This is a genomic window from Streptomyces sp. NPDC051662 (assembly GCF_040681655.1).
GTDB lineage: Bacteria > Actinomycetota > Actinomycetes > Streptomycetales > Streptomycetaceae > Streptomyces.
This window is the reverse complement of sequence record NZ_JBFAZD010000012.1, coordinates 114,705-168,608: the sequence shown is the minus strand read 5'-3', so window position 1 is coordinate 168,608 and position 53,904 is coordinate 114,705. Positions and strand designations below refer to the sequence as shown.

At 70.1% G+C, this 53,904-nt stretch carries 58 protein-coding genes, 1 tRNA gene, 2 pseudogenes and 1 riboswitch (2 of these 62 running past the window's edge); of the genes and pseudogenes, 28 read left to right on the top strand and 33 right to left on the bottom strand.

Translation table 11 applies throughout. The features are described 5' to 3' along the window. A protein-coding gene (gene ugpC, locus AB0M67_RS21620; protein ID WP_249952196.1) for a sn-glycerol-3-phosphate ABC transporter ATP-binding protein UgpC crosses the window boundary here: on the bottom strand, nt 1–625 show its 5' portion. 500 nt of this gene lie to the left of the window's left edge; only the first 625 of its 1,125 coding nucleotides appear in the window; the start codon lies at nt 623–625; its stop codon lies off the left edge, out of view. 203 nt (nt 626–828) lie between these two features. Here ugpC and AB0M67_RS21615 point away from each other — a divergent pair. The 4 genes and pseudogenes from AB0M67_RS21615 to AB0M67_RS21600 all read left to right on the top strand — a co-directional run bounded on the left by AB0M67_RS21615 (nt 829) and on the right by AB0M67_RS21600 (nt 1,707). After that, nucleotides 829–905 (top strand) — tRNA-Thr (locus tag AB0M67_RS21615). 215 nt (nt 906–1,120) lie between these two features. Then, complete coding sequence (locus AB0M67_RS21610) at nt 1,121–1,279, top strand: hypothetical protein (RefSeq protein ID WP_365747688.1); 159 nt, start codon at nt 1,121–1,123, stop codon at nt 1,277–1,279. Then, nucleotides 1,246–1,403: pseudogene (locus tag AB0M67_RS21605) on the top strand (N-acetylmuramoyl-L-alanine amidase); the annotation flags it as partial. The gene AB0M67_RS21610 and the pseudogene AB0M67_RS21605, both read left to right, overlap by 34 nt. Before the next feature lie 52 nt (nt 1,404–1,455). Beyond that, the gene (locus tag AB0M67_RS21600) at nt 1,456–1,707 is read left to right on the top strand and encodes a hypothetical protein (RefSeq protein WP_365747686.1); all 252 of its coding nucleotides are present in this window, start codon (nt 1,456–1,458) and stop codon (nt 1,705–1,707) included. A 136-nt stretch (nt 1,708–1,843) separates the two neighbouring features. Here AB0M67_RS21600 and AB0M67_RS21595 read toward each other — a convergent pair whose 3' ends face one another. The 3 genes from AB0M67_RS21595 to AB0M67_RS21585 form a co-directional block, all read right to left on the bottom strand. Continuing rightward, entirely contained in the window at nt 1,844–2,242 is a 399-nt protein-coding gene (locus AB0M67_RS21595; protein ID WP_365747684.1) for a hypothetical protein, read from the bottom strand. A gap of 716 nt (nt 2,243–2,958) precedes the next feature. Further along, on the bottom strand, nt 2,959–3,444 hold the full coding sequence (locus AB0M67_RS21590) for a hypothetical protein (RefSeq protein ID WP_365747682.1): 486 nt from the start codon (nt 3,442–3,444) through the stop codon (nt 2,959–2,961). A gap of 11 nt (nt 3,445–3,455) precedes the next feature. Beyond that, nucleotides 3,456–4,910, bottom strand: coding sequence for a helix-turn-helix domain-containing protein (locus AB0M67_RS21585; protein ID WP_365747680.1), 1,455 nt, complete (start codon nt 4,908–4,910; stop codon nt 3,456–3,458). A 161-nt stretch (nt 4,911–5,071) separates the two neighbouring features. On the opposite strand from AB0M67_RS21585, the gene AB0M67_RS21580 reads away from it, so the two are divergent. Both AB0M67_RS21580 and AB0M67_RS21575 read left to right on the top strand, forming a co-directional pair. Further along, entirely contained in the window at nt 5,072–5,554 is a 483-nt protein-coding gene (locus AB0M67_RS21580) for a hypothetical protein (RefSeq protein ID WP_365747678.1), read from the top strand. Next, entirely contained in the window at nt 5,551–5,931 is a 381-nt protein-coding gene (locus AB0M67_RS21575) for a DUF6415 family natural product biosynthesis protein (RefSeq protein ID WP_365747676.1), read from the top strand. The genes AB0M67_RS21580 and AB0M67_RS21575 overlap by 4 nt, the downstream gene beginning before the upstream one ends. A gap of 135 nt (nt 5,932–6,066) precedes the next feature. Here the strand turns inward: AB0M67_RS21575 and AB0M67_RS21570 are convergent, their stop codons facing one another. Both AB0M67_RS21570 and AB0M67_RS21565 read right to left on the bottom strand, forming a co-directional pair. After that, nucleotides 6,067–7,542, bottom strand: coding sequence for an FAD-dependent oxidoreductase (locus AB0M67_RS21570; protein WP_365747674.1), 1,476 nt, complete (start codon nt 7,540–7,542; stop codon nt 6,067–6,069). Further along, on the bottom strand, nt 7,539–8,231 hold the full coding sequence (locus tag AB0M67_RS21565; RefSeq protein ID WP_365747672.1) for a rhomboid-like protein: 693 nt from the start codon (nt 8,229–8,231) through the stop codon (nt 7,539–7,541). Before AB0M67_RS21565 ends, AB0M67_RS21570 begins: the two co-directional genes overlap by 4 nt. Between AB0M67_RS21565 and AB0M67_RS21560 the strand changes: the two genes are divergently transcribed. Together AB0M67_RS21560 and AB0M67_RS21555 are read left to right on the top strand one after the other, a co-directional pair. Then, complete coding sequence (locus AB0M67_RS21560) at nt 8,214–9,146, top strand: aminoglycoside phosphotransferase family protein (protein ID WP_365747671.1); 933 nt, start codon at nt 8,214–8,216, stop codon at nt 9,144–9,146. The two genes, AB0M67_RS21565 and AB0M67_RS21560, sit on opposite strands and share 18 nt — an antisense overlap. A gap of 25 nt (nt 9,147–9,171) precedes the next feature. After that, a complete protein-coding gene (locus tag AB0M67_RS21555; RefSeq protein ID WP_365747670.1) occupies nt 9,172–9,651 on the top strand; it encodes a GNAT family N-acetyltransferase in 480 nt (159 codons plus the stop codon). A 74-nt stretch (nt 9,652–9,725) separates the two neighbouring features. On the opposite strand, the gene AB0M67_RS21550 is transcribed toward AB0M67_RS21555, so the two are convergent. The 3 genes from AB0M67_RS21550 to AB0M67_RS21540 form a co-directional block, all read right to left on the bottom strand. Beyond that, nucleotides 9,726–11,168, bottom strand: coding sequence for an MFS transporter (locus AB0M67_RS21550; protein ID WP_365747879.1), 1,443 nt, complete (start codon nt 11,166–11,168; stop codon nt 9,726–9,728). A gap of 386 nt (nt 11,169–11,554) precedes the next feature. Then, nucleotides 11,555–12,565, bottom strand: a complete 1,011-nt coding sequence (locus tag AB0M67_RS21545; RefSeq protein ID WP_365747669.1) for a zinc-binding dehydrogenase — start codon at nt 12,563–12,565, stop codon at nt 11,555–11,557. A gap of 148 nt (nt 12,566–12,713) precedes the next feature. Then, nucleotides 12,714–13,895 (bottom strand): FAD-dependent oxidoreductase, encoded by a 1,182-nt coding sequence (locus tag AB0M67_RS21540; RefSeq protein WP_365747667.1) that lies wholly within the window; start codon nt 13,893–13,895, stop codon nt 12,714–12,716. A gap of 105 nt (nt 13,896–14,000) precedes the next feature. On the opposite strand from AB0M67_RS21540, the gene AB0M67_RS21535 reads away from it, so the two are divergent. Beyond that, nucleotides 14,001–14,711 (top strand): pentapeptide repeat-containing protein, encoded by a 711-nt coding sequence (locus tag AB0M67_RS21535; RefSeq protein ID WP_365747665.1) that lies wholly within the window; start codon nt 14,001–14,003, stop codon nt 14,709–14,711. A gap of 364 nt (nt 14,712–15,075) precedes the next feature. On the opposite strand, the gene AB0M67_RS21530 is transcribed toward AB0M67_RS21535, so the two are convergent. Then, complete coding sequence (locus AB0M67_RS21530) at nt 15,076–15,573, bottom strand: hypothetical protein (protein WP_365747663.1); 498 nt, start codon at nt 15,571–15,573, stop codon at nt 15,076–15,078. 195 nt (nt 15,574–15,768) lie between these two features. Here AB0M67_RS21530 and AB0M67_RS21525 point away from each other — a divergent pair, with 195 nt between their 5' ends. After that, nucleotides 15,769–17,172 (top strand): M1 family metallopeptidase, encoded by a 1,404-nt coding sequence (locus tag AB0M67_RS21525; RefSeq protein WP_365747661.1) that lies wholly within the window; start codon nt 15,769–15,771, stop codon nt 17,170–17,172. A gap of 119 nt (nt 17,173–17,291) precedes the next feature. On the opposite strand, the gene AB0M67_RS21520 is transcribed toward AB0M67_RS21525, so the two are convergent. Continuing rightward, nucleotides 17,292–17,867, bottom strand: coding sequence for a TerD family protein (locus AB0M67_RS21520; protein ID WP_249952186.1), 576 nt, complete (start codon nt 17,865–17,867; stop codon nt 17,292–17,294). Between the two features lie 179 nt (nt 17,868–18,046). On the opposite strand from AB0M67_RS21520, the gene arfB reads away from it, so the two are divergent. Next, nucleotides 18,047–18,478 (top strand): alternative ribosome rescue aminoacyl-tRNA hydrolase ArfB, encoded by a 432-nt coding sequence (arfB, locus tag AB0M67_RS21515; RefSeq protein ID WP_249952185.1) that lies wholly within the window; start codon nt 18,047–18,049, stop codon nt 18,476–18,478. Between the two features lie 138 nt (nt 18,479–18,616). On the opposite strand, the gene AB0M67_RS21510 is transcribed toward arfB, so the two are convergent. Further along, the gene (locus AB0M67_RS21510; RefSeq protein WP_365747659.1) at nt 18,617–19,204 is read right to left on the bottom strand and encodes a flavin reductase family protein; all 588 of its coding nucleotides are present in this window, start codon (nt 19,202–19,204) and stop codon (nt 18,617–18,619) included. A gap of 336 nt (nt 19,205–19,540) precedes the next feature. On the opposite strand from AB0M67_RS21510, the gene cdgB reads away from it, so the two are divergent. Both cdgB and AB0M67_RS21500 read left to right on the top strand, forming a co-directional pair. Continuing rightward, nucleotides 19,541–21,262, top strand: a complete 1,722-nt coding sequence (gene cdgB / locus AB0M67_RS21505) for a diguanylate cyclase CdgB (protein WP_365747657.1) — start codon at nt 19,541–19,543, stop codon at nt 21,260–21,262. A gap of 201 nt (nt 21,263–21,463) precedes the next feature. Beyond that, nucleotides 21,464–22,507 carry a CBM35 domain-containing protein gene (locus tag AB0M67_RS21500; protein WP_365747655.1) on the top strand — a complete coding sequence of 348 codons (1,044 nt, stop codon included), beginning with the start codon at nt 21,464–21,466 and terminating at the stop codon, nt 22,505–22,507. Nucleotides 22,508–22,554: 47 nt separating this feature from the next. On the opposite strand, the gene AB0M67_RS21495 is transcribed toward AB0M67_RS21500, so the two are convergent. From AB0M67_RS21495 to AB0M67_RS21480, 4 genes and pseudogenes are all read right to left on the bottom strand, one after another. Then, nucleotides 22,555–23,424 (bottom strand): class II fructose-bisphosphate aldolase, encoded by an 870-nt coding sequence (locus AB0M67_RS21495; RefSeq protein ID WP_365747653.1) that lies wholly within the window; start codon nt 23,422–23,424, stop codon nt 22,555–22,557. A gap of 101 nt (nt 23,425–23,525) precedes the next feature. Then, nucleotides 23,526–24,470 (bottom strand): 1-phosphofructokinase family hexose kinase, encoded by a 945-nt coding sequence (locus AB0M67_RS21490; RefSeq protein WP_365747651.1) that lies wholly within the window; start codon nt 24,468–24,470, stop codon nt 23,526–23,528. Between the two features lie 131 nt (nt 24,471–24,601). Next, nucleotides 24,602–25,777, bottom strand: coding sequence for an N-acetylglucosamine-6-phosphate deacetylase (nagA, locus tag AB0M67_RS21485; RefSeq protein WP_365747650.1), 1,176 nt, complete (start codon nt 25,775–25,777; stop codon nt 24,602–24,604). 149 nt (nt 25,778–25,926) lie between these two features. Further along, nucleotides 25,927–26,856, bottom strand: a pseudogene (locus tag AB0M67_RS21480) (ROK family protein); the annotation flags it as partial. A gap of 257 nt (nt 26,857–27,113) precedes the next feature. Between AB0M67_RS21480 and AB0M67_RS21475 the strand changes: the two are divergent. From AB0M67_RS21475 to otsB, 3 genes are all read left to right on the top strand, one after another. Further along, nucleotides 27,114–28,364, top strand: a complete 1,251-nt coding sequence (locus AB0M67_RS21475; protein ID WP_365747877.1) for an extracellular solute-binding protein — start codon at nt 27,114–27,116, stop codon at nt 28,362–28,364. 11 nt (nt 28,365–28,375) lie between these two features. Beyond that, on the top strand, nt 28,376–28,684 hold the full coding sequence (locus AB0M67_RS21470; protein WP_365747648.1) for a DUF3263 domain-containing protein: 309 nt from the start codon (nt 28,376–28,378) through the stop codon (nt 28,682–28,684). 92 nt (nt 28,685–28,776) lie between these two features. Next, nucleotides 28,777–29,640 (top strand): trehalose-phosphatase, encoded by an 864-nt coding sequence (gene otsB, locus AB0M67_RS21465; protein WP_365747646.1) that lies wholly within the window; start codon nt 28,777–28,779, stop codon nt 29,638–29,640. Between the two features lie 76 nt (nt 29,641–29,716). Here the strand turns inward: otsB and AB0M67_RS21460 are convergent, their stop codons facing one another. From AB0M67_RS21460 to AB0M67_RS21450, 3 genes are all read right to left on the bottom strand, one after another. Then, nucleotides 29,717–31,156: a trehalose-6-phosphate synthase gene (locus tag AB0M67_RS21460; RefSeq protein WP_365747644.1), complete on the bottom strand. Its 1,440-nt coding sequence runs from the start codon at nt 31,154–31,156 to the stop codon at nt 29,717–29,719. An 80-nt stretch (nt 31,157–31,236) separates the two neighbouring features. Further along, nucleotides 31,237–31,383, bottom strand: coding sequence for a hypothetical protein (locus AB0M67_RS21455; RefSeq protein ID WP_365747642.1), 147 nt, complete (start codon nt 31,381–31,383; stop codon nt 31,237–31,239). A gap of 56 nt (nt 31,384–31,439) precedes the next feature. Further along, the gene (locus tag AB0M67_RS21450; RefSeq protein WP_365747640.1) at nt 31,440–32,465 is read right to left on the bottom strand and encodes a glucosyl-3-phosphoglycerate synthase; all 1,026 of its coding nucleotides are present in this window, start codon (nt 32,463–32,465) and stop codon (nt 31,440–31,442) included. A gap of 178 nt (nt 32,466–32,643) precedes the next feature. Then, a riboswitch (SAM riboswitch) is annotated at nt 32,644–32,773 on the top strand. Nucleotides 32,774–32,790: 17 nt separating this feature from the next. Here AB0M67_RS21450 and thrC point away from each other — a divergent pair. From thrC to groL, 4 genes are all read left to right on the top strand, one after another. Beyond that, nucleotides 32,791–34,092, top strand: a complete 1,302-nt coding sequence (thrC, locus tag AB0M67_RS21445; protein WP_365747638.1) for a threonine synthase — start codon at nt 32,791–32,793, stop codon at nt 34,090–34,092. A gap of 52 nt (nt 34,093–34,144) precedes the next feature. Then, nucleotides 34,145–34,420 (top strand): ubiquitin-like small modifier protein 1, encoded by a 276-nt coding sequence (locus AB0M67_RS21440; RefSeq protein ID WP_351389992.1) that lies wholly within the window; start codon nt 34,145–34,147, stop codon nt 34,418–34,420. Nucleotides 34,421–34,788: 368 nt separating this feature from the next. Then, nucleotides 34,789–34,992 carry a cold-shock protein gene (locus tag AB0M67_RS21435; protein ID WP_005315736.1) on the top strand — a complete coding sequence of 68 codons (204 nt, stop codon included), beginning with the start codon at nt 34,789–34,791 and terminating at the stop codon, nt 34,990–34,992. A gap of 403 nt (nt 34,993–35,395) precedes the next feature. After that, nucleotides 35,396–37,021, top strand: coding sequence for a chaperonin GroEL (gene groL, locus AB0M67_RS21430; RefSeq protein ID WP_030353342.1), 1,626 nt, complete (start codon nt 35,396–35,398; stop codon nt 37,019–37,021). A gap of 81 nt (nt 37,022–37,102) precedes the next feature. Here groL and AB0M67_RS21425 read toward each other — a convergent pair whose 3' ends face one another. After that, the gene (locus tag AB0M67_RS21425; RefSeq protein ID WP_365747636.1) at nt 37,103–37,681 is read right to left on the bottom strand and encodes a Uma2 family endonuclease; all 579 of its coding nucleotides are present in this window, start codon (nt 37,679–37,681) and stop codon (nt 37,103–37,105) included. A 728-nt stretch (nt 37,682–38,409) separates the two neighbouring features. Here AB0M67_RS21425 and AB0M67_RS21420 point away from each other — a divergent pair. The 3 genes from AB0M67_RS21420 to AB0M67_RS21410 all read left to right on the top strand — a co-directional run bounded on the left by AB0M67_RS21420 (nt 38,410) and on the right by AB0M67_RS21410 (nt 39,743). Next, a complete protein-coding gene (locus tag AB0M67_RS21420; RefSeq protein ID WP_365747634.1) occupies nt 38,410–38,727 on the top strand; it encodes a hypothetical protein in 318 nt (105 codons plus the stop codon). 75 nt (nt 38,728–38,802) lie between these two features. Then, nucleotides 38,803–39,417 (top strand): sigma-70 family RNA polymerase sigma factor, encoded by a 615-nt coding sequence (locus tag AB0M67_RS21415; protein WP_365747632.1) that lies wholly within the window; start codon nt 38,803–38,805, stop codon nt 39,415–39,417. Then, complete coding sequence (locus AB0M67_RS21410) at nt 39,414–39,743, top strand: hypothetical protein (protein ID WP_365747630.1); 330 nt, start codon at nt 39,414–39,416, stop codon at nt 39,741–39,743. Before AB0M67_RS21415 ends, AB0M67_RS21410 begins: the two co-directional genes overlap by 4 nt. Before the next feature lie 2 nt (nt 39,744–39,745). On the opposite strand, the gene AB0M67_RS21405 is transcribed toward AB0M67_RS21410, so the two are convergent. The 7 genes from AB0M67_RS21405 to AB0M67_RS21375 form a co-directional block, all read right to left on the bottom strand. Beyond that, nucleotides 39,746–40,561: a hypothetical protein gene (locus AB0M67_RS21405; RefSeq protein WP_365747628.1), complete on the bottom strand. Its 816-nt coding sequence runs from the start codon at nt 40,559–40,561 to the stop codon at nt 39,746–39,748. 18 nt (nt 40,562–40,579) lie between these two features. Next, nucleotides 40,580–41,020 carry a hypothetical protein gene (locus AB0M67_RS21400; protein WP_365747626.1) on the bottom strand — a complete coding sequence of 147 codons (441 nt, stop codon included), beginning with the start codon at nt 41,018–41,020 and terminating at the stop codon, nt 40,580–40,582. 99 nt (nt 41,021–41,119) lie between these two features. Then, nucleotides 41,120–41,824 carry an alpha/beta hydrolase gene (locus tag AB0M67_RS21395; RefSeq protein ID WP_365747624.1) on the bottom strand — a complete coding sequence of 235 codons (705 nt, stop codon included), beginning with the start codon at nt 41,822–41,824 and terminating at the stop codon, nt 41,120–41,122. Next, the gene (locus AB0M67_RS21390) at nt 41,821–42,423 is read right to left on the bottom strand and encodes a signal peptidase I (protein ID WP_365747622.1); all 603 of its coding nucleotides are present in this window, start codon (nt 42,421–42,423) and stop codon (nt 41,821–41,823) included. Before AB0M67_RS21390 ends, AB0M67_RS21395 begins: the two co-directional genes overlap by 4 nt. Beyond that, nucleotides 42,420–43,007, bottom strand: a complete 588-nt coding sequence (locus tag AB0M67_RS21385; RefSeq protein WP_365747620.1) for a hypothetical protein — start codon at nt 43,005–43,007, stop codon at nt 42,420–42,422. The genes AB0M67_RS21390 and AB0M67_RS21385 overlap by 4 nt, the downstream gene beginning before the upstream one ends. Nucleotides 43,008–43,290: 283 nt before the next feature. Beyond that, on the bottom strand, nt 43,291–43,677 hold the full coding sequence (locus AB0M67_RS21380) for a DUF397 domain-containing protein (protein ID WP_365747619.1): 387 nt from the start codon (nt 43,675–43,677) through the stop codon (nt 43,291–43,293). Next, nucleotides 43,658–44,500: a helix-turn-helix transcriptional regulator gene (locus AB0M67_RS21375; protein WP_365747617.1), complete on the bottom strand. Its 843-nt coding sequence runs from the start codon at nt 44,498–44,500 to the stop codon at nt 43,658–43,660. Before AB0M67_RS21375 ends, AB0M67_RS21380 begins: the two co-directional genes overlap by 20 nt. A 110-nt stretch (nt 44,501–44,610) precedes the next feature. Here AB0M67_RS21375 and AB0M67_RS21370 point away from each other — a divergent pair, with 110 nt between their 5' ends. Beyond that, a complete protein-coding gene (locus AB0M67_RS21370) occupies nt 44,611–45,039 on the top strand; it encodes an amidase (RefSeq protein WP_365747615.1) in 429 nt (142 codons plus the stop codon). Nucleotides 45,040–45,055: 16 nt separating this feature from the next. On the opposite strand, the gene AB0M67_RS21365 is transcribed toward AB0M67_RS21370, so the two are convergent. After that, complete coding sequence (locus AB0M67_RS21365; protein WP_365747613.1) at nt 45,056–45,523, bottom strand: hypothetical protein; 468 nt, start codon at nt 45,521–45,523, stop codon at nt 45,056–45,058. Nucleotides 45,524–45,754: 231 nt separating this feature from the next. Here AB0M67_RS21365 and AB0M67_RS21360 point away from each other — a divergent pair, with 231 nt between their 5' ends. Further along, nucleotides 45,755–46,396, top strand: coding sequence for a cysteine hydrolase (locus AB0M67_RS21360; protein WP_365747611.1), 642 nt, complete (start codon nt 45,755–45,757; stop codon nt 46,394–46,396). Nucleotides 46,397–46,447: 51 nt separating this feature from the next. Next, nucleotides 46,448–47,395 (top strand): helix-turn-helix domain-containing protein, encoded by a 948-nt coding sequence (locus tag AB0M67_RS21355; RefSeq protein ID WP_365747609.1) that lies wholly within the window; start codon nt 46,448–46,450, stop codon nt 47,393–47,395. On the opposite strand, the gene AB0M67_RS21350 is transcribed toward AB0M67_RS21355, so the two are convergent. The 3 genes from AB0M67_RS21350 to AB0M67_RS21340 form a co-directional block, all read right to left on the bottom strand. Next, entirely contained in the window at nt 47,312–48,877 is a 1,566-nt protein-coding gene (locus tag AB0M67_RS21350) for a PTS transporter subunit EIIC (protein ID WP_365747607.1), read from the bottom strand. The genes AB0M67_RS21355 and AB0M67_RS21350 overlap by 84 nt on opposite strands. Nucleotides 48,878–48,889: 12 nt before the next feature. Next, a complete protein-coding gene (gene murQ / locus AB0M67_RS21345; protein ID WP_365747605.1) occupies nt 48,890–49,822 on the bottom strand; it encodes an N-acetylmuramic acid 6-phosphate etherase in 933 nt (310 codons plus the stop codon). 99 nt (nt 49,823–49,921) lie between these two features. Further along, a complete protein-coding gene (locus tag AB0M67_RS21340) occupies nt 49,922–50,842 on the bottom strand; it encodes a MurR/RpiR family transcriptional regulator (RefSeq protein ID WP_365747603.1) in 921 nt (306 codons plus the stop codon). Nucleotides 50,843–50,905: 63 nt separating this feature from the next. Between AB0M67_RS21340 and AB0M67_RS21335 the strand changes: the two genes are divergently transcribed. Further along, nucleotides 50,906–51,316: a hypothetical protein gene (locus AB0M67_RS21335; RefSeq protein WP_365747602.1), complete on the top strand. Its 411-nt coding sequence runs from the start codon at nt 50,906–50,908 to the stop codon at nt 51,314–51,316. 69 nt (nt 51,317–51,385) lie between these two features. On the opposite strand, the gene AB0M67_RS21330 is transcribed toward AB0M67_RS21335, so the two are convergent. Together AB0M67_RS21330 and AB0M67_RS21325 are read right to left on the bottom strand one after the other, a co-directional pair. Beyond that, a complete protein-coding gene (locus AB0M67_RS21330) occupies nt 51,386–51,988 on the bottom strand; it encodes a response regulator transcription factor (protein WP_365747600.1) in 603 nt (200 codons plus the stop codon). Then, nucleotides 51,985–53,115 carry a histidine kinase gene (locus AB0M67_RS21325; RefSeq protein ID WP_365747598.1) on the bottom strand — a complete coding sequence of 377 codons (1,131 nt, stop codon included), beginning with the start codon at nt 53,113–53,115 and terminating at the stop codon, nt 51,985–51,987. Before AB0M67_RS21325 ends, AB0M67_RS21330 begins: the two co-directional genes overlap by 4 nt. A gap of 165 nt (nt 53,116–53,280) precedes the next feature. On the opposite strand from AB0M67_RS21325, the gene AB0M67_RS21320 reads away from it, so the two are divergent. Beyond that, nucleotides 53,281–53,904 carry the 5' portion of an ABC transporter ATP-binding protein gene (locus tag AB0M67_RS21320; RefSeq protein ID WP_365747596.1) on the top strand. Its footprint extends 261 nt past the window's final position, so the window shows 624 of its 885 coding nt (coding positions 1–624); it begins with the start codon at nt 53,281–53,283; the stop codon falls past the right edge of the window.

The window sequence follows — 53,904 nt, the reverse complement described above, 5'->3', positions numbered from 1 at the left end:
GAACCGCCACCCGGTCGCCCATGGTCATGGCCTCGACCTGGTCGTGGGTCACGTACACCGTCGTGATGCCGAGGCGGCGCTGGAGCGACGCGATCTGCGTACGGGTGGAGACACGGAGCTTGGCGTCGAGGTTCGACAGCGGCTCGTCCATGAGGAACACCTGCGGCTCACGCACGATGGCGCGCCCCATCGCGACACGCTGCCGCTGACCACCGGAGAGGGCCTTCGGCTTGCGGTCGAGGTACTCGGTGAGGTCGAGGATCTTCGCGGCCTCTTCGACCTTCTTGCGGATCTCCGCCTTGTTCACACCGGCGATCTTGAGCGCGAAGCCCATGTTGTCGGCGACGGACATGTGCGGGTACAGCGCGTAGTTCTGGAACACCATGGCGATGTCCCGGTCCTTCGGCGGCAGATGCGTGACATCGCGGTCACCGATACGGATGGCGCCGCCGTTGACGTCCTCAAGACCCGCGAGCATGCGCAGGGAGGTCGACTTGCCGCAGCCGGACGGACCGACGAGGACGAGGAACTCGCCATCCTCGATCTCGATCTCCAGCTGGTCGACAGCGGGCTTGGTGGAACCCGGGTAAACGCGGGTTGCCTTGTCGAACGAGACAGTTGCCATGGCGATGTGTCCCCTCACCGGCAGGAACGTGCCGGACGATCCGAGTAAAGGAGTGGGTCCTCCGCCGGGGGCGGAGGATGGGTCTAGTCCACCTGGGTGAACTTGAGGTGACGGTACCTGTCCATTACTGATCTGTCAGTAGTCCTGCACGAACGAAATTTCTGGCGGAGCGGTGATCGAAGCCGGTTACACTGCTCGGGCATGCCTCCTTAGCTCAGTTGGCCAGAGCAACGCACTTGTAATGCGTAGGTCGTCGGTTCGAATCCGACAGGGGGCTCCAGCTGGAGGCCAGGTCAGGGAGTATTTGCTCCTCGGCCTGGCCTTTTTCTTCTGGCTCCTGCGTGAGCGGTGCGTGAGGTGCATGAGCGGAGGTGTCGGGCACCGTCTTCCGGGCACGGGGGACGGCCGCCGCCGCGCGCTCGGTCAGCTCCTCCTCGTACTCCTCGAACAGCTCCATGTACGGCCCTGGGCCACTCTTCATGCCCTGGGAGGCACATGCCTGATGAAGTTCTCACGCCGCCCCGGCTGTTCACGCTGGAGCGCGACCACGACGTCACGGGAGTCTCCGGCACCGGGACAGTGGCCGACGGCGTTGTCCGGCCGGACGGCACCGTCTCGATTCGAGCCTGCCGGGCCCGCTGTGCCACGGTGTGATCGCCAAGGACGGCACCGTGTATCTGGCAATGGCACGGACCCGTGGCCGGCCGCCCAGCTGGAGGCGATAGAGAAGGCCGCGGCGGCCATCTGCCCGGCAAGCGGCTGGTCGCGGAGGGGGGTGCGGACGGTACGAGGTGGGCCCGGGGGGGCACCGAGACCGTACGGGACCGTCAGTGACCACCCCGCCCGACCCAGGCGTGTACAGCAGCTCCACCCAGACGTATCAGGAGGTACAGAAGCTGGGCAGGGGAGTTGACCGCATCGAAATGAAGCTGGACGAGGTCCTCCGGGAGACCTCGGACATTCGTGGCGACGTCGCCGATCACGAGTCCCGGCTCCGCGTGCTGGAGCGTGCTCGGTGGCCTCTGCCCACGATCACCGCCCTGGCCGCTGTCGCCGCCGTGGTGATCGCGCTCTACCGCTGACCCGCACGCGCCACGCCCCTCCGTCCAGCTTCCGGGCTGGAGAGAGGGGCGCTCTCCGCGTTCCCCGCCTAAGGCGCCCTCAGCAGCCGAGGACCTTGCCGGCGTCCTGCTCCGGGTCGCGTTGGGACTACCGCGGTTACACCCAGACGCTTCTCTGGGTTCCCCAGCCCCAAGCGCCGAGGGCTTCGCCGCCATAGGCACCTGCCTGGACGTACACACGCCCATCCGGACGCAGACGGCCCGTTTCCCTGATCGCCGTTGTTGTCGGCCTGTCGGTGCAGGGCCCTCGCGTATACCGCCAGCTTTCGGCACTGGACCCGAAAGCCAGGCTCCAAAGCTGATCCGGTCCCTGTTTGCGGACGCACCGGGCTGTCACGGTGCCTTTCAGTTCATACCGATCACCGGTCCGGGTGACCGTGCCCTTGATGTCCACGTCGTAGTAATTCTGGGCATAGTTACTGCCCGACTTGTAGGTCACATGGAAATCCTTTGACGCGGCAGCCGCGGGGTTGATCCCGCTCAGCGTGACCAGCACCGCCGTTACCGCACAGAGCGCGAACCGGACCGTGGCCCGGCAGGCCCCAACCGCCCATTGCCTGGACGTCATCGTTCCTCCAGAGGAGTCGAAGAAGTTCGGATCTCTCGCTGGGACTGTCGAGGAGAGGAAACCGCGAGGCCCGGGTCACGGGGTTCTTCACCACCGCGCCCGGGCCCTGGACCGACGGGGAGTCAATACGGCGCCTGCCGTGATCAGCCGACAGAGAACCTTGACCACCTCGCCCTCCGGTATCGACCGCAATACCCCACTACGTACAATCCCGCTCCTCACCCTGCCCGCAACGACCCCCGGCATAGCCGAGGCGCGGCAGGACAACCCCAAGGGGTGACAGGGGAAAAACGTGGGTTCGATACGGCCGGGCCACCAGCCGGGCTGAAGGAAGCCTGATCGCCCTCTACCGCTGACCCGCACGCACCGCGCCCCCTGTCTCGCCTTCACGGGCTGGGCAGGTGGCATTTTCGTCGGTCAGGTCCGCTGGTCAGGCTCGCACGTGTAGAAGATCACCGGCGCTCCGTCAGGGACGTCAGTCCCGGAGGCCCGGAGCGGCGTACACGCGTCCGCGTAAACGACTTCACACCGCCGCGTCCCTGCTCTCCTAACGGGAGGGCGGGGGCGCTTTCGTGGGTATATCCGAGGTACCGGAGCCGATTGCCACGAGGCGGATCTAAGCAGGTTCCCCGCCCCCGGGACGATCAGGCCCGCCGCGTGGCGCCTTCCGGCCATACGACATCCACCGGAAGCCCCGCCTCACGAGCCAGCAGCACCGTGTCGGCTGTGCCGCCACCCTTCCCAGAGGGAGGCGTCCCGTCCCACACCGCAACGAGCCGATCACCGCGCTCCAGAAGAAGCGCGTTCGCCTCCTCGTACGCCGCCCTGTTCGCCGTCTCGTTCGGCAGCGTTACCACCTCAACAGCGGCCTCCACGAGATGGTCGAAGACCGGGGCGTGATCCCCCTTCACCTTCTTCGCCCGGTAGTCCACGGAGGGAATCAGCACGACGAGGCGCCCGCCGAGGGCCGCCACCTCTTCCGCGAAGAGACTGTCCGATCCAGCGGCAATGCACGACACCCCGACAAGGTCATCACGGTACGGCTCCAGCACCTTGCGCAAAGCAGCCCGTACGAGCGGAACACTTTCCTCGGCAAGATCCATGTGCCCAGTCACAGACAGCGTCGTCATGCGTCCACCCCTCAGCTCGACAGAAGATCGCGGATACTATCTCGCGCCTCGCGGACCGTACGCGATGCGCTACGGCCCACCGTGTACGGGTAGAGCTGGCCGAGTTGACCATGGACCCTTCCCGACTGGGTAAGCCGGGCTGCCGCAACGGCCCGGTGGGTCTCCTCCACTGCGCCCGTGATGTCACCCACCAGGAAGCGGCACTCGGCAAGGCCAATCCTGTCGAGCGCGTGCGAGCGGCCGGCCTCGGGCCCGCGCGAGGAGAGCGCGCTGCGGATCTCTGCGGCCGCTCGGTCGGCATGCTGGCGCGGGTCCTGCCGGGCGAGATCGAGCAGCCGCCCGCCGGTGACGCCAGCCAGCTCGGCTCCGTCGAAGTAGGCGATCCAATACGGCTCTTCCTCACCGGGGCCTGCCGCAGCGAGCGCTTCGGCGGCGCGCGCGGTCGCACGCTCGAAGCCTGCTGTGCGGCCTTGGGCCGCGTAGGCCCACGCTTCGCGTGTGTGGAGCATCGCTCGAACCCGTGGACCGATGACGTCGCGCGCGCCTTCCTGCGCGAGCTGGATGAGCTGGAGCGCATCGTCGGGGCGGTCGTGGTAGAGCATCTGTCTGGCCATCCCGGCCAGGACGTTGGCACCGAACACCTTGTCCGCGCCCGCGTGCGCAGACCGCAGGGCGAGCCGGTAGTACTCCTGTGCTCTCCGATGGAGGCCGGAGTCCCAGGCCATCGTCGCGGCGGTCCCGGCGAGCTGCGCCATGATGCGGTACAGACGGGTTTCGATCGTTGGGGCCTGGTGCTCATCGAGGGCACTGGCGATCTCGCTGAGCTGGCCAAGCACGGCCTTACGCCGGAGGCCGCCGCCGTACTGGTGGTCCCACTGCCGGAACGCCTTCGCGGTGGTCTCCAGCTCGTGTATCTCGCGCATTCCCAGACGGCCGCGGCGGGGCGGCACAGGGGTTGCGGCAGCTGGTTGGAGCCATCCTTCAAGTGAGTCGAGTAGGGCTGCGCCAGTCACCGCCGCTCCGGCCAGGGCGCGCGTCGTCGCGCGGCGGTCCATCACGAGATCACTCCTCGTCAGGTCTGCGGCCAGGCCGACGGTGGCGTCGGGTCGCCACGGGACATCGGTCGTGTCGGGTTGGCCGCCCGGCGACTCTGGCGGGCGCTGTTGTTGTGTCTGTTGGCTCTCCCACGGGCGGGACGCCAGGCCAAGCAGGGCTCCGGGGATGCGGAGCCCGTCGGCGATCCGGCACACCACCTCGAAGCTGGTGACGCGCTGGCTGCCGCTGATGATCGTGCTCACCTTGCCGGGAGTGAGCTGGCAGGCCGACGCGATCCGGTTCTGGGAGAGGCCGCCCCACTTTTTGATCAGGGTGAAGACGGCGGCGAAGTCGTGCTCGATCAGTGCTGCCCGGAGGTCTTCTCTGTCGAGGACTTCGGGGGCGAGCGGGCCGAGGGTGGTGGCGTCCATCTGGGCCGACTTCCGGGGGCGATCCTACGCACGCGAGCGCGCCTTCCTGGAGCTGCAACGAGTGTATTACCGCCTCGGTAACCCCCGCTGGTCATCCCGGTTTTGAGGAAATCGCCAGAGGCTACTGGTGGATCGAAACCGACACGATGACAGGGGCAGCCGTGCATGCCAACGCACAGACCGAGAGCGCGATCGCCCGGTGGCTGACGTCTTCCAGCCAGGCCCCCGCTGTCGCCCACGAGGCGTGGCAGGACGGCCGACCGGCGATGCTGCGCACCGGCAACCCCTACGACGCGGTACGGATGCCGCTGACGCTGGTCCACGCGGCGGCCGGGAGCAGCGCCCCGGACGTCGTGGCCGGCGTCCTGGCCGAGGTTCTTGACGGGCCGGTGATCTGCCAACCGGGCACCTGGTACTACGCGCTCGTACCGTCGGGGACCTGCGAGACCTGGCGCTCGGCGGATGCCCTGGTCCGCGGTCCGGGTGCCTGGCTCGGAATTCCTCGGCCGGACCGCACGGAGCCGACGCCCGTCACCCCGTACTGGGCCGTCCCCGTGGAGCAGGCGGGAAAGCTGTGTTCCGCTGCGGCCGTGGCCGAGCTGCTCCGAGTCGGGCGGACGAGGCTGGAAGGTACAGCCCGGTGACCGCTGACGAGAACACCCGCCAGACCCCCAACCTGAGCGCCGTGCGGGCAACCATCGACCAAGCCGACGCTGTCGGCCGTAGCGTCGGCACCCTCGCCGATCTCACGGATATCGCCGACCAACTCCAGGCCCACATCGAAGCGCTGCTGCCTGCGGCCCGCGCGATCGCCGAGCAGATGTGGCGCGGCGACACCCCCTGGTACAGCCTCACGGCACGGCTCGACCTCGCGCAGGGCATGGACCGCGGCCGGGCCCTTCCCGTACACCTTGCTCACCGAGTCCAGGTGTACGGCCGCGGCCTGCTCCCGCCGGATCGTCGGTGTCCCGGGGCCCGGGCCCGGGCCGGGGCCGTTGTCGGGGCCGTGGTCGGGCGATAAGCCGGAGTCCTGTGCCGACACGTGGTCTCTCCTGTCTGGGAGTTGCCGCACCGACCCGCGGGAGTCGGCAGGCGTCCCTGGAGTCACCAGTGTCCCTGGCGTCTCTCCGTGCCCCTCGGCCGGAGGTGTTGTTCGTCAGCGGCCCGCGATGCGGTTGGCCGCGCGGGCCAGGGGGTGGGACCGCGGGGTGGGGGACGTCGTCTCCTTGTGGTCCGCCGTGCGGTAGGCCGCGTACATGCCGTGGACGCCGAGCCAGCGGAAGGGTTCCGGTTCCCAGTTGCGGACCTTGTGGTTGACCCAGGGGAGCGTAGTCAGGTCCGTGGGGCCCGACTGGCCGGAGTCCTGTTGGATCAGGTCGCGGAGGGTGCGGGCCGCGAGATTGGTGGTGGCTACGCCGGAGCCCACGTAGCCGCCGGCCCAGCCCAGGCCCGTGGTGCGGTCGAGGGTGACGGTGGCGCACCAGTCGCGTGGGACGCCGAGGACGCCGGACCAGGCGTGGTCGATACGGACGCCCGCGGTGGTGGGGAAGAAGTCGACCAGGATGTCGCGCAGGGCCTCGATGGTGGCGGGGTCGGTGCCGGAGGGGTGACCGAGGCGGGCCGCCCTGGAGCCGTAGCGGTACGGGTAGCCGCGTCCGCCGAGGGCGATGCGGTCGTCGGCGGTGCGTTGCGCGTACATATAGGCGTGGGCCATGTCGCCGAGGGTTTCGCGGCCGTCCCAGCCGATGGTGTCCCAGATCTCGGCGGGGAGCGGCTCGGTGGCGATCATCGACGAGTTCATCGGGAGCCAGGCGCGGCGGGCGCCCTTGAGGGTGGCGGTGAAGCCTTCTGTGCAACGCAGGATGTAGGGCGCGCGGACGGTGCCGTACGGGGTGATGGCGTGCTTCGGCTTGATCTCGGTGACGGGTGTCGACTCGTGGATCGTGACGCCGAGTGCCTCGACGGCCGCGGCGAGGCCTTTGACCAGTTTGGCGGGGTGCAGCCGGGCGCCGTGCGGGGTCCAGCTGGAGCCGACGGCTCCGGTGACCCGGACGCGTTCGGCGGTCTCGCGGGCGCCGTGGAGGGTGCGGTCGGTCTCGCCGAAGGCGATCTCGACGGTGTGGAACTCCTTGAGGCGGGCGAGTTGGGCGGGTGTGCGGGCGACTTCGAGGACGCCGCCCCGGTGGATGTCGGCGTCGATCTTCTCTTCGTCGGCGACGCGTATGACCTCGGCGACGGTGTCGTTCATGGCCTTCTGGAGGCGTACGGCGGACTCGTGGCCGTGCAGTTCGGCGTAGCGGTCGCGGCCCGCGACGCCGTTGTAGAGCCAGCCGCCGTTGCGTCCGGAGGCTCCGTAGCCGCAGAACTTGCCTTCCAGGACGGTGATGTTGAGGAACGGGACGGCCTTCTTGAGGTAGTACGCGGTCCACAGGCCGGTATAGCCGCCGCCGACGATGCAGACGTCGGCGGTGGCGTCGCCGGGGAGCGGTTCGCGGGGGGCGGGGATGCCGTCCTTCGCGTACCAGAAGGAGATGCCGCCGTTGCTCGTGCCGGTGCCGGTGCCGGTGCCGGTGCCGGTGCCGCTGCCGTCGCCGGTGTGTCTGTCGCTGCCGCCGTTGTTCGCGCTGGTCATGAGGGTGTTCGTACACCGCTGCCCGTACGCCTGTCCAGGGTGAGCGGGTAGCAGGCGAGGCCGATCAGGACCGCGGTGAAGTGGCCGACGTCGGTGAAGCTGCGGCCGGCGATCAGCGGGGTGCCGAAGAAGATGAGGACGGCGCCGAGGTAGGGCAGATGCCAGGGCTTCGGAACGCGGTACGTCAGGACGGCGACGACGCCGACGAGCGCGTAGCTGACCCCGACGTCGAGCGTGTTCACGGCGGACTGCGGGGCGTGGCCGTGGTGGATGGCCCAGCTCAGGACGCCTTCGCTGATCAGCGTGGCGCCGATGTGCGCGAGGGCGACGACGGCGAGCCAGCGCGTGGTGCCGAGCCAGTGTTCCGCCGGGGCGTGGAAGACCGTGTAGAGCACGGCGTACGGGGCCCACGCGCCGCCGCCGATCCAGAAGGCGCTGACGACGAGCACCCGGACCGGGTCGGTGGACAGCTCATGGATGTTGGTGGAGCTCTGACGCAGGACGTCCTCTTCGAACTCCGGTGACATGCGGTGGAGGGCGACGGTGGTGACGAAGAGGGCCGCCAGCCAGAGATAGGTGCCGGGGCGCTCCTGATCCAGTCGATCCCGGCGCGGGCCGCGCGGCGGGCCCGGGGGCGGGCCGAGGGGAGGGCCACGGGGAGGAAACGGCGCATGGGCCGATTCACCCATGCTCGTAGGATCGGTGACGTGATTGACATTCCGACGGAGCTGGCGGAAACACAGTCGAAGTTCCTGGGCGAGGCGGGCCGCGCCTTCATCGCGGCGCTGCCGGGCCGGGCGGCGGACTTCCTGGAGCGGTGGGAGCTGCGCCGTACCGGCCCGTCGATGTACGGCATGTGCGCGCTGGTGCTGCCGGTGGAGCGGGCGGACGGTACACCCGCCGTGCTGAAGCTCCAGCACCTGGACGAGGAGTCGGCCGGGGAGCCGGTGGCGCTGCGGGTGTGGGGCGGCGACGGCGCCGTACGGCTGCTGGCGTACGACGACGGGACGGGCACGCTGCTGCTGGAGCGGCTCGACACCCGGGATCTGAACGAGGTGGAGTCGCGCGAGGCGGTCCGGATCATCGCGGAGCTGCTGGCGCGGCTGACGTCGGTGCCGGCCCCGGCGGGGATGCGCGGCCTGGGAGACATCGCCGCGCGCATGCTCGACGGCGTACCGGTGGCGTCGCGATCGCTGCCGGACGAGACCGAGCGGAGGCTGCTGCGGGACTGCGCGGCGGCGGTGCGCGAGGTGGCGGGCGAGCCCGGGGACCGGTTGCTGCACTGGGATCTGCACTACGAGAACGTGCTCGCCTCGCACCCCGCCGACGCGCGGGAACCGTGGCTGGCGATCGACCCGAAGCCGCTGGCGGGCGACCCGGGGTTCGATCTGATGCCGGCTCTCGACAACCGGTTCGACGCGGCGGAGACGCTCTGGCGCTTCGATCTGATGACGGAGGTACTGGGGCTCGACCGGGAGCGGGCGCGGGCGCGGGCGTGGACGCTGGGGCGGGTGCTCCAGAACAGCTTGTGGGACATCGCGGACGGGGAGCGCGCGCTCAATCCGGAGCAGGTGTCCATCGCGCGGTCGCTGCTGGCGCGGTAGCGGGGCGACAGGGGAGTCTGGGGTCATGATTCGTACTGCCACACCCGCTGACGTTCCGGTGATCCGCGCGATGATCCGTGAGCTGGCGGAGTATGAGAAGGCCCTGGACGAGGCGCGCGCGACCGAGGAGCAGCTGCGCGAGGCGCTTTTCGGGGAGCGGCCGGCCGCGTACGCGCATATCGCGGAGACGGACGACGGGGAGCCGGTCGGGTTCGCGCTCTGGTTCCTCAATTTCTCCACGTGGCGTGGCGTCTGTGGCATCTACCTGGAGGATCTGTACGTACGTCCCGACCGGCGCGGCGGCGGGCACGGCAAGGCGCTGCTGACGGAACTGGCGCGGATCTGTGTGGAGCGCGGCTATGAGCGGCTGGAGTGGTCGGTCCTGGACTGGAACGAGCCGTCGATCGCGTTCTACCGGTCGCTGGGCGCGGTGCCGCAGGCCGAGTGGACGGTGTTCCGGCTGACGGACGGGGCGCTCGCCGAGCTGGGGGCATCGTCCCGGTAGCGGTAGCGGTAGCGGTAGCGGTAGCGGTAGCGGTAGCGGTAGCGGTGCCGTACGCGTATGGGCAGAGGGCGCGGTCAGACGGCCTGCGCCCGCGCTGCCTCGGCCGCCTCCCGGCTGCGCGGTGAACCACCGTTGACGAGCAGTACGGCGATCACCGCGGCGCCCACCAGAATGATGGCCGCCCAGGCCATCGCGACGGTGAAGCCGTGCACGGTGCCGGTGTTGACGATCTCGGCCTTCTGCGCCGGTGTGAGCCCTCCCCTCGGCGCCGCCCGCCGCTCCGCCGCGGTGAGATGGGTCGCCAGGTATGTCGCCGTGGCGGTCGTCGCGAGCGTGTTGAGCAGCGCCGTACCGATGGATCCGCCGATCTGCTGCGCCGTGTTGACGGTGGCGGAGCTGACCCCGGCGTCCTTCGGCGCGACGCCGGTGGTCGCGGTGGAGATGGCGGGCATGAAGGTCAGCCCCAGGCCCAGGCCGAGCAGCAGCGTGCCGGGCAGGATGTGGGAGGGGTAGCTGGAGTGGGTGTCGATGAAGGTCAGCGTGTACAGCCCGGCTGCCGCGAGCAGCAGTCCCGGGCCGAGCAGCAGCCGCGGCGGTACGTAGGGCAGCAGCCGGGCGGAGATCTGGGTGGATCCGACGACGATCGCGGTGGTCAGCGGCAGAAAGGCGAGACCGGTTCTGAGCGGTGAGTAGCCGAGGATGTTCTGCAGGAAGTACGTCATGAACAGAAACGCCCCGAACAGCCCGATGGTCGTCAGACACATGGTGAGCACCGAGCCGCCGCGGTTGCGGTCGCGGATGATGTGCGGGGGCAGCAGTGGGCCGGGGCCGCGGGACTGCCACCACGCGAAGACACAGAGCAGTGCGAGCCCGCCGCTGAGCAGACCCAGGACGAGCGGGGCGGTCCAGCCGCGTGCCTCGGCCTCGCTGAGCCCGTATACGAGGGCGACGAGCCCGCCGCAGCCGAGGACGACGCCGGGGATGTCGAGGTGGGCTCCCCGGCTGCCCGCGCGGTCGCTGAGGAGGGTGAGCGCGCCGACGACGGCGATCACGGCGATCGGGACGTTGACGTAGAGGCACCAGCGCCAGCTGAGGAATTCGGTGAGGACACCGCCGACGAGCAGACCGATGGCGGAGCCCGCGCCCGCGATGGCGCTGAAGATCCCGAACGCCTTGGCACGCTCGTTGCCACCGGTGAACGTGGTGGTGAGCAGCGAGAGCGCGGACGGGGCGAGGAGCGCGGCGAAGACGCCCTGGAGCGCGCGGGAGGCGAAGAGCATTTCGGGGCCGGTGGACGCGCCGCCGATCGCGGAGGCCGCGGCGAAGCCGATCAGCCCGACGATGAAGGTGCGTTTGCGGCCGACGAGGTCGGCGATCCGGCCGCCGAGCAGCAGGAGACCGCCGAAGGCGAGGGTGTAGGCGGTGATCACCCACTGCCGGTTGCCGTTGGTGAGGCCGAGTTCGCGCTGGGCGGAGGGCAGGGCGATGTTCACGATGGTGGCGTCGAGCACGACCATGAGCTGGGCCGTCGCGATGACGGCCAGGGCCCACCAGCGGTGGGTGTCGACGGCGGCGCCGGGCTCCGGGCGGGGCCGCGGGTCCGGCCTCGGGGGCGGCTGTGTGCCGGATGCCGGCGGGTCACTCATCGAGATCGTCCCTCACGGTGAATCTCTGGCGGATCGCCCCCCACGAACTGCGCCGAACCTCTGCACAGAACACTCAGGACACCATGAATCGGTGGTCTTCGCTTCTCACGACCTTCGGATGAGGCGAGGGGGCGTGAGGGGGTGTGAGGGGGCGCGGAGGGTGCCGCACCGGCGCTGGACCCCCGTCCCGGCGCCGGTGCGGAGTCCCTGCCCCCGCTTGTCACGGTTACGGCTCTGCTCGTTTTTACGGCTCGTTGCTACGGCTCCAGGACGACCTTGCCCATCGTTCCCCGGGTCTCCAGCGCCCGGTGGGCCCACGCCGCGTTCGCCAGCGGGAAGCGCTGTACGGCGGGGCGCAGCCGGCCGGCGGCGGCCTCGGCGAGTGAGCGTTCTTCGAGCGCGCGGACGTCGCCGCCCGCCTTGGCGATCATCACCGGCCCGAGGACGGACTCGGAGGTGATACCGCGCTCCGTCAGTTCCTCGTCCGTGAAGGTCAGCGGCTTTCCGTCGTGCAGCCCCTCGCCGGACCAGCCGAAGACGATGTGCTTGCCGCCCTTGCCGAGGAGGTCGACGGCGGCGAGCCCGGTCGCCCCGCCGACGGAGTCGAAGAGCACGGTCGCGCGCCGGTCGCCCAGTCGGTCGCGCAGCTGGCCGCGGACCCGCTCGGGCCAGTCGGGGCGGGTGTAGTCGACGGCGAGATCGGCGCCGTTCGCGGCGACTCGCGTGACCTTCGCCGCGCCGCCCGCCAGGCCGATGACGGTGGCGCCGGCGTTCTTCGCGTACTGGACGAGGAGCGTGCCGATGCCGCCCGCCGCCGCCGGTACGAGGACGATGTCGTCCGGGCCGAGGTCCGTGAACTGGAGGATGCCCATGGTCGTGCGGCCCGTGCCGATCATGGCGACGGCCTCGGCCGCGTCGAGCCCGGCCGGGATCTCGTGGAGCCGGGCCGTGTCGGTGACGGCCAGTTCCGCGTAACCGCCGGGGACCATCCCGAGATGGGCGACGACGCGCTTGCCGAGCCAGCCCGCGTCCACGCCCTCGCCGAGCGACTCGACCGTACCGGCGACCTCGCGGCCGGGGATGGTGGGCAGTTCGGCGGGGGCGGGGTACGGGCCCCGCATGCCCTCGCGCAGGGCGGTGTCGAGGAGATGGACTCCGGCCGCGGCGACGGCGATCCGGACCTGGCCGGGGGCTGGTACGGGGTCCTCGGTCACCTCGTGGACAAGGTTCTCGGCGGGGCCGAAGGCATGGAGGCGGATGGCGTGCATGGCGGGCTCCCAGGGGTTGTCCGGTGTACGAAGCGGTCCGGCGCACGGCGTGGTCCGGTGGACGAAGCGGTCCGGCGCACGGCGTGGTCCGGTGGACGAAGTGGTCCGGCGTACGGGGAACAGCCAACGACCTCAAGCATGCTTGAGGTCAAGCGATGCCGGACCTCCGCTTCTTGAGCGCCGAGAGCTGCTGGACGGCCAGCGCCGCCGCGCCGATCCCGCTGTTGAACGACACCTCCGCGAGCACCCCGGGCGCCGCGACCTGGTCTCCCGCGAGGAAGACGCCCTGGCCACGGTCGATACGGGGCCGGTCCCGCCAAGTGGTGCCCGGCGGATCGAGGGCGCCGGTACGGCCGGTCGCGAGGGACTCGCGCCGCCAGGCCGTACGCGTACGCCAGCCGGGAAACCCCAGGTCGAGCAGGTTCTCGGCGCGGGCGATGCCATCGGCCTTGGACTCGGCGGGGCCGACCGGGAAGTGCCCCTGGAGCAGTTGCTCACCGTTCGGGGCCAGGGACGGATCCTGCGCGGTGAACCGTTCGAGCCAGCCCGGCGCGTCAAGGTCCGAGACGATGAACGGGTCGCCCTCGCGTGTACGCAGCGCGAGATCGAGCAGTGCGGTACGGCCGCCGGTCCAGCGCAGACCGTCGTCCTTGAGAAGGCGGCGGGCCGCTTCCAGGGAGGTCGCGACGATCACGGGGGTGTCCTCGGGGAGGCTCTCGATCCGTACGGCTGTCTCGATCCGTACGCCCAGCATCCGGGCGTGCGCGGCCATCCGTTCGGTCAACCGGCCCCAGCCGCCGATCGGGTAGCGGGCCTCGGGCGGCAGGGCGGCGGTGCGCCTCAGCCGCTCCTGGACGAAGGCGGCGGAGAGCGTGCCGGGGTCGTGGTGGAAGAGGGCGACGGCGGTGTAGTGCGCGGCGGCGCGCGCGATATCGGGGCCGGCCAGCTCCGCGGCCCAGGTCATGAAGTCGATGTCCACCGGGGCGGTTTCGGCCTTCCGGCGGGCGAGGGTGAACACCCCGAGGGGCGGGGTCCTGCGCAGGGCGCCGCCCCGGTGGAAGCGGAAACGGTGGCTCTCGCGCAGGGGCGGGGTCGCCGTCGGACCGAGGAGATCGCGCCGTCGCAGCCAGGCCCAGTGCGGTCCGCGGCTGTAGACGGCGTGCGGCCCGTCGTTGGCCGCGTACGGGCCCTCGGTGGTGCGGCCCCGGCCGCCGAGGGTGCGGTGGGCCTCGTACAGGGTGACGGCGGCGCCCGACTCGGCGGCGCTGATGGCGGCGGTGAGTCCGGCGAAGCCCCCGCCGATGACGGTGACGCGATGGCTGGGATTCATGGTCTGTGTCTCTCTCCTTCGCTCGCTCTCTCACCGGTGTGACGGGAACTGGACAGCTGGATGTGACATCGGCGCGTTGTCAGTGCTGTACGTCACCATGGGGGCATGGCACGGAGAGCGACGAGGACCGGCGCGGGCGGGGCGAGCGGCGCGGGTGGCGGCGAGGGCAGGGTCCCGGCGGCGCGGCGGGCGGAGGTACGGCTGCCGCCGCTGAGTCCGTACGGCGGCGGGCTCGAACCGGACGGCGATTACGACGGGCTGGAGTTCAAGGACCTCGACCTGTCGGGCCAGGAGGGGCCAGGCTCGCGGTTCATCGACTGCGCGGTGAGGGACTGCGGGCTGGATGAGACGGCGCTGGGGCGGGCGCGTTTCATCGATTCCGTACTGAGCGGTGTCCGGGGGGTGGGCACGGATCTGTCCGGGGCGTCGCTGCGCGATGTGGAGGTGGTGGACGCACGGCTGGGCGGGACACAGCTGCATGGGGCCGTGCTGGAGCGGGTGCTGATCCGGGGCGGGAAGATCGACTATCTGAACGTCCGGAAGGCCCGGCTGAAGGATGTGGTGTTCGAGGGCGTCGTCCTGTCCGAACCGGACTTCGGGGGAGCGGAGCTGGTACGGGTCGAGTTCCGGGACTGTGTGCTCAGACGGGCCGATCTGAGCGGTGCGCGGATGAAGGACGTCGACCTGCGGACGGTCGCCGAGCTGGATATCGCGCGGGGCCTGGACCGGCTGGCGGGGGCGGTCATCAGCTCGGCGCAACTGCTGCATCTGGCACCGGCGTTCGCGGCGCAGATCGGGGTGCGGGTGGAGGACTGACGCGGGGGATCACGCGGAGGACTGACGCGGAGGACTGACGCCGGGGATCACGCGGACGGCTGACGCGGAGGACTGACGCCGGGGACAGACGCCGAGGACTGACGTGAGGGACCGATGAGGCCCGTCCTTCGAAGGCCCCGACCCTGGGGGGATGGGGTCGGGGCCTTCGTGGTGCTCCAGAGGCACGGCCTTGTGTGGGGGGAGGAAACGGTCGCCCGATTCCCGGCTGTGCCCCGGCAGAACCTCGTCTGCCCGGTGCCGGGGGATGTACGCCTGCCGATCCGGGAATCGATGGGTGGGGTCTGTGACCGTGTTGTGGGGGCTGTGAGGTGGGAGACGCGAGGGGCGGCCCCGCCCGGGGTGGTCAGCCGCGGGGGAAGCGGGACTGGAGATCCCAGATGATCGGGTTGTCGGCCAGGCCCCCGTGCATATCGGCGAGATCCGCGATCAGATCGTGCAGGAAGTCGCGCGCCTCACGGCGCAGCAGCCGATGGCTGAAGGTGAGCGGCGGCTCGTCACCAGGCATCCAGTCGGCCTCCACATCGACCCAGCCGAAGCGCCGCTGGAAGAGCATGCGGTCGGTGGACTCGGTGAAGTCGAGCTCGGCGTACTGAGGCTTGGCCGCGCGGCTGCCGCGCGGATCGCGGTCGAGCTGCTCCACGATGTCGCACAGCGCCCAGGCGAAGTCGAGCACCGGTACCCATCCCCAGGCTGTGGACACCTCGCGGTCCGCGTGGGTGTCCGCGAGATAGACATCCCCGCAGAACAGGTCGTGCCGCAGCGCCCGGACGTCCGCGAGGCGGTAATCGGTCTGCGGGGGATCGGGAAAGCGCCGGGAGAGGGAGTAGCCGATGTCGAGCACGGGCCCGATGGTGTCACGGCCGTCCCGGCGGACCCGTGGGGTGGTCGCTCATACGTTCCCCGACGAGCGGCTCGCTCAGCTGTACGACGTCCGAACCCGTGGGGCGGGCCGGGCGACGACATGTTCTATTCCGGCCCGGGTCAGCTGCCATCGGCCTGACCGGCGAGTTCCCGCCGTCCGTCCTACGATCACCGGGTGTACTCGCGCCCGGCACTCCGCCTCGCCTCCGCCCCCGCACTCCCCGTCGCTCTCGTCCTCGCCCTCGTTCTCGGCGGCTGTGGACCGGGCAGCGGCGTGCACGGCAAGCCCGGCGCCGCCGGCCTGCGCGATCCCTACTTCGCTCGGATCGGCAACGGCGGGTACGACGTCCAGCACTATGGTCTGACGCTCGACTACGCGCCGGACACCGGCCGGCTCAACGGCACCGCCGAGATCACCGCCCGCGCCACCCATGACCTCAGCGCCTTCAACCTCGATCTCGTCGGACTGACGGTGGACTCCGTGACCGTCGACGGCGAGAAGACCGCCTTCCACCACTCCGGTACGGAACTGACGCTGCGCCCCGGCGACGACCTCCGCCGGGGCGCCACCTTCCGTACGGTCGTCCGTTACTCCGGCGTACCGCGGCGCATCACCGACCCCGACGCATCGGAGGAGGGCTGGCTCCGGAGCGGGGAGCGCGCGGTCGCGCTGGGGGAGCCGACCGGCTCGATGGCGTGGTTCCCGGGCAACCACCACCCGAGCGACAAGGCGGCGTACGACATCCGGATCACCGTGCCCGAGGGGCTGACGGCCGTCTCCAACGGTGAACTGCGCAAGGAGCGCACAACGGACGGGCGCACGTCCTTCGACTGGCACTCGGCGGAGCCGATGGCGAGCTATGTGGCCATGGTCGCCATCGGTCCGTACAAGACGCGGACGACCGACGGGACGAAGGGGGCGGTGCCCGTCTACACGGCGGTCGACCCGACCGCCGCCAAGAGCGGCGCACGGCTTCTCAAGGAGCTCCCCCGGATCGTGAAGTGGCAGGAGAAGACCTTCGGGCCGTACCCCTTCTCCTCCACCGGTGTCGTCATCGGACGGCCGGGCGACTCCGGGTACGCCCTGGAGACCCAGAACAGGCCCTTCCTCCCCGGCCCCACCAGCGTCGCGACACTGGTCCACGAGATGGCCCACCAGTGGTTCGGCAACTCGGTGACCCCCAAGTCCTGGCAGGACATGTGGCTCAGCGAGGGCTTCGCGAAGTACACGGAGTGGCTCTGGACGGAACACACCGAGCGCGTACCGGTCCGTCAGAGCTTCGTCGACGCGTACGACGCCGACGCGAACTGGGCGTTCCCGCCGGCGCACCCGCCCGCCGCGGTGAACATCTCCGACCCGCCGGTGTACGGACGCGGCGCCATGGTGCTCCAGCGCGTACGGGAGACCGTGGGCGACGCCGCCTTCTTCCGCATCGTGCGCGGCTGGGCCCGGACGTACCGTCACGGCAACGCCGACACCCATGACTTCACGACGTACGTGGAACGGGAGGCGGGGCGGGATCTCGGGGATCTGTGGGACACGTGGCTGTACGGGGAGGAGAAGCCTTCGCTGGAGTAGTGGGGTGGGGGGACGGTGGTTGGTTGTCGGGTGCGGGTGCGAACCCGCACCCGCGCCCGCACAGGCCGGTGGGCCCCAGCCGAAGCCGGGGCCCACCCGTCACCGCGTCGGTGTTCGTGTCAGAGGTTGACGCCGAAGTCCGTGGCGATGCCCACGAGACCCGAGGCGTAGCCCTGGCCGACCGCGCGGAACTTCCACTCCGCGCCGTTGCGGTACAGCTCGCCGAAGACCATCGCGGTCTCGGTGGCGGCGTCCTCGCTCAGGTCGTAGCGGGCGATCTCGGTGCCGCCGGCCTGGTTGACGATGCGGATGTACGCGTTCCGCACCTGGCCGAAGTTCTGGCTGCGGGTCTCGGCGTCGTAGATCGAGACCGGGAAGACGATCTTGTCGACGTCGGCCGGCAGACCCGCCAGGTTGACGTTGATCGCCTCGTCGTCGCCCTCGCCCTCACCCGTGCGGTTGTCACCCGTGTGGACGATCGTCTGGTCCGGCGTCGACTTGTTGTTGAAGAAGACGAAGTGGCTGTCGGAGACAACCTTTCCGCCCCCGTTCACCGCGATCGCCGAGGCGTCGAGGTCGAAGTCGGTGCCGGTGGTGGTACGGACGTCCCAGCCGAGGCCGACCGTGACGGCGGTCAGGCCCGGTGCCTCCTTGGTGAGCGAGACGTTGCCGCCCTTGGACAGGCTTACAGCCATGGGGATGTCCCTTTCGTTGTCAGTGCGGGCTTCGAGTCGTCCCGAAGCTACCGTCACCCGACATAACGTGGGCAGAGGTCCAGGAGGTTCCGCACCCCTTTACTTTCTTTACCCGAGAGGGGGCGCGAGCCCCGGAAAAGAGGGTGACGGAAGCGGGCGGGACACGGGACCATAGGGGCATGTCCGGACACGCTCATGTCATCCGTGGTTCGGTCTCCCTGCCGGAGGCCGAACTGATGTGGCGTTTCTCAAGGTCCTCCGGACCCGGCGGACAGCACGTCAACACCAGTGACTCGAAGGCGGAACTGCGCTTCGATCTCGCGAAGACGGAAGCGCTGCCGCCGGTGTGGAAGGAACGCGCGCTGGAACGGCTCGCGGACCGGCTGGTGGACGGCGTGATCACCGTACGCGCGTCGGAGCACCGCTCCCAGTGGCGCAACCGCGAGACCGCGGCCGTACGGCTCGCCTCCCTGCTGGCGGAGGCGACGGCCCCGCCGCCGCGCCCGCGCAGGAAGACGAAGATCCCACGCGGCATCAACGAACGCCGGCTGCGCGAGAAGAAGCAGCGCGCCGAGACGAAGCGCGGCCGTACCGGCCGCGACTGGACCTAGGCCCTGTCTGACAAATCCCGCCTGCGCGTACGGCCCGGTGCGAGTACCGACCGCCGGTCAGCAGCGCCGCTCCGGGCCCCGGGCCGTCCGTACGTAAGCCACGTAGGCCACGTAAGCCACGTAGGCCACATGGGAAGGCTACGAACCCAGCTGCCGATAGCGTCCCTTGAAATACATCAGCGGCCCGCCCTCCGCGCTCGGCAGCTCCGCCGTCAGCACCCGGCCGATGACCAGCGTGTGGTCGCCCGCCTCGATCCGCTGCTCCGTACGGCACTCCAGCATCGCCAGCGATCCCCCGATCAGCAGCGCGCCGCTCACCTCGCCCCGGCGGTAAGGGATGTCCTCGAACAGCAGCCGGTCGCTGATCCGGCCCTTCATCGCGAACCGGCCGGCGACATGCCGCTGGCTCTCGGAGAGCAAGGAGGCCGCCCACAGCGGCTGTTCGAGGAGCAGGTCGTCCATGCGGGAGCCGTTGCGCACGCTGACCAGTACCAGCGGGGGGTCCAGTGAGACCGACATGAAGGCGGTCGCCGTCATCCCGGCGTCCTCGCCGCGCGGTCCGGTGGCGCTCAAAGGGGGCTCGTGCGCTGTCACCAGCACCACTCCCGAGGCCAGCCGGGCGAGGGCGGCGCGGAACTCTTCGTTGCTCACCCCTTCAGGATGGGGGATGGCGCCGAGGGCGTCGGTACGGATGTCAGGGGTCGTTCGGGGCACAGATTGGGGCACAGAGGAGACGCTAGCCCGTGCCATTCCCACCCGCATCGGGCCAGGGGACCAGCCCGGTCCTAGGACCATGTGCGTCACAGGAGCGTCCGCCCCGCCACCCCGCCCCGTCACCTTGGCCCGCCACCCCTCCGAATTTGCGTTCAAGAAAGTTGGGGAGCGCTCTCACCAGGTCATCCATCCCCTCATCAGGTCATGTGACTTGACTCACAGAGTGGGGTAATTGTTGACCCTGTGTACCGAGCGCGCAGCTCCCTGTGATTCAGTGGCGAGGCCAGTGCAGGACGAGAGCCGATGAGAATCCTGGAGTTGCTGTCGAGGTCTCGGGGAGAGCGAGCAATGGAGACCGAGTCGGAGCCGTATGTCCGTCTTGCGACCCTGCGGCAGTTGCATGAGGCCGTCGCCGAACTCAACACCGCCCGCAGCCTCGCGGACACCCTGCAGACCGTGGCCGACGGTGTCGTCACCGGGCTCGGGTACGAACTGGCCTGCGTCAATGTCGTCCAGGCCGACGGTGACCTCGTCGTCGCCGCTTTCGCCGGGAGCGCCGCCGCCGAAGCCCTGATCACCGGCCGTGTCGGCTCCCGGGCCTCCTGGGAGCGGCGGCTGCTGATGGGTGAGAGCTGGGGCGAGCTGCGCTTCATACCGCACACCGAGGGCTGGGTCCTGCTGGAGGACGACGTCCCGCAGTGGTACACCGAGGGCCCCGATCCCCGCTTCGAGGACGAGTGGCACCCGCAGGACCGGCTCTACGCCCCGATGTACGGATCCGGCGGCGGGAGCGAGCTGCTCGGCGTCATCTCCGTCGACCGGCCGCGTGGCGGGCGCCGACCGGGCCCCTGGGGGCAGGAAGCGCTCCAGATGTACGCGTCCCAGGCCGCCATTGCGATCAGTAACGCTCGGCTCCGAGCAAATATGCAGCGCGCGCTGGTCCGGCTCGAACGGGAGCAGCAGGCGCTGCGGGCCAGTGAGGAATCCTTCCGCCAGGCGTTCGAGTACGCACCCAGCGGGATGGCCATCGCCGAGATGGGCGGGGACCAGCACGGCCGGCTGCTGCGGACCAATGACGCCCTCTGCCGGCTGCTGGGCCGCCCCGCCTCCGCGATGCGCCGCCACTCGTTCTCCGATCTGGTCCACCCCGAGGACATCGGGACCCTGCTGCGCACCTCCGCCGAGGGTGGCCGCGCCGAACTGCGGCTGCTGCGGCGCGACGGCACCTACGTCTGGGTCTCGCTGCGCAACTCCGTGGTCGCCGACACCGCCGACGGCCCGCGCTTCCTGCTCACCCACGTCGAGGACATCGAGGAGCGCAAGAGCCGCGAGCTCCAGCTCGCGCACCGCGCCTCGCACGACTCGCTCACCGGCCTGCCGAACAGCGCCGAGCTGCGCTCCCGTCTCAGCGCCCGGCTCTGTTCGCGGCCCCACGCGATGCGGGAGACCGCGGTCGAGGCGCTGGACGCGGCGTACGGCGGGTACGAGGGCACCGTCCTGTACGAGCCCGGATACGACGCGTACGACGGCTATGACGGCTATGACCAGTACGAGGAGCGCGGCGGCAGGCAGGGCGGCGGACGCTCGGTCGTGCCCGCGGTCGGCGGGGTGCCCCTCGACCACCATGTGCACATGGTCGCGCCCAATGACGACCCCGAGGCCGATGACGGCACGAAGGGCCTGGCGGTCCTCTTCTGCGACCTCGACGGCTTCAAGTCCATCAACGACCGGTTCGGGCACAACACCGGCGACGCGGTGCTGATCGAGGTCGCGCGCCGGCTGACCACCGGCGTACGGGACGGGGACACCGTCGCGCGCCTCGGGGGTGACGAATTCGTCGTTCTCGCGGACGGACTCGGTTCGGCGGACGCCGCCGATCTCGCCGTACGGCTGCGGAACGCGATCATTCCGCCGATCAGGGTCGACGGCCGGGCGGTCCGGGTCGGGGCGAGCTTCGGTATCAGCTGGGCGAGCTGCGGGATGTCGGTTGAGGAAGTACTGCAATCCGCTGACCAGCGGATGTATATCGAAAAGCGGTCGCGCAGCAAGGTTCACCGGCGTGCTGGGTAGGCGCTCCGCGACGGGTCTTCCGGACGTGTCGGGAAGGTTCACACAGCCGTTCGGGACAGTGCTGGGACATGTCTGCGATCCGTTGTTCACCCACGGGTCGCAGACTGGCTGCCACCCGTCAAGGCCCGTCCGTGGCCTTGCCCATTCGAGGTAGGCTCGGCCGGTCGGCGACGCTGGCGAGATGGTAAGGAGTGACCAGGGATGACGGCCGGGAACAACGGCGCGAGCACGCCCGAGGACGACGATCCGTTCGGCTATCTGTACGAGGACGGACAGGCGGCGGGTGCCAATCAGCGACGCCAAGGCGGCTACGGCTACCCCGGTCCGGCCGCGCAGCCCGGCGTGCCCAGGACTTCGTACAACCAGGTCAGGACGGTCGGCGAGCGCCAGTACGGTCAGCAGCAGGCGGTCCCGCCGCAGCAGGCGCCGTACGGTCAGCAGCCGCAGTACGGCCAGGCTCCCTACGGTCAGCAGGCGCCCCAGGGCCAGGCTCCCTACGGTCAGGCGCCGTACGGCCAGCAGCAGAACCCGCACTACGCGGCCCCCGAGACCCACCCCGGCGGTGCCACCACCCGCCAGGTGCCGGCCCAGCGGGGCGGCGGACGCGGCAGTGGCCCCAACACCAAGGGCCTGCTGATCGGCGCGATCGCCGTCGTCGCGGTGGTCGTGATCGGTATCACGGCCGCGCTGCTCACCAACGGCGACGACAAGAACAACAACGCCGACGTGCCACCGACCGGCGGCACGGCCCCCTCGGCCGACCAGTCGCAGCAGCCCTCCGGCGAGGCGAGCGACAAGGGCGACACGTCGCCCGACGGGATCGGCCTCCCCAAGCAGGACGCGGCGACCCTCAAGCTGGGCCCGCCCGCGGTCCTCGCGACGGACATCGACGGCGCCCAGGGCACCAACGGGTCGTATGTGACCGGCTTCAACGCCGTCGGGGCGTCGGTGACCTGGACCGCCGACATCGAGGAGGCCGGCTCCTACGCGCTGTCCGTGCGCTACGCCATACCCGCCAAGGACGCCAACGCCACCCTGACCGTCAACGGCAAGGCGAACAACTCCCCCCTCGGGCTGAAGAACTTCATCAGCTCCAACGACCCCGACTGGGCGAAGAACTGGCAGACCACGTGGGCGCCGGTCGAGCTCAAGAAGGGCAAGAACACCCTCAAGATCTCCTGCGAGCAGGGCAATCAGTGCGATGCCATCCTCGACTGGCTGGAGGTCACGCCCCCCAAGGGGTAGTCCCCCAAGGGGTAGTCCCCCGAGGGGTACTCCCCGAGAGGCAGTGATCACCGCTCCGGGGAGTCGACGGAGCCGACCACCCGCAGGAAACCCGCCACCGTCCCGGCCATCGCCTCGCGAGCCGGGACGAGGTATTTCCGGGGGTCCACCGTCGTGGGGTGCGCCGCGAGATAGTCGCGTACGGCGCCGGTGAAGGCCGTGTTGAGCGCCGTACCCACATTGATCTTGACCATGCCGGAGGCGACCGCCCGGCGGATCTCCTCGTCCGGGACGCCGGACGAGCCGTGCAGGACCAGGGGTACGGGGACGGCGTCGCGGAGCGCGGCGATCAGGGGGTGGTCGAGAGCGGCCGTGCGGTGGGTCATCGCGTGGGACGAGCCGACCGCGACGGCCAGCGCGTCCACGCCGGTCTCGGCGACGTAGCCGGTCGCCTCGGCCGGATCCGTGCGTACGCCCGGGGCGTGTGCGTCGAGGGACGGTTCGCCGTCCTTGCCACCCACCGCGCCCAGTTCCGCCTCGACCCAGATGCCGTGGTCATGGCCCCAGCGCACGGCCTCGGCGGTGGCCGCGAGGTTGTCCGCGTACGGCAGCTTCGACGCGTCGAACATCACCGAGCTGAAGCCGGCCCCGGGCGCGGCCCGCAGCAGTGCGGCCGATTCGACATGGTCGAGATGGAGGGAGAGCGGCGCGGAGGAGGCGCGGGCGACGGCCGCCGCGGCGGCGGTGACCGCGCCGGGGTCGCCGCCGTGGAACCTCACCGCGTTCTCCGATATCTGGAGGATCGCGGGCGCCCCGGCCCGCTCGGCGCCGGTGGCGATCGCCTCCGCGTGCTCCAGGGTGATGACGTTGAAGGCGGCGATTCCGTGGCCCGCGGTCCTCGCGGCCGTGACGAGTTCTCCGGTGCTGACGAGTGGCATGCGTGCCTCAGTCCTTCCAGCGTGCGGTTCGGTCCTCGGCCTTGACGCCACGGTCCGGCCCGACGCCACGGTCCGGCCCGACGCCACGGTCCGGCCCGACCCTACGATCCGGGGTGTTCCGACACGGTCACCCGCGGCAGCAGTTCCTCGTATGCCTCCGTGTCGAACTCGCCCGCCGCCGGTGCCAGGACCGTCGCCGTGGCCAGGGCGACCGCGCGGGCCAGCCGGGCCGGCCAGGGCAGCTGCTCGACGAGGCCCGAGAGCAGCCCGGCCACCGCAGAGTCGCCCGCGCCCGTCGGGTTGCCCTTCACGGACGCGGGCGGGGTCGCCTGCCAGATTCCGTCCGGGGTGGCCGCGAGGATGCCGTCGGGTCCGAGCGAGGCGATGACGGCGTGCGCGCCGCGCCGGCGGGCGTCGCGCGCTGCGCGCAGCGGCTCGCGGGAGCCGGTGAGCCGGGCGAGTTCGTCGGCGTTCGGCTTGACCAGATCGGGGCGGGCGGCGACGCCCCGGCGCAGCGGTTCGCCGCTGGTGTCGAGGAGCACCGGGACGCCGGCGGCGCGGGCCCGGCGGATCAGTTCGGCGTACGCGCCGACATGGATGCCGGGCGGCAGGCTGCCGCACAGGGCCACGGCGTCGGCGCCGGTGAGCAGCCGTTCGTACGCGCCGAGGAAGTCGGACCACTCGGCGGAGGAGACGGTCGGGCCCGGCTCGTTGAGCTGGGTGGTGTCGCCGCTCGTCTCGTCGACGACGGCGAGGGTGCGGCGGGTGGCCCCGGAGATCGGTACGAGCGCGTCCACCGGCCGGCCCCTGGAGCCCCCGGGGCCGCTGTTGCCGAGCAGTTCCCGCAGCACATCGCCCGTCCGGCCGCCCGCGAACCCCGTCACCACCGTCTCGTGGCCCAGCGCCGACAGCACCCGCGCGACGTTCAGGCCCTTGCCGCCCGGGCGTTCGGTGACATCGCTGACGCGGTGCGTGGTGTGCGGGACCAGCGCGGGGGTGTGGTACGTGATGTCCAGCGCGGCATTGAGCGTGACCGTCACGATCATCCGTCGCACCCCCGGGAAACGCGCTCGTTCGGCCGATTACCGGAGCGATCATGCCAAACAGAAGGCGGTAGGCCCAGACCCCGGGCCGACCGCCTTCGGATGGATTTCCTCGTACTCGCGGGTAAATCAACCTACTTGGGTTCAATCACCCATTCGCCCTTGTGCAGGACACCCTTGACCGAGAACTCCTCGTCCAGGACCACCAGGTCCGCGTCCTTGCCCGGCTCCAGCGAGCCGACCTTGTCGTACACGCCGAGCAGCCGCGCCGGGTTGGCGGAGATCGCCCGCACGATGTCCTCCACCGGCAGCCGGTCCACCGTCGCCGCCCGCTTGAACGCGATGTCCTGGGTCAGCGTGGAACCGGCGATCGAGCCGCCCTCCACCAGCCGCGCGACGCCCTCCTTGACCTCCACGGCGAGCGGGCCGAGTTCGTAGCGTCCGTCGCCGAAGCCGGCCGCGTCCATCGCGTCCGTGACGAAGGCGACCCGGTCCGCGCCCGCGCGGTGGAACGCCAGCTCCAGGGCCGCGGGGTGCAGATGCGTACCGTCGTTGATCAGCTCGACCGTGACCCGCTCGTCCTCCAGCAGCGCGGCGATCGGTCCCGGAGCGCGGTGTCCGAGCGGCGGCATCGCGTTGAAGAGATGCGTCGCGACGGTCGCGCCCGCGTCGATGGCCTCCACGGTCTGCTCGTACGTGGCGTCCGTGTGGCCGACGGCGGCGATCACGCCGTGCTCGGCGAGCAGCCGTACGGACTCGATGCCGCCCGGCAGTTCGGTGGCGAGCGTGACCATCCTGGCCGTGCCGCGCGCCGCGTCGAGCAGCTTGCGCACCTCGGCCGGGTCGGGGTCGCGCAGCAGCGCCTCGCTGTGGGCGCCCTTGCGGCAGGGGGAGATGAACGGGCCCTCGAAGTGGATCCCGGCCAGCTCGCCCTGCTCGACCAGCTCGGAGAGGAAGCCCGCGCGGTGCGCGAGGAAGTCCATCTCGCCGGTGACGGTGGAGGCGACGAGGGTGGTGGTGCCGTGCTCGCGGTGCGTACGGATGCCCTTGAGTACGTCGTCCACCGAGCCGGAGGTGAACGAGGCACCGCCGCCGCCGTGGTTGTGCATGTCCACGAAGCCCGGGACGATCCAGTGCCCGGAGAGGTCGAGCGAGGCGGCGTCGTCGTGGGCGGCGCCCGCGATCCGGCCGCCCTCGATGATCACCCGCCCGCCCTCCACGGTTCCGGTGGGCAGCACCACCCGGGCGCCGGTGAGAACGGTGCTTTCGGCGCGTGCGGCGTGCGCGGCGCGTGGGGCGCTAGCGGCCATCAGGCGGATACCTCCGTGGCGAGTGGTTCGTCGTCGGGCGGATTGGTGTCGTCAGTGGGGTGCGACTGCGTGGGGTGCGACTGCGTGGGGTGCGGCTGCGTGGCGTGCGCTCGGGCGGCGTGCGCCGCTGTGGTGGCGGGCTGGGCGGTGGTGAGCTCGGTGGCGGCGAGCAGGTCCCAGGCCAGCAGACCCGCGCCCAGACAGCCGGCGTGGTCACCGAGGGCCGCCGGGACGATCTCGGGCAGTTTCTGGAAGGTCACCCGCTCCTCGACCCGGGCCCGCAGAGGTGTGAACAAGGTTTCCCCGGCCTCGGCCAGACCGCCACCGATGATCAGCGTTCGGGGGTCGAGCAGGGTGAGCGCGGTGACCAGCCCCGCGGCGAGCGCGTCGACGGCGTCGAGCCAGACCCGTACGGCCGCGGGGTCGCCGGATTCCACGGCCTTCGCGCAGTCGGCGGCGTCCGCCTCCGGGTCGCCGCTCGCCGCCGCCCAGGCGCGGGTCACGGCCGCGGCGGAGGCGAGGGTCTCCAGACAGCCGCGCTGTCCGCAGCCGCAGTCGGGCCCGTCGGGGCGGACCACGACATGGCCGATCTCGCCCGCGTAGCCGTGGGCGCCGGCCTCTATGGAGCCCGCGATGCCGATGGCCCCGGCGATCCCGGTGCCCAGCGGCACGAACAGGAAGCGGTCGGCCCCCCGGCCCGCGCCGAGCCGCCCCTCGGCGAGACCGCCCGTGCGTACGTCGTGCCCGAGCGCGACGGGTACGCCGCCGAGCCGGGCGCCGAGGAGCTCGCGCATGGGTACGTCGCGCCAGCCGAGATTGGCCGAGTACACGGCGATACCGCGCTCGGCGTCGACGATGCCGGGCACGGCGACCCCGACGGCCAGCGCGCTCTCGCCGAAGTGCTCGACGCCGTACGCGCGCAGTTCCGCGGCGAAGCCGAGGATGGTCTCCACGACCGCGTCGGGCCCGCGCTCTCTGCCGGTCGCCCGGCGCGCTTGATGCAGCAGCGCGCCGTCCGCCCCTACGAGGGCGGCTTTCATGCCTGTGCCGCCCACATCCAGGGCGATGACGTGTCTCACGGAAACAGTCTCGCGCGTAGACCCGTGAAAGGTCTAGTCCACTGTCCAGGATTGTTGAGTCTCCATACAAACGCAGAAGCCTGTTGGCTCCAGGTTTGGGCGTTGCCTAAGTGAAACCAATCCCCGGTGGACCCGAAACCTCCGGATGAGGGAAAATCACTGCTTCATAACAGTGCGTCACGGGGGACCGACCGGGGCCTTACGCGCAATCGAAGAACAAGGGCGGGAACACAGCTGTGCGACAGCGCTATCTGGGAATGACCGCGGCGATAGCCGCATGGGGCATGACAATGGCGCTGGCCGGCTGCGGCAGTACGGGAGGGTCCGGGGACGACGTCACCCTCAAGTTCGTCGCCGCGGACTACGGCACCAGCGCCGAGAACAGTTCCGAGAAGTACTGGTCCGCGCTCGCCTCGGCGTTCGAGTCCGAGAACCCCGGCATCAAGGTCGATGTCAGCGTCCGCCCCTGGAAGACCGTGGACAGCGATGTCGCCACGATGGTCGAGGAGAACCGGGCCCCTGACATCGCGCAGGTCGGCTCGTACGCCAACTACGTGAAGAAGGACAAGCTTTACACCGCCGACGAAGTCCTCTCCGTCCCCACACAGGCGAACTTCCTCTCGCAGCTCTCCGAGGCCGGCAAGGTCAACCGCATCCAGTACGGACTGCCGTTCGTCGCCTCCACCCGGCTGCTCTTCTACAACAAGAAGCTCTTCGACCAGGCCGGTCTCGACGCCCCGAAGAACTGGGACGACATCCAGTCCAGCGCCGAGGCGCTCAAGGCCACGGGTGTGACCACACCGTTCGCGCTGCCGCTGGGCTCCGAGGAGGCGCAGGGCGAGACCATGATGTGGCTGCTGAGCGGCGGTGGCGGCTACACGGACACCGCCGACGGCTCGTACAACATCGACTCGCCGCAGAACATCAAGACGTTCCAGTGGCTCCAGAAGGAGCTGGTCGGCAAGGGGCTGACCGGGCCTGTCGCTCCCGGCAAGCTCGACCGCGCCACCGCCTTCAAGGCGTTCACCAGCGGCCAGGTCGGCATGCTCAACGGACATCCCTCCCTGATGGAGGAGGCCGCGAAGCAGGGCGTCAAGTTCGGGATGGTGCCGCTGCCCGGCGTCAACGGCAAGGCCAAGGCGTCCATGGGTGTGGCCGACTGGATGATGGCCTTCAAGCAGAACGGTCACCGTGAGGCGATCGGCAAGTTCCTGGACTTCGCGTACAACGACAAGAACGTGATGTCCTTCGCCGGGCAGTACGACCTGCTTCCGGTCACCTACAGCGCGAACGAGGCGATGGTGGCGGACCCGCAGTACGCGGACCTGCGCACGTTCCTGACGGCGCTGCCCACGTCCGAGCTGATCCCGTACGGCAAGAACTCGTGGGCGAGCGTGAGCGAGAGCTTCAAGAAGAACATCGGCAAGGCGGTCGAGCCGGGCGCCAGCCCGTCGAACGTCCTCGGCGGGATCGCCAGGGACGCGGCGGCGGCCGAGGCCGCCGAGTAGCGTGTGGTCGTATGACCGCGTCTGACCCGGCTGACGCTGCCGCCGACTCGGCGGACTCCGCCGACTCCGCCGCTCCCGCCGACCCGGCCGGTCCCGCCGGGCTCTCCGAGCGCGACCGCGCCGTACTCGCCATGGAGCGGCGCGGCTGGCCGGGTCCCGGGGCCAAGGAGCGGGCGATCAGGGAGGGGCTCGGTCTGTCGCCGACCCGCTACTACCAGCTGCTGGGCGCGCTGCTGGACGATCCGCTGGCGCTGGAGCACGACCCGGTGACGGTGAACAGGCTGCGGCGGATCAGGGACGAGAGACGGCGTCGCCGTTAGGGCCTCAGCGGGCTCCCCGCCGGGAGCCTCCGGGGGGCCTCTATCCGGCCGGACAGCCTCCGTACCGCGGTGGGCGCCGATATGGTCGTGGCATGGGCAGCAACCCGTACCCCTTGCCGCAACCGGCCACCCCCGCCGGCGCCGACGGTCTGGCCGCGCTCCTCGCGCGGCCGGGCAAGGCCGTCGTCGCGCTCGACTTCGACGGCACCCTCGCCGAGATCGTCCCCGACCCCGAACAGGCCCGCGCGCATCCGCGTGCCGTCCCCGCACTGGCCGCGCTCGCGCCGCACGTCGCGTCGGTCGCGGTCGTCACCGGCCGCCCGGCCGGGGTCGCGGTGCGGTACGGCGGCTTCGAGCGCGTGCCGGGACTGGACCATCTCGTGGTCCTGGGCCACTACGGCGCCGAGCGCTGGGACGCCGTCTCCGGCACCGTCCGCGCCCCCGCCCCGCACGAGGGCGTCGCGGCGGTCCGTGCCGAACTCCCCGGCGTCCTCGACCAGTTCGGCGCGTGGCGCGGCACCTGGATCGAGGAGAAGGGCCAGGCGGTCGCCGTCCACACCCGCCGCGCCGCCGACCCGCAGGCCGCCTTCGACGCCCTGCGCGACCCGCTGGCCGAGCTGGCGGCCCGCCACGGACTGATCGTCGAACCGGGCCGCATGGTCCTGGAGCTGCGTCCGCCCGGCATGGACAAGGGCGTGGCGCTGGTGGAGTACGTACGCGAGGTCGGCGCCGAGACGGTCCTGTACGCGGGCGACGATCTGGGCGACCTCCCGGCCTACGCGGCGGTCGGGAAGCTTCGCTCCGAAGGCCACCCTGGGCTGCTGATCTGTAGCGGCGGTGAAGTACCCGAACTGGCCGAGCGCGCCGATCTGCGGCTGCCGGGACCGGCGGCGCTGGCGGACTTCCTGGCGGCGCTGGCGGAGGCGATGGGCGGACGGCCGACGTCCGACGCCTGATGGCCGACGCGCTCGTCGCCCCCGTCGCCCGTTGCGCCCGTCGCCGTTGCCGCGTCGCCCGTCGCGCCCGGAGTCCTCAGGCGCGCAGCGCCGTCAGCTGATCCAGGAACCACCGCTGCGGCGGCAGCGCCGTCGCCGCCGCGGCCAGCCGCTTGGCGCGTTCCGCGCGCTCGTCGGCCGGCATGGTCAGCGCCTCGTGGAGGGCCGCCGCCGTGGCGCTGATGTCGTACGGGTTCACCACCAGCGCGTCCTCGCCCAGCTCCTCGTACGCCCCCGCCTCCCGCGACAGCACCAGCGCGCTCCCGCGCTCGGAGATGAGGGGGATCTCCTTCGCGACCAGGTTCATGCCGTCGCGGATCGGGTTGACCAGCGCCACATCCGCCAGCCGGTAGGCGGCCAGCGAGCGGGCGAAGTCGTCCTCGACATGGAGGACGACCGGCGTCCAGTCGGCCGTGCCGAACTCGGCGTTGATCTCGTCGGCCAGCCGCTGGACCTCGGCGGTGTAGTCGCGATAGACCGCCAGGTCCTGCCGGGACGGGTAGGCGAAGGCGACATGGACGACCCGCTCGCGCCAATCCGGGCGTTCGGAGAGCAGCAGCCGGTAGGCGAGCAGACCGCGCACGATGTTCTTCGACAGTTCCGTACGGTCCACCCGGACGATCGTCTTCCGCTCCTCGCCCGTGCTCGTACGGCCGATCTGCCCCCGCAGGGTCCCGATCCGCTCGTCCACGTCCGGGCGGTGCGCGCGCTCGCGCAGGAAGTCGCCGTCCACGCCCAGGCCGTGCACACCGATCCGGGTCTTTCCCGTGCCCCCCGTCGCGCCCAGCAGCTCCGTACAGCACGCCGTGAACGCGTCGGCCCACCGGTGCGTCAGAAACGCCGCGCGGTCCGCGCCGAGGATGCCGCGCAGCAACTGGCGCGCGATGTCGTCGGGCAGCAGCCGGAAGTAGTCGACCGGGGCCCAGGGCGTGTGCGAGAAGTGCCCGATCCTCAGGTCGGGGCGCAGGGCGCGCAGCATCCCGGGCACCAGCGCCAGGTGGTAGTCCTGCACCAGCACGGCCGCGCCGTCGGCCGCCTCGTCGGCCAGGGCCTCCGCGAAGGCGCGGTTGTATGTCTCGTACGAGGCCCACCGCGCGCGGAACTCCGGGCCGAAGGCAGGCTCCAGCGGGGTCTGGTAGAGCAGGTGGTGGACGAACCAGAGCGTGGAGTTGGCGACGCCGTTGTACGCGTCCGCGTACACCTCGGGCGCGATGCCCAGCATCCGCACCCGCCGGCCGCCCGAGTCGGCGGGGTCGAGCCGGCCGCCCGTACGCCGTACCGCCTCGCGGTCGCCCTCCCCGAGCGCCGCGCACACCCACACCGCGTCCCCGTCCTGCCCGATGGCCGACAGGCCGGACACCAGCCCGCCGCCGCCGCGCCTGGCCTCCAGCGAGCCGTCGTCCCGCGGTGTGTACGAGACGGGGCCGCGGTTGGACGCGACGAGGACCTGGGCCCGGGAGGGCGGCTCGGTAACCATGTGCCGAAACCTAGCCCGTCACGGAAACGCTCAAACGTACGGACGCGGCTGGGTCGCCCGTCAACGGCCGGGCACGGCCGTCAGTCCCGCCGGCCGCGCAGGGCGGCCAGCGCGACCACCCCGGCGCCGCTCAGCGCGAGCACCACCCCGACGAGCAGCCACAGCCGCTCGGCCGTGCTCCCGGCCTGGGCCAGCTGCGTGTGCACAGCGCTCAGAGGCCCGGTCATCGCATGATTCATCGCCATAACCGGGCAATCTAGATAATTCGCATGATCGTATTCCGTTACGCCGCGCGTCCGGCCGTGTACTCCGCGATCTCCCGCACCGGCGGCCGTTCCTCCGTGTCCACCACGTGCGTGCGCGGTACGAAACCGTTCTCGCCGCGCTCGAACTGCGTCAGCTCAGGCCGTACCAAATGCGCCCGGGACAGCCGCAGCTGCGCCGTACGGTAGATCGCCGCGGCCATCCGCCCCAGCGCCCGCTCGTCCTGGTGGCGGTGGATCCGTACCCCGACATCGACCTGCCCCAGCGCGTCGAGACCCGCGGTACGCAGGGCGTCCACGAGCAGCCCCAGCTCCACCCCGTACCCGACGGGGAACGGCAGCCGCTCCAGCAGCGAGCGCCGCGCCGCGTACTCGCCGCCCAGCGGCTGAACGAAACCGGCCAGCCGGGGCCAGTGCAGATTGAGCAGCGGTCTGGCCACCAGCTCGGTCACGCGCCCGCCCTGGCCGGGGCCCGGTCCCGGTCCCGTTCCGGATCCCGGTCCCGTTCCAGATCCAGATCCCGTTCCAGATCCAGATCCCCGTCCCGCCGGATCCGGGTACAGCGGACGGTCGTACATCGCCTTCACGAACTGCACGTCCTGATCGGTCAGCAGCGGCCCCACGATCCCGGACACGAAATCGGCCGAAAACCGCTTCAGGTCGGCGTCCACGAAGCACACGATGTCGCCGCTCGTCACCAGCAGCGACCGCCACAGCACCTCGCCCTTGCCGGGCAGCGCCGGCAGCCGCGGCAGTATCGCGTCCCGGTGCTCCACGCGCGCGCCCGCCGCCGCGGCGACCGCGGCCGTACGGTCGGTGGAACCGGAATCGACCACCACCAGTTCATCGACCAGCCGCACCCGCTCCATCAGTTCGCGCCGGATCACGGAGACGATCTCGCCGACCGTCTCCTCCTCGTTCAGCGCCGGAAGGACCACACTCACGGTCGAACCGCGCGCGGCCTTCGCCACGGTCAGCCGGTCGAGCGGGCGGTCGGCCACGGACCAGGAACGCCTGGTCAGCCAGTGCTCCACCTCTTCCAGCACGGTCGGTACTCCCTGTGCGTGTGCGTACGTGTGCCATGAACGTGATCCATCTCGCGGTGCGGACGACTATCTCAACCGTGCGCTCCGTCGGTTACAGTCTTGAACAACACGAATGACCGCCGCATGCCGGGGGTCGTTACGTCGATAAACGCATCGGACCCGGGGTCCGGCGCCATAGCGCTCATCCAGAGGGACTGAGGGAACGGCCCGTTGAAGTCCCGGCAACCCTCCCGCCGACCATTCGAGGTCACGGTGGGGAAGGTGCCAATTCCGTCTCGTGGCGAAGTACGTCGCGAGGAAGATGAGGAGAAAGGGCCTCGCCTCCATGGCTGTGCAGACCGCCGTCCAGAACGCCGACTCCGTCGCCGACTCGGTGGATCTCGGACCCGCCGCCGCACTCTCGTGCCGCGAATGCGGAGAGCGCTTCGACCTCGGCCCCATCTTCGCCTGTGCCAGCTGTTTCGGGCCGCTCGAAGTGGCGTACGACCTGCCGAGCGGCACCCCCGAAGAGCTGAAGAAGCGTATCGCCGAGGGCCCGGACAACATCTGGCGCTACGCGCCGCTGCTGCCCGTCCCCGCCGATGTGGCCACGAAGCCCAATATCAACCCCGGCTTCACCAAGCTCGTCAAGGCCGACAACCTCGCCCGTGAACTGGGCGTCACCGGCTCCCTGCACATCAAGGACGACTCCGGCAACCCGACGCACTCCTTCAAGGACCGTGTCGTCGCCATCGCCGTCGAAGCCGCCCGTGCCTTCGGATTCACCACGCTCTCCTGCTCCTCCACGGGCAATCTGGCCGGCGCCGTCGGCGCCGCCGCCGCCCGCGCCGGCTTCCGCTCCTGCGTCTTCATCCCGCACGACCTGGAGCAGGGCAAGGTCGTCATGGCGGCGGTGTACGGCGGTGAACTCGTCGGTATCGAGGGCAACTACGACGACGTCAACCGGTTCTGTTCCGAGCTGATCGGCGACCCGCTGGGCGAGGGCTGGGGCTTCGTCAACGTCAACCTCCGCCCGTACTACGGCGAGGGCTCCAAGACGCTGGCGTACGAGATCTGCGAGCAGCTCGGCTGGCGGCTGCCCGACCAGATCGTCATCCCGATCGCCTCGGGCTCGCAGCTGACGAAGATCGACAAGGGTCTCCAGGAGCTGATCAAGCTGGGCCTGGTCGAGGACAAGCCGTACAAGATCTTCGGCGCGCAGGCCGAGGGCTGCTCGCCGGTGTCCACCGCCTTCAAGGCCGGACTCGACGTCGTACGGCCCCAGAAGCCGGACACCATCGCCAAGTCCCTGGCGATCGGCAACCCGGCCGACGGCCCGTACGTCCTGGACATCGCCCGCCGCACCGGCGGCGCCGTCGAGGACGTCAACGACGAGCAGATCGTCGACGCGATCAAGCTGCTGGCGCGCACCGAGGGCATCTTCGCGGAGACGGCCGGGGGTGTGACCGTCGGCGTGACGAAGAAGCTGATCGAGGCCGGTCTCCTCGACCCGGCGCTGACCACCGTCGTCCTGAACACCGGTGACGGTCTCAAGACGCTCGACGCCGTCGCCCCGACGACCGGCCCGACGGCGACCATCCGCCCGAGCCTGGACGCGTTCCGCGACGCCGGCCTGGCCGGCAGCTGACGACCACCACGACGTTTCCGACGTTTCGGAAGACGGAAGGCAGAACACCACCATGAGCGTCAACGTCCGCATCCCCACCATTCTCCGTACATACACCGGCGGAAAGGCCGAGGTCGCCGCCGAGGGAGCGACCCTCTCCGAGGTCATCCAGTCCCTGGAGACGAACCACCCGGGCATCGCCGCCCGCGTCCTGGACGACCAGGGCAAGCTGCGCCGCTTCGTGAACGTGTACGTGAACGACGACGACGTCCGCTTCGAGCAGGGCCTGGAGACCGCCACCCCGGCGGGCGCGGGCGTCTCGATCATCCCCGCCGTCGCCGGGGGCTGAACCCCGGATTCTCCTCCGCTCCGTGACTGGTACGGCCCCCTCCGTGAGAGAAGCGGAGGGGGCCGTTCTACATGGTTGAGCGCGGTACAGTATGGGAACGCCCCGCTGTCGCCCCTGCCGAACGCATGCGAGAACGCGACAACATGGGGTCGAAGTCGGAGTGCCGTATGCGCCGTAGGTGCGCTTTGCCCGGCCCGACTTGCCCTGGAACGCAGGGAATTCAACGCTATGCGTGTTCAGCCATGCCCAGAATTCTCGTCCGATTGACCTGTTGCAGAGGGCAGTTGGGCAGATACATTCAGCCGCGGTCGACGCGTTCCGGCGCGAAGTGTGGCCCCGTGCAAGGGCCAGTAATAGGGGAGTTAGGCATGGCTCAGGGCACCGTCAAGTGGTTCAACGCGGAGAAGGGCTACGGCTTCATCGCGGTAGACGGTGGTGCGGATGTTTTCGTCCACTACAGCGCGATCCAGATGGACGGTTACCGCACCCTTGAAGAAGGTCAGCGAGTGGAGTTCGAGATCTCGCAGGGCCAGAAGGGTCCGCAGGCGGACATGGTCAAGCTCGCCGTCTGATCCCGGCGCGATCGGCCACCGACGCACTGACGTACGAACTCACGACGCACGACTCGTGACTCACGCCGAGGGGTCCGCATCCCGAACAGGGGATGCGGACCCCTCGTGCGTTCCGGCGGGCCCGGTGCGTCCGGCGCGTCCTGAGGGTCCGGCGCGTGCGGCGCGTGCGGCGCGTCCTGAGGGTCCGGCGGGTCCGCTGCGTACGGGAGGAGCTTGCACTCTCGGGGGTCGAGTGCTAATCATTGGCGTTAGCACTCTGCAAGTGAGAGTGACAACTTAAGGACCGGGTCGGTGAGGCCCGAAGAGCCGGTGGAGCAAGGAACCGCACGGCTCTCAGGCCGTCCGTCGCGGGCGCCAGCGCGGTCCGGAGCAATCCACCCCATGTCCGGGAGGACCACTTCACATGGCCAAGATCATCGCGTTCGACGAGGAGGCACGGCGCGGTCTCGAGCGCGGGATGAACCAGCTCGCCGACGCCGTCAAGGTCACCCTTGGCCCCAAGGGCCGAAACGTCGTCCTTGAGAAGAAGTGGGGCGCCCCCACGATCACCAACGATGGTGTGTCCATCGCCAAGGAGATCGAGCTTGAGGACCCGTACGAGAAGATCGGCGCCGAGCTGGTCAAGGAAGTCGCCAAGAAGACGGACGACGTAGCCGGCGACGGTACGACCACCGCCACGGTGCTCGCCCAGGCGCTGGTCCGCGAGGGTCTGCGCAACGTGGCCGCGGGCGCCAACCCGATGGCCCTCAAGCGCGGTATCGAGAAGGCCGTCGAGGCCGTCTCCGGTGCCCTGCTGGAGCAGGCCAAGGACGTGGAGACCAAGGAGCAGATCGCTTCGACCGCCTCCATCTCCGCCGCCGACACTCAGATCGGCGAGCTGATCGCCGAGGCGATGGACAAGGTCGGCAAGGAAGGCGTCATCACCGTCGAGGAGTCGCAGACCTTCGGCCTTGAGCTTGAGCTCACCGAGGGCATGCGCTTCGACAAGGGCTACATCTCGGCGTACTTCGCCACCGACATGGAGCGTATGGAGGCGTCCCTGGACGACCCGTACCTCCTGATCGTCAACTCCAAGATCGGCAACGTGAAGGACCTCCTTCCGCTGCTGGAGAAGGTCATGCAGTCGGGCAAGCCCCTGCTGATCATCGCGGAGGACGTCGAGGGCGAGGCGCTGTCGACCCTGGTCGTCAACAAGATCCGTGGCACCTTCAAGTCCGTCGCCGTCAAGGCCCCGGGCTTCGGTGACCGCCGCAAGGCCATGCTCAACGACATCGCCATCCTCACCGGCGGTACGGTCATCTCCGAGGAGGTCGGCCTCAAGCTGGAGAACGCCGGCCTGGACCTGCTGGGCCGCGCCCGCAAGGTCGTCATCACCAAGGACGAGACCACCATCGTCGACGGTGCCGGTGACAGCGACCAGGTCGCCGGCCGGGTCAACCAGATCCGCGCCGAGATCGAGAACAGCGACTCGGACTACGACCGCGAGAAGCTCCAGGAGCGCCTCGCGAAGCTGGCCGGCGGCGTGGCCGTCATCAAGGCCGGCGCCGCGACCGAGGTCGAGCTCAAGGAGCGCAAGCACCGCATCGAGGACGCGGTGCGCAACGCCAAGGCCGCCGTCGAGGAGGGCATCGTCGCCGGTGGTGGCGTGGCTCTGCTCCAGGCTTCCTCGGTCTTCGAGAAGCTTGAGCTGACGGGCGACGAGGCCACTGGCGCCGCGATCGTCAAGCTCGCGCTGGAGGCTCCGCTCAAGCAGATCGCCGTCAACGGTGGTCTTGAGGGCGGCGTCGTCGTGGAGAAGGTCCGCAACCTGACGGTGGGTCACGGCCTGAACGCCGCGACCGGCGAGTACGTCGACATGATCGCCGAGGGCATCATCGACCCCGCGAAGGTGACGCGCTCTGCCCTGCAGAACGCCGCCTCCATCGCGGCGCTGTTCCTCACCACCGAGGCCGTCATCGCCGACAAGCCGGAGAAGGCCGGCGCGGCCCCGGCCGGCGGCGGCATGCCGGGCGGTGACATGGACTTCTGAGCCTGACGGCTCGGACCTGGTCCATGGTCTGAAGTGACCGAGGGCGGTACCCCTGATTCGGGGGTGCCGCCCTCGGGCGTTTCAGCGACTGAAGTCCTTGAGCGCTTCGGTTTCCAGAACGATGCCGACGGGGGCCGGGACCTTGACCGCCGCGCCGTACGGGCGTGAGGTACGGAGCTGGTACCGCCCGTTCTGCGGTTCGGTGTAGATCACCAGCAGCCCCGCGTCCCTGTCGATGAGGAGATAGACGGGGACTCCGGCGGCGGCGTAGCCATCGCGCTTTTCCTTGCGGTCGCGGCGATCGGTGTCGTGATCGTGGGAGGTCACCTCGACCGTCATGAGCACGCCGTTGGTGTCACCCCACTCGCCCTGACCCGCGAAGTGACCTATTGGCGCGAGGGCTCCGTCCGGGCGGGCGCGGCCATTGCGGTAGGTCTCCACCTTCAGGCCCTGCTCCGGGTACAGCCCCAGTTCAGGGCGCTGCTGCATGCACTGCCGCAGCAGCCACATGATGATTTCTCCGTGGTCGCCGTCCGGCACGGGCTTGACCTCCAGCTTTCCGTTGATGAATTCGAGCGTCACGGTCTCGGGGGCCGCGTGGGCGATCTGCTCGAATTCCTCGACGGACATCTGGGCGTGATCAGCGGTACTGGGGGTCATGGTTTCGCCTCCTCCCCTCCATGGTGCCCCGGATTTATGGCGGCGGATCGACTGGATGGTCATGTCGGGATCCTTTCTGGTGGGCGGGGGCGCCGCACTTCGCGCACTCCAGGACTCGCAGTGGCGGGCGTGGTGCGCGGATCCGCTCCGGCGGGAGCTTGGACGTCAGCCGTACGCGGGCGAGCGCCGCCGGGTGGTGGACGACGGGGCCTCGCGCGGCGGCAGGTGCGCGAAGTCGTCATCCCTGCGGGCCTGTTGACCGGGCGTCGAACGCTTGCCGTAGCCGGGGACCGCCATCGGGGGAGAAGTGGGTGAAGCGGGTGACGTCGCGTGCGTCTCGGGCGCGGCAGCATTGAGCTGGCTCTCAGCCAGGGGATCGCTTTCCTGAAGCGTCGATCTTGATTGGTCAGGCCCTCGCCAGATGTCGCAAGCATCGGCGGGGGCTGTTTTGTGCCCCGAAGGACTCTGAAGGGCACGCTAGGGCGTCGCAACCCTGCGTGGCAAGTCGGTCACGAAAAGTCAACACCCCAGGCAGGGGGGGCGGGTGGGTAGAGACCCGCCTCCCATTCCTTGCGAAGAGGGCTCGGATCCCGAGGCTTGAGCCCCGGGCCGTGAGGAAGTTTTTCGGATGGGGGCGCAACCCCGGGGGGTGTCGCACGTCTGGTGGGTTGAAGGGGCCCTTCAGCTGTTCCAGACCGTGTTTCCGTGACTTCCTCGGGAGAAATTTCATGTCTTCGCAGGCCAAAAGGAATTACCGTCCCCGGGTCCTGGCTGCCGCCATCGGTGCCGCGCTGCTCATGGGCGGTGGCTTCGCCGCGCAGGCCGTCGCCGACTCCGTCGTGAAGCCGGCCGCGCCGAAGGTCACCACGACCGTGGAGACGACCCAGCAGGACACGACGAAGTCCGTCGAGACCCCGAAGGTCGTCGACGCGGGTAAGTCGGGCGGCGTGGCCAAGCCGGGTGGCGGCGTGGCCAAGGCGGGCGGCGGGGCCGGGGAGCCCAAGGTGATCGAGCCGGGCGACCTGGCCAAGACGCCGGCGAGGTAACAGCGGCGGCAGCACCACGGGGGCGGGCCGGTCATCCCCAGGGCCGCCCGCCCCTCCCGCAATGGATCGAGGCACATGCAGTACGTCATAGCCGCGGCGCCGTCCTGGTGGTCCCGCCTGCTCTCCCGTATGTCCCGGACCGAGGGCGCGCCGGTGCGGGAACGGTCTCTCCGGGCGCTCGACACGCCGTACGACGACAGGCGCCCGCCCACACTGGCCGAGCTGTACCGGGCACGACGAGTCGACATGGTGCGGCTCGCGCTCTTCCTGGTGGACGAACTGTCCACCGCCGAGGACGTCGTCCAGGACGCCTTCGCCGCCGTCTGCCGCACGCATGGCAACTCGCTGGACGGGCTCCAGGACCCGGCGGCCTATCTGCACACCGCCGTCGTCAACGCGGCCCGCTCCGTGCTGCGCAGACGTCGCACCGCCCGTGGCCATACCCCGCCCCATGAGGGGTACGGGCCGCCCGTGGACGAGGGGCTGCTGCTCGCCGAGGAGCATCGTCAAGTCCTCGACGCGCTGGCCCAGTTGACGCGGCCGCAGCGCGAGGTGCTGGTGCTGCGCTACTGGTCGGAGCTGTCGGAGGCGCAGATCGCGCAGACGCTCGGCCTGTCGCGCGGCACGGTCAAGTCCACCGCGAGCCGCGCGCTGGACGCGCTGGAGAAGAAGCTGGGGGCGGTCCGATGAGACCGGACGCGGAAGACCGCCGACGTGCCACCGAGGACCGGCTGCGCGCCGCGCTGGCCGCCCGTGCCGCGCTCGTCACGCATCATGATCTGCGCCCCGAGGAGCCTCCGCGGGGACGCGGCTGGGGCGTGCGCCGGGTGCGCAGGGTCGCACTGGCCGCGCTCGGTGTGGCCGCCGCCGTGGTGGTCATGTGCCTGCCCGTGCTGCTGTCCGGCGGCGCGCAGGCGCCGGGTCCGGTACCGCCCGCCGACACCCCGGGCGTCAGCGAACCGCCGGTGGTCGTACCGACGCACCCGACCGGCCCGTCGGTGCAGACCTCGTCGTAGGTTTACTGGTGAGCGCCTTCCCGGGCGGACACCGTGATCAGCGCCGGGGCGGTCGTCCCCGTGGACCTCAGGGCGTCCACGAAGATCTCCGTCGTCCACGCGGCCACATCGAGCGACCATTCAGGGACGCGGCAGTGGAACGCCGGGCCGGGGCGCATTCCCTCCGTCTGGACCTCGCCCGCGAGGGGGAGGCCCAGACCGTCCTGCCCGGAGGTTGTGGCCGCCCCGGCAGGCGCGGGCCCGATCGTCATCGCGTCGTACGCACGCTCCTGGGCCGCCGCGAGGAGGTCGGACGCGCGGCCGGACAGACCGGCGGTCTCGGGCGCCCATACGGACACGGTGAGGCCGGCCGACGCGCCGGGGTCCGGGTCCGCGAGGGCGAACCAGGCCGCCGCGTCCACGAGATCGGCGCGGCCGTCGGGGGCCAGCTGGAGAGGCGCCACGGTGTGCAGCCCCGTGAGACGGAAGCGGCCCAGACGGGTCAGGACATCGCGGAGGACCGTCGCCGCGGGCTGAATCGGAATCCGCTGCCCGGGCAGGTCCTCGCTGACCGCGACCTGGAGCCAGGCCAGTTGGTGGACCTTTCCGTCCTGGGTCCAGTCGCCGCCCGCGTCGTTGTGTCCCCAGCGCTCGCCCTCCGGCCCGCCCGTATGGAAGGAACTCAGCCCATAGGCGACCGTCCGCTTCACGACGAGGCTGTACATGTCCTCTTCGAGGCCGTCGTCCTCATGGGCCCGGCGGATCCATGGCTCCAGGTCGAGGACGCCATGGACGCCCAGAATCATGGTCGGCGCCGAATCGTCCGCGTCGTCGGTCAAGGAGCTTCCCTTCCCTTTCTAGACGGCGCACCGTAACGACTGGGGCGCCGTGACGGCCTTCTCGGGTGAGTCGATGACACCGATGATGTCCACATCGATGACGCTTCGCCAACTGATGGTCCGATTCACGTTGACGCACCGTTTGCGGGCATTGGCCCGGCGTGCGCTGCCGCCGCCCTGCTTCACGATCTTGGAGCCGGTCGCCACGGTCCGCCAGGAACCGTCAGCGTTCCTCACCTGTAGATCAACGGTGACGCGCGCCTTGTCGCCGGGCCCGCTGACCTTCTTCCACCAGCCGTGGGCGGACGCGGTCGGGGGCGGGGTGCTGGAGACATGGACGCGGTCGCCATTGGTGATGATCACGCCGGGCTCGGCCGCGTCCGCGTAGGCGGGCGCGAAGGACGTACCGGCGAGGAGCGTGGTCACGGCGGCCGACAGGACAAGGGTTCTCCGCAACATGGGGAAACCTCCACTGATCCACTGATTCGGAGTGTTCTGTCAGCGTGGAGGCCGGGCCGGGTACGGAACAAGGCGATGGCGATGAGTCGCCAGCGGGGGTCAGCTCGTAGCGGCGGCCTCGGTGAGCAGGACCTGGGCCAGTTCGTGGGGTTGGGAGAACATCGGCCAGTGGCCGGTGTCCAGCTCGACCAGCCGCCAGCGGTCACTGGTCAGCAGCGCGGCCACGCGGGGGCTCGGCTCGGCGCCGTCGAGCAGGCACTTGATGTACGTCGCCGGAAGCTCGCCGAGCGGGCGGGACAGCTCGGCGGGCTCGGTCAGCGAGGCGCCCGGGTGGGGCGTCGAGCCGGTCACGATCCGGGTGATCTGCTCGTCCGTCAGGCCCTGGCCCGCGTAGTCGGGCGCCGCCAGAGGAGGCCAGAAGCCGCCGGTCGCGGCGATCGCGCCCTCCACCATCGCCCGGCCGTCCGGCCAGTCGGAGACGAACGACTCGCCGTCCGCCGGAACATTGGAGTCGACGAAGACCACGCGCGCCAGCCGGTCACCGATCAGCTCGGCGGCCTGGCCGGTCGGAATGCCCGAGTAGCTGTGGCCGACCAGGACGACGTCCCGCAGACCGTTCCGCTCGACCACGTCCACGATGTCCTGGACATGCCGCCGCTGCCCGGCCGGTACGCCCTGCTTCTCCGCCAGGCCGGACAGCGTCACGGCATGGGCGCCATGGCCGGCCGCGCGCAGCTCCGGCACCACCTCGTCCCACGCCCACGATCCGAGCCACGCGCCTGCTACGAGTACGAATTCAGTCATGCGCGGAACCTAGCGGAGGGGTCTGACATTCCTCCGTCGCCGGACCGCCGGCGGCTGTGCAGTGGCAGAGCGGCAAGCGTGAGCAGAAGGGCGAGTCCGAGCAGCATGGCCGTCGCGGGCACGGGCTGCTTGTCGCGCCAGAGCTGGACCGGCAGGCCGATCCAGGGCACGCGCAAGCGTGCGACGCCTTTGAGTGCCGAGGGCCGGACCGGGGTGGAGTCCGGTGCGGAGTTGGCGTCACCCTTGGTGATCAGGTCGTTGTCGGGACGCACCTGGTGGACCCGATGGGTGAGCAGACGGTTGGGCCGGGTGGGGTCCTGGGTCAGCACGATCTGGCCCACAGCCGGAGTGCGGTCGCGCGGTGGCTGATAGAGAACGACGTCGCCCGGCACGAGGGCGGGACGCATGGAGCCGGACTGGACCACGCCCGCAGTCCAGCCCAGGGCCAGCACGGGAAAGTGCGCCCACACCAGCAGCCCGACCATCGAGCCGAGCACGGTACGTGAGATGACCGAGGTAACCACGCGGACCGGGTGCGGGGCGCCGTCGGCCGTGGGGTGGTGGAGCGGGCGGGCGGCCAGGTCACCCGGGAAGGTCACGTCCGTTCCCGCGCTTCCCAGGTGAAAGTCACCTCATTGGTGTTCGAGCCCTGCGAGCCGCCGGGTGCGCTCGGGCTGTACTTCCACGCGAACCGGAAGCTCAGCGAGTTGGGTGGCCTGCCGGTCAGCGGCCAGGGGCCCACGCCGGTGCGGAAGTCGGTGTGCAGGGCGACGAACCTGTCCAGGGTGCCGTCGAACGCGGTCCTGTGCGGAGTGAAGCCGTCGCAGTCCCCGAAGGTGCCGCCGCGGCCCACCTCGATCTTGAGGTCGATGAAGGATTGATAGTTGTTGGGCCAGTTCGCCGAGTTGCTGTACAGCTTGAGCGCCGTGGGAAAGTCGGCGTTCGACTTGACATCGATGCAGTTGGAGCCTGTGTCGCCGGGGCGCATGCTGCCGACGCGGAACATGGGCACCTTGCCGTCATTGGCCAGCCCCGCCGAGCTGGAGGTCCATTCGTTGCCGCTGTTGCTGCTGGTACCGCTCCAGTCGGCGTTGGTGGCCCCCCAGACCAGAGCACCGCTGAGCAGTAACCCGAGCGGAACGGGCACCACTTGTGCCAGCACGCTCAGCCAGGGACGCGCCATCACCCACTCCGTTCAGTTCAATCGCTTTTGCAGCATATTGGCCCCTCCTGTCCCACTTGTAGCGGTGCCGCTCCGTATCGCGATCCGGGTGTGCCAGGTCGGCGGCGATCTGTGGCGGCGGCGCTCCCGCACACGATCTCCCGGGTCGCACTGTCATGACATCGCGACTGATGGCCTCCAGCGACCGCTGTCGGCCGAACGAGGTGACGCGGTCCACGACCGGCCGACGCCCGGACCTGGCGGAGGGCGCTGACATCCCTCCGCTGCCGGGCCGCCGGATGGGTCAACCGATCTTGACGTCGGCGATGAAGGCCGACCACGCCGAGGTCCGGAAGACGAGCACCGGGCCGTCGGGGTTCTTGGAGTCGCGGACGGGGACGATGTCGGGGTGGTCGTCGGCTACTTCGACGCAGCTTCCGCCGCTGCCGTCGCTGTGGGTCGACTTGCGCCAGACGGTGCCTACTTCGACGCAGTCGCCGCCGCTGCCGCCGCTGTGGGTCGACTTCCGCCAGGAGGTGCCGATCTCCAGGCAATTGCCGCCGCTGCCATCGCTGTACGTCGACTTCTGCCAGGTGCCCACTTCCAGGCAGTTCCCGCCACTGCCTCCGCTGTACCTGGACTTACGCCAAGACACGCCGCTCAGGTCGTACTCATGGCTGCTGCTTTTCATGTTCGTAATCCTCCGCCACTGATTCGACCAGGGCCAAGGATTTTTCCGGTGAGAGTGCGCTGGCCCCCACCAGATCGTAGGTCAGTTCGTGGCGGACTACCGTCGCCGGATCGTCCAGCAACTGGCCCGACCCCATCGCCTCCAGGTAGGCGAGTGGTGGTGCGTCCTCAAAGGACATGAGCTTGAGCGCGCCCTCAAGCGCCGCGTGCGCGCCTGCGTCGAACGGCAGCACCTGCACGATGATTCTGTGCCGTCGAATCAGGGTCGCGACATGGCGCAGCGCCTCCGCCATCACCGCAGGTCCTCCGACCGGTCGGCGCAAAATCGCCTCGTCAAGCACCGTCCACACAACGGGCTTTGTTGGATCCTTCAGCAGCTTGGCGCGATCCAAACGAGCTGACACCAACTCGTCGATGACGTCCCCCGGCACCGTCGGGTGATACTCACGGAACACCGCCCGCGCATACGCCTCCGTCTGCAACAAGCCCGGGATCAGCTGCGGCGCGTACTCCTTGATCATCGTCGCGATCGCCTCGGCCTCCGCCGCCTCCGCGAAATGATCCGGATACTTCGACTTCTTCAGCGCCTCGCAATTCCGTAGGAAGAAGCCGTCCGTCTTGAACACCTCATCGAAGTGAATCGCGTATTCCGGCTGCATTCGGCGCGTACCGGCCTCGATCTGGCCGATGAGCGATCCGCTGACGAAGATCGGCCTGCCCAGCTCCTCCTGGGACATGTCCGCTTCGTCGCGCTGATGTCGGAGCTCGGCGCCGAGCATGGCGCGGGGTGAGGACGACGGGTCGAGTGGCTTGGGTCCAGGCACAGGTGCTCCCGGTGAGACAGATGTCGGTGTTGTGCTGCTTCCTCTGTTCACGCTAGCGACTGTCGGCCACTCTGTGTAGCCCAATCAGTCACACACAGTGGAGAGTTGCGTTGCTTCGTACCGAGGACACAAGAGATGCCGTCACCCACCGGTTCAGCCTTGTGCACTGCTCAGCGGACAGTTCCCCGGACTTCGACGACCCCCGTTACGACGGGCTCAAGGCCCGGCCACCGGAGGGATGCACGGTGGTGCGATTCGAGGCGTACTTCAGTCTGCGCTGCGCGCGCCGGGGTGCGACCCTGCTCGACGCCGTGGGGCCGCTGTGCGCGGAGATCAGGGCCGAGCACGGTCTGCTGATGACCGACCTCGGGATCGAGGGGCTCTGGGAGTGGGCCTCCGACGGGACCGACGGCCGGGGCGCGGAGGTGGTGGGGCAGTTGCTGCTGATGGCCGCCGAGCGCGGACCGCTGCTCGGGTACAGCGTGGATGACCTGGTGCGGTTCCTGCGTACGGCGACGACGACGGCGGCGGTGGGCTGAGCGACGTCGTGGACGTTCACGCCCCCGTCGCGGAGCCGGGGCGGATGATCATCAGGACCGTGACCGTCGCCCACAGGAGGTTGAAGATCCCCGTGTGCATGCCCAGGCGCGCGGTCAGCTTGGTGGTCGATGTCCCCGTGGCTTCTTCGAGGTCCGTCACTATCGCCTCCTGGCGCGGCAGTACCAGCGCCATGAGCGTGACGGCCGCGAGCCCGGTCAGGATGATCGAGACGATCAGCCAGGTGTCGCCCAGGACGCCCATCGCGCTCCCGGTGGCGAAGCCGAAGACCGGCACCGCGAGGCCGATCGTCGCGTAGACACGGCAGATGCGGTGCAGCAGTTGTACCGACGACAGCGCCCGGGGGTCCCCGGGCGCTGCCATCGCCCGCCTCGCGTACGGGGGGAACATGCTGGCGGCGACGGTGACCGGGCCGATCGCGACGATCGCGGCGAGGACATGAACGGCGAGCAGGAACTTCGTCACGGCGTGGATCGCTCTTTCGGCTTCGGCGTCGGCTTTCGACGGGAGGAGGGGCGTGCACGCCGACGCTAAGGCGCCGCTCACGGCCGTAGAAGTGGCGCTATTGCCAGGTCCCAACGGATTCTCGCCGTGGCGCGCAGAGGCGGTCAGGGGGTACCTGGCGGAGAATGGAGGTGGTCGACCGCGATCAGGAGGACGGCGGTCGGCGGCGCCGGCCGAGTCCGAGGAGGCACCGTGACCGAGACCTACGACTCCCGCCGTACGGCGGTTCTGCTCGTCGATCCCTACAACGACTTCCTCTCCGAGGGCGGCAAGATCTGGCCCAGGGTCGAACCCGTGGCCACGAAGGTCGGGCTGCTGGACCACCTGCGTTCCGTCGTGGCCGCCGCCCGGGAGGCCGGGGTACAGGTCATCTTCGTCCCGCACCGCCGCTGGGAGCCGGGCGACTACGAGACCTGGGACCACCCGAACCCCACCCAGCGCCAGATCATGGAGCGGCACAGTTTCGCCCGCGGCACCTGGGGCGGGGAGTTCCATCCGGACTTTCAGCCGCGGCCGGGCGATGTCGTCGCGCGGGAGCACTGGGCGCAGAGCGGGTTCGCCAACACCGATCTGGACCTCCAGGTCAAACAGCACGGCATCACACACGTCGTGCTGATCGGCCTGCTGGCGAACACCTGCATTGAGTCCACCGGCCGTTTCGCCATGGAGCTCGGCTACCACGTGACGCTGGTCAGCGACGCCACCGCCGCCTTCCTCCCCGAGATGATGATCGCCGCCCACGAGCTGAACGGCCCCACCTTCGCCCACGCCATTCTCACCACTGAGCGGCTCGTCGGGGCGTTCGCGGCCCGGACTCTCCAGTCCTCGCGCTGACCGCCGCGACCTGGCACAACGACGCCATCGGACAGCACCTAGCCTGTGGTCATGCACACCGTGGCCATCCTCGCGCTCGACCAGGTCATCCCGTTCGACCTGGCCGCGCCGATCGAGGTCTTCTCCCGTACCCGGCTGCCCGACGGCCGGGCCGGCTACCGGGTCGTGGTCTGCGCCGATTCGACGGCCGAGGTCGACGCCGGGCCGTTCGTCCTCCGGGCGCCGTACGGGCTCGACGTGCTCGCCGAGGCCGACACGATCGTCCTGCCCGGTACGGACGACCCGGCCGCCCCGGTGCCTCCGGACGTACTCGACGCCCTGCGGGCCGCCGCCGCGAGCGGCACCCGTATCGCTTCCGTGTGCACCGGCGCCTTCATCCTCGCCGCCACCGGGCTGCTCGACGGGCTGCGCGCCACCACCCACTGGCTGGCCGCCCCGCTGCTGGCCGCGCGCCATCCCGCCATCACCGTCGACGCCGATGTGCTGTACGTGGACAACGGCCAGTTCCTCACCTCGGCCGGGGCCGCCGCCGCGCTCGACCTGTGTCTGCACATGATCCGTAAGGACCACGGCTCGGCCGTCGCCGCCGACGCGGCCCGGCTGTCGGTCATGCCGCTGGAACGGGAGGGGGGCCAGGCGCAGTTCATCGTCCACGACCAGCCACCGGTGCCCGCCGGGGCCACGATGGAGCCTCTTCTGCGGTGGATGGAGGAGAACGCCGGCCGGGAGCTGACCCTCAAGGACATCGCCGCGCGGGCGGCGACCAGTACGCGGACGCTGAACCGTCGGTTCCGGGAGCAGACCGGGACGACGCCGTTGCAGTGGCTGCACCGGGCCCGTATCCGGCAGGCCCAGTACCTGCTGGAGGCGACCACGCATCCGGTCGACCGCATCGCGACCCAGGTGGGGTTCGGGTCACCTACCGCGTTCCGCGACCGGTTCAAGCGTGTCGTCGGTACGAGTCCGCACGTCTACCGGGCCGCCTTCCGGCACGGCTGAGGCGGCGGCGGTGGCGGCGGGTCCGGGCTCCGGCCGTACGTTCAGCTCCGTCAGCATCGTCTTCGTGAAGCCGAAGTAGTACGTGGCGACGAAGCCCACCGCGTAGCCGACCAGCAGCCCGCCCCCGTACACCACGACCAGCTCGCCCAGGCCCTTGTCGCCGTCGAGCAGCGGGAACAGCGCCCAGCCGGACGGGCCGATCGCCGTCGAACCGACCGCCGCGCCGAGCTGGTTGAAGAGGCCCACGAACCCGCCGCCGAACGCGCCGCCGACGCAGGCCGTGATGAAGGGGCGGCCGAGGGGGAGGGAGACGCCGTAGATGAGCGGTTCGCCGACGCCCAGGAAGCCGGCCGGGAGGGCGGACCTGATGGTGCGGCGGATCGAGCCGTTGCGGGGGAGGCGTACGTAGACGGCCGCCGCCGCGCCGACCTGGCCCGCGCCCGCCATGGCGAGGATGGGGAGGAGGACGGTGTAGCCCTGCTGTTCGATCAGGGTGGTGTGGATCGGGATCAGGGCCTGGTGCAGCCCCAGCATGACCAGGGGGAGGAAGAGACCGCCGAGGACGAAGCCGGCGCCCGCGCCGCCGTTCGCCAGCAGCCAGTTCGCGAAGTCGCCGATGGCCGTGGAGATCTCGCCCGCTACGTACATCAGGCCGTACAGCGTGACCAGACCGGAGACGAGGACGGTCAGCGTCGGGGTCACGAGCACATCCAGCGCCTCCGGGACCCATCGCCTGCACCACTTCTCGACATACACCGCGAGCACCGCCGCGCCCAGCGCGCCGAGCACACCGCCCTGGCCCGGGGCGAGCTGCCGGCCGAACGCGTCGATGTTGGCGACGCCCGGGAAGACGATGATCGCGGCGACCGCGCCGCCCAGGACGGGCGTGCCGCCGAACTCCTTCGCCGCGTTGTAGCCGACGAAGACCGCGATCAGCGACATGAAGCCCGAGGCGAGGGCGCCGAGGGCGGGCACGAGGGCGGGGAGCCAGTGGAGGTTGGTGAGGAGACCGTTGAGGCCCGCGATGATGCCGCAGCCGATGAGCGCGGGGATGAGCGGGACGAAGATGTTGGCGATACGGCGGAGGAAGAGCTTGAACGGGGTGGCGTTCCTGGCCTTTCGTTCCGCCTTGATGGCCGCTCCGCGTTCGGCCAGTCCGGCCCCGGTGGGGGTCGCCGCCCGAGGTGCGCGTCCCGCTTCCACCAGGCGCTCGAACTCCGGTGTCACCCGCGCCACCGTCCCCGGGCCGAGGACGATCTGATACGTCTCGTCCTCGACCACGCCCAGTACGGCGGGGAGCGCCCTGAGCGCTTCGTCCTGGACGAGGGAACGGTCGTGCAGGCCGAGGCGGAGCCGGGTCATGCAGTGGGCGATGGACGCGATGTTCGCGGCGCCTCCGACGAGCGGGAGGATCGCCTCGGCCGTGGCGCGGTTTCTGTCGGTGCCGGAGGGTCCGGCTTCGGGTGTGTCTGCTGGTGCCATGGTGCGTGTCTCTCAGTTGGTGCGGGCGGCCTTCAGCGCGGCGCGCAAGTGGCCGTCGGAATCGGTGAGGAGCGAGGCGGCGGTGGGTCCGTCGACCGCGCCGAGGATGGTGAGGATGGCGTTCTTCACCTCGCCGTCGGTGGTGGCGAGCGCGGCCTCGATCTCGTCGTCCGACGCGCCCGTGGCGAGCGAGACGATCCGCCGGGAGCGGGCGCGCAGCTTCTCGTTGGAGGCGCGGACGTCGACCATGAGGTTTCCGTAGGTCTTGCCGCGCCGGATCATGGTGATCGTCGAGAGCATGTTGAGGACGAGCTTCTGCGCCGTACCGGCCTTGAGGCGGGTCGAGCCGGTGAGCAGTTCGGGGCCGACGACGATCTCGATACCGTGCTCGGCGGCGTCGGCCAGCGCGCTGTCCGCGTTGCAGGAGAGCCCGATGGTGAGCGCGCCGAGACTGCGGGCGTGCTCGACGGCGCCGATCGCGTACGGGGTACGGCCGGAGGCGGAGATACCGACGACCGTGTCCTCCGCGCAGAGCTTCATGGCGGTCAGATCGGCCGCGGCCAGCTCCTTGGAGTCCTCGGCCCCCTCGACGGCCGTGACCATCGCGCCGGGGCCGCCCGCGATCAGACCGACGACCTCCTCGGGGTCGGTGTTGAAGGTGGGCGGGCACTCGCTGGCGTCCAGCACGCCGAGCCGGCCCGCCGTACCGGCGCCCGCGTAGATCAGCCGGCCGCCGCGGGCCGCGCGCTCGGCGGTGGCGTCGATGGCGGCGGCGATACGGGGGAGCTGGGCGGCGACGGCGGCGGGGACGGTGCTGTCCTCGCCGTTCATGATGCGTGCGATTTCGAGGGTGGGCAGCTGGTCGATCCCGGCCAGCTCGGGACGGAACGCCTCGGTGGTGAGGGTGTCGAGCTGCGCGCGGAGTTCGCCGTACTGAGAGGTCATGAAGAAGCGGCTCTTTCGTCTGAGTGAGCGGTATGGGGTGCGGGTGCCGAAGTGCCGAGTGCCGGGTGCCCTTGGTGAACGGGTCAGCGGGTCAGCGGGTCAGCGGGTGTTGCGCGGGCTGTGGCGGTGCGCGAGGGCCTCGTACGAGGCGGAGAGCGCGGGCGCGGCCGTCTCGTACGTACGCTGCGCCACGCCTATGAACAGGCAGTCGACGACGAGGAGCTGGCTCGTACGGCTGGACATGGCGGCCGGGCGCAGCTCGCTCTCGCGGGCGGTGGACGTGGTCAGCACGTGGTCGGCGTACTGGGACACGGGAGCGTCCGGGCGGCCGGTGATCGCGACCGTCGTCGCGCCCCGGTCGAAGGCGACGCGGAGCGGTTCGATGACATCGCCGGTGGAGCCGGAGTGGGTGATCGCGATGGCGACGTCGCCCGAGCGGAGCTGTACGGCGTTGGTGACCGCGAGGTGCGGGTCGGAGTGCGCGTGTGCGATCAGGCCGATGCGCAGCAGCTTCTGGGCGAGGTCCATGCCGACGAGGCAGGAGGCGCCGACGCCGTAGATGTCGATCCGGCGGGCGGCGGCGGCAGCGGTGACGACGGCGCCGAGCTGGACGGTGTCGAGCCCGGCGGCGGTATCGGCGAGGGTCTGCTGTTCGTCGTAGGCGAGCTTGGCGACGACATCGGCGATGGGGTCGTCGACGGCTATGTCGGCCGTGACGGCGGGGGCGCGGCCGGACTGCTGCTGGGCGGCGAGACCGGCGAGCGCGAGGCGCAGATCGCGGTAGCCGGGGTAGCCGAGAAGGCGGGCCGTACGGACCACGGTGGCCTCGCTCGTACCGGTCAGCTCGGCGAGACCGGTGACGGTGAGGGCGGCGCAGCCGGCCGGGTCACCGGCGACGGCTTCGGCGACGAGCTGCATGGAGCGGGTCATGGTCGGCGCGAGGGTCCGTACCTTGGCGGCCAGGGCTGCGGGGGCGGGTGGGGCGTCACCGCTGAAACTTTCCTTCACGTCTGGGGTCACTTATGAAAGATATTTTCGGATTTCCGCCCTCGTCAACCCCTCGTCGTCCCTGACAATGGCTGAATGGACGACCCGAACGCCGATGTGAATCCGCTGGAGCAGGCGCTGCACGCCGCCCGCGCCCTGGTACTGGCCGACCTGGCGGCGGGCGATGTCGCGCGCGCCGAGGTCGTGTCGCTGGTGGAGGAGTCGGTGTCGCACCGGCGCTGGTGGGTCGAGCAGTGGCCGCAGGGCGCGGCGTATGTGGCCGGACTGGTGGCGCAGGACGTACAGGACGCCTTGTTGGAACGGTACGGACGGTGGCCGCTCTGCCCGGTCTGCGCCGAGGGCGGCCCGGATGAACCGGGCGGGCCGCACGCGCTGGAGGTGGAACCGGAGCTGGGGCCCGACCCGCACTGGGTGTGCGGGAAGGCGGGGGTGGTGGTCGCGGCGGTGGGATCGCTGGGGTCAGGAGGGGCGGGAACCACTCCGTGACGGTCCGGGACGGGTAAGTGCGAAGTCCCCTCGTCGGTCCCCTCGTCGGTCCCCTCGTCGGTCCCCTCGTCAGAGCCAGTCGTGTTCGCGCGCGTAGCGCGCCGCTTCGTGCCGGGTGCGTGTCTGGGTCTTCCGCATGGCGTGCGAGAGGTAGTTGCGTACGGTGCCCTGCGCCAGGTGGAGACGGGCGGCGATGTCGGCGACGGAGTACCCCTCGCCGGTCACGCGCAGGACATCGATCTCCCGTTCGGTGAGCGGGCAGTCGTCGACGACGGCGAGCGCGGAGACATCCGGATCGATCCAGCGCTTGCCCTCGTGCAGGAGGGTGATGACCGACGTGATGTGCGCGGGTTCCGCCGACTTGCTGACGAACCCCTGGACTCCGAGTTTCAGGGCTTTGCGGAGCACCCCCGGCCTGGCATGGCGGGTCAGCATCAGGATCACCTGGTCAGGCCGCTCGCGGCGGATCTGTGCCACGGCGCCGAGCCCGTCCACACCGGGCATCTCCAGGTCGATGACGAGCACATCGGGCCGGTGTCGCAGTGTGGCCAGGACAGCCGATTCGCCGTCCTGCGCCTCGGCGAGCACGGTGATCTCGCCTTCGAGGGGCAGCAACGACGCCAGCGCCTTACGGAGCAGAGCCTCGTCGTCGGCGAGCACCACGGTGGTCATCGGCCGTCCTCCCTAGCCCCGGAGGGCACCGTCGCCGGGCGGAGGCGGGGAAAGGCCGCGGCCGTGAGGAAGCGCCCGTTCTCCTGCTCCACCGTCAGCTCGCCTCCGTTGTCGCCCACGCGTTCCCTGAGGGTGGCCAGGCCCCTGAGCCCCGGGAGCGGGGTCTCCCGCGCACCGTCGTTGACGATGCTGATGCCCGACCGCGAGAGAGTGATCCGCACCCGTGTGGCCTGCGCGTGGCGCAGGATGTTGGTCGTCGTCTCGCGGAGGACCTGGCCGAGCAGCCCGTTGACGCTCTCATCGGCATCGGCCTCACGGTTGACACGTACGCGGATGCCGGCGGCTTCGAAGAGGTTCTTCGCGTTCTCCAGCTCCACGGACAGGTTGAGCCGCCGCTGTGCGTAGGCGAGCTCCTTGGTCTGGGTGATGGTGTCGCCGACCAGCGCGCGCACCTCCCGTAGCTCCTCCTCCACGCGCCCGATGTCGCTGCGCAACAGCTTCTCGGCCAGCGTGATCTTCAGCTTCACCACATGCAGTGTGTGGCCCTGGATGTCGTGCAGATCACTGGCGAAACGTACGCGTTCCCGGATGACGGCCAGCTCCGCCTCGCGTTCTCGTGCCTGCTCCATGACCTTGTAGAACCCATGGTTGGCGAAATGGGCGCCGATCGTCACCAGCGCGACGGCCGTGGGGATGAGCACATAGTCGACCAGAACGCCGGGAACATCGTCCCGTGATTCCGTCAGCCTCGCCGCGCCCACCGCGGCGACGTACGCGACGAGTCCCACGGCCGCCGCGCCCCGGTGGCGCGGCAGCCGGGGGATGAGGTAGGGGCCCACGATCGTCAAGCCGTAGAACGCCGTGCTGCTTCCGGTCACCAGCACCCCGAACGGCCACACGGCCGCCGTGATGATCAGACAGGGGAGTACGACGCGGGAGGTGTCGTCCTCCGACCACCGCGCGAGGACCAGCAGGCCCGCCGCCACGCCCAGGGCCAGGACGGCGGCATCCCACCAGGTCCGGGCGTCGGTCGCCACCAGCAGCGCCCCGACGGCGGCCAGCGGCGGGACGAACGTGACGCGGTTCCATCTGCGCAGTGGTCCCTGAGGCGTCTCGGCGTGCTCCATGTGCGCCTTTCCGGGCTCGAACAGCAGAGTCTGCTCCGGAGTATTCTCCCGGCTCCGCGGGTGGCGCCAGTGACACCGCGTCATGCGTTCGCCGAAGGAATGTCACGGCGGGGTGATGACACCACGCCACTGCCGGACAGGCGTCATGACGGCTGAGATCGACCCATGACCTCGACACCAGTCATCGACGTTGAACGACTGAACCTCAGCTACGGCGAGTTCCACGCCGTGAAAGACCTGTCCTTCCAGGTGAGGAAGGGGGAGCTCTACGCGCTGCTCGGCACGAACGGGGCCGGCAAGACCTCGACCCTGGAGACCATCGAGGGCCACCGCCCGGCCACCTCGGGCACCGTGCGGGTCTTCGGGCAGAGCCCGCGCGACCGGCGCGCCGTGCGGCCCAGGATGGGCATCATGCTCCAGGAGAGCGGATTCTCCCCGGACCTGACGGTGAAGGAATCGGTCCAGCTGATCGGAAAGCTCTCCCGGCGTGCGGACAGGGCCGAACGCGTGCTCAGCATCGTCGACCTCACGGACAAGGCCGGCACCCAGGTGTCCCAGCTCTCCGGTGGTGAGAAGCGGCGTCTGGACTTCGCCACCGCCGTGTACGGGAACCCCGAACTGATCTTCCTCGACGAGCCCACCACCGGTTTGGACATCCAGTCCCGGGACGCCCTGTGGGACGCCGTGGAAAAAATGCGCGAAGACGGATCCACCATCGTGCTCACCACGCACTACCTGGAGGAGGCACAGCAGCGCGCCGATCGCATCGGGCTCATGCACAAGGGCACC

What these genes read in the sequence shown, in the direction of transcription:
- AB0M67_RS21610 (WP_365747688.1), top strand. Translation starts at nt 1,121, where the DNA reads ATGCCTGATGAAGTTCTCACGCCGCCCCGGCTGTTCACGCTGGAGCGC.
- AB0M67_RS21590 (WP_365747682.1), bottom strand. Translation starts at nt 3,444, where the DNA reads ATGACGACGCTGTCTGTGACTGGGCACATGGATCTTGCCGAGGAAAGT.
- AB0M67_RS21585 (WP_365747680.1), bottom strand. Translation starts at nt 4,910, where the DNA reads ATGGACGCCACCACCCTCGGCCCGCTCGCCCCCGAAGTCCTCGACAGA.
- AB0M67_RS21570 (WP_365747674.1), bottom strand. Translation starts at nt 7,542, where the DNA reads ATGACCAGCGCGAACAACGGCGGCAGCGACAGACACACCGGCGACGGC.
- AB0M67_RS21560 (WP_365747671.1), top strand. Translation starts at nt 8,214, where the DNA reads ATGGGCCGATTCACCCATGCTCGTAGGATCGGTGACGTGATTGACATT.
- AB0M67_RS21565 (WP_365747672.1), bottom strand. Translation starts at nt 8,231, where the DNA reads ATGGGTGAATCGGCCCATGCGCCGTTTCCTCCCCGTGGCCCTCCCCTC.
- AB0M67_RS21555 (WP_365747670.1), top strand. Translation starts at nt 9,172, where the DNA reads ATGATTCGTACTGCCACACCCGCTGACGTTCCGGTGATCCGCGCGATG.
- AB0M67_RS21550 (WP_365747879.1), bottom strand. Translation starts at nt 11,168, where the DNA reads ATGGTCGTGCTCGACGCCACCATCGTGAACATCGCCCTGCCCTCCGCC.
- AB0M67_RS21545 (WP_365747669.1), bottom strand. Translation starts at nt 12,565, where the DNA reads ATGCACGCCATCCGCCTCCATGCCTTCGGCCCCGCCGAGAACCTTGTC.
- AB0M67_RS21540 (WP_365747667.1), bottom strand. Translation starts at nt 13,895, where the DNA reads ATGAATCCCAGCCATCGCGTCACCGTCATCGGCGGGGGCTTCGCCGGA.
- AB0M67_RS21535 (WP_365747665.1), top strand. Translation starts at nt 14,001, where the DNA reads ATGGCACGGAGAGCGACGAGGACCGGCGCGGGCGGGGCGAGCGGCGCG.
- AB0M67_RS21520 (WP_249952186.1), bottom strand. Translation starts at nt 17,867, where the DNA reads ATGGCTGTAAGCCTGTCCAAGGGCGGCAACGTCTCGCTCACCAAGGAG.
- arfB (WP_249952185.1), top strand. Translation starts at nt 18,047, where the DNA reads ATGTCCGGACACGCTCATGTCATCCGTGGTTCGGTCTCCCTGCCGGAG.
- cdgB (WP_365747657.1), top strand. Translation starts at nt 19,541, where the DNA reads ATGGAGACCGAGTCGGAGCCGTATGTCCGTCTTGCGACCCTGCGGCAG.
- AB0M67_RS21500 (WP_365747655.1), top strand. Translation starts at nt 21,464, where the DNA reads ATGACGGCCGGGAACAACGGCGCGAGCACGCCCGAGGACGACGATCCG.
- AB0M67_RS21495 (WP_365747653.1), bottom strand. Translation starts at nt 23,424, where the DNA reads ATGCCACTCGTCAGCACCGGAGAACTCGTCACGGCCGCGAGGACCGCG.
- AB0M67_RS21490 (WP_365747651.1), bottom strand. Translation starts at nt 24,470, where the DNA reads ATGATCGTGACGGTCACGCTCAATGCCGCGCTGGACATCACGTACCAC.
- nagA (WP_365747650.1), bottom strand. Translation starts at nt 25,777, where the DNA reads ATGGCCGCTAGCGCCCCACGCGCCGCGCACGCCGCACGCGCCGAAAGC.
- AB0M67_RS21475 (WP_365747877.1), top strand. Translation starts at nt 27,114, where the DNA reads ATGACCGCGGCGATAGCCGCATGGGGCATGACAATGGCGCTGGCCGGC.
- AB0M67_RS21470 (WP_365747648.1), top strand. Translation starts at nt 28,376, where the DNA reads ATGACCGCGTCTGACCCGGCTGACGCTGCCGCCGACTCGGCGGACTCC.
- otsB (WP_365747646.1), top strand. Translation starts at nt 28,777, where the DNA reads ATGGGCAGCAACCCGTACCCCTTGCCGCAACCGGCCACCCCCGCCGGC.
- AB0M67_RS21460 (WP_365747644.1), bottom strand. Translation starts at nt 31,156, where the DNA reads ATGGTTACCGAGCCGCCCTCCCGGGCCCAGGTCCTCGTCGCGTCCAAC.
- AB0M67_RS21455 (WP_365747642.1), bottom strand. Translation starts at nt 31,383, where the DNA reads ATGACCGGGCCTCTGAGCGCTGTGCACACGCAGCTGGCCCAGGCCGGG.
- thrC (WP_365747638.1), top strand. Translation starts at nt 32,791, where the DNA reads ATGGCTGTGCAGACCGCCGTCCAGAACGCCGACTCCGTCGCCGACTCG.
- AB0M67_RS21440 (WP_351389992.1), top strand. Translation starts at nt 34,145, where the DNA reads ATGAGCGTCAACGTCCGCATCCCCACCATTCTCCGTACATACACCGGC.
- AB0M67_RS21435 (WP_005315736.1), top strand. Translation starts at nt 34,789, where the DNA reads ATGGCTCAGGGCACCGTCAAGTGGTTCAACGCGGAGAAGGGCTACGGC.
- groL (WP_030353342.1), top strand. Translation starts at nt 35,396, where the DNA reads ATGGCCAAGATCATCGCGTTCGACGAGGAGGCACGGCGCGGTCTCGAG.
- AB0M67_RS21425 (WP_365747636.1), bottom strand. Translation starts at nt 37,681, where the DNA reads ATGACCCCCAGTACCGCTGATCACGCCCAGATGTCCGTCGAGGAATTC.
- AB0M67_RS21420 (WP_365747634.1), top strand. Translation starts at nt 38,410, where the DNA reads ATGTCTTCGCAGGCCAAAAGGAATTACCGTCCCCGGGTCCTGGCTGCC.
- AB0M67_RS21415 (WP_365747632.1), top strand. Translation starts at nt 38,803, where the DNA reads ATGCAGTACGTCATAGCCGCGGCGCCGTCCTGGTGGTCCCGCCTGCTC.
- AB0M67_RS21410 (WP_365747630.1), top strand. Translation starts at nt 39,414, where the DNA reads ATGAGACCGGACGCGGAAGACCGCCGACGTGCCACCGAGGACCGGCTG.
- AB0M67_RS21400 (WP_365747626.1), bottom strand. Translation starts at nt 41,020, where the DNA reads ATGTTGCGGAGAACCCTTGTCCTGTCGGCCGCCGTGACCACGCTCCTC.
- AB0M67_RS21395 (WP_365747624.1), bottom strand. Translation starts at nt 41,824, where the DNA reads ATGACTGAATTCGTACTCGTAGCAGGCGCGTGGCTCGGATCGTGGGCG.
- AB0M67_RS21385 (WP_365747620.1), bottom strand. Translation starts at nt 43,007, where the DNA reads ATGGCGCGTCCCTGGCTGAGCGTGCTGGCACAAGTGGTGCCCGTTCCG.
- AB0M67_RS21380 (WP_365747619.1), bottom strand. Translation starts at nt 43,677, where the DNA reads ATGAAAAGCAGCAGCCATGAGTACGACCTGAGCGGCGTGTCTTGGCGT.
- AB0M67_RS21355 (WP_365747609.1), top strand. Translation starts at nt 46,448, where the DNA reads ATGCACACCGTGGCCATCCTCGCGCTCGACCAGGTCATCCCGTTCGAC.
- AB0M67_RS21350 (WP_365747607.1), bottom strand. Translation starts at nt 48,877, where the DNA reads ATGGCACCAGCAGACACACCCGAAGCCGGACCCTCCGGCACCGACAGA.
- murQ (WP_365747605.1), bottom strand. Translation starts at nt 49,822, where the DNA reads ATGACCTCTCAGTACGGCGAACTCCGCGCGCAGCTCGACACCCTCACC.
- AB0M67_RS21335 (WP_365747602.1), top strand. Translation starts at nt 50,906, where the DNA reads ATGGACGACCCGAACGCCGATGTGAATCCGCTGGAGCAGGCGCTGCAC.
- AB0M67_RS21330 (WP_365747600.1), bottom strand. Translation starts at nt 51,988, where the DNA reads ATGACCACCGTGGTGCTCGCCGACGACGAGGCTCTGCTCCGTAAGGCG.
- AB0M67_RS21325 (WP_365747598.1), bottom strand. Translation starts at nt 53,115, where the DNA reads ATGGAGCACGCCGAGACGCCTCAGGGACCACTGCGCAGATGGAACCGC.